This is a genomic window from Vagococcus vulneris (genome assembly GCF_003950515.1).
Classification (GTDB): Bacteria; Bacillota; Bacilli; order Lactobacillales; family Vagococcaceae; genus Vagococcus; species Vagococcus vulneris.
In genome coordinates this window covers 1-57,671 of record NZ_NGJS01000012.1, presented here as the reverse complement: position 1 = coordinate 57,671, position 57,671 = coordinate 1, and the positions used below count along the sequence as shown (strand labels likewise).

Annotated in this window: 55 protein-coding genes, 1 other RNA gene and 1 pseudogene (1 of these 57 running past the window's edge); 11 read left to right on the top strand and 46 right to left on the bottom strand. The window is 34.7% G+C overall.

Annotation, left to right across the window (positions count from 1 at the left end):
• The 3 genes in view from CBF37_RS08675 to CBF37_RS08665 are tightly spaced (at most 8 nt apart) and all read right to left on the bottom strand, a layout consistent with a single transcriptional unit that may run on beyond the window.
• Window positions 1-12 carry the start of a TIGR01457 family HAD-type hydrolase gene (locus tag CBF37_RS08675; protein ID WP_125984356.1) on the bottom strand. Its footprint begins 753 nt before the window's first position, so only the first 12 of its 765 coding nucleotides appear in the window; it begins with the start codon at window positions 10-12; the stop codon falls past the left edge of the window.
• A gap of 8 nt (window positions 13-20) precedes the next feature.
• On the bottom strand, window positions 21-641 hold the full coding sequence (locus tag CBF37_RS08670) for a YutD family protein (protein ID WP_125984355.1): 621 nt from the start codon (window positions 639-641) through the stop codon (window positions 21-23).
• Complete coding sequence (locus CBF37_RS08665) at window positions 638-2,032, bottom strand: bifunctional metallophosphatase/5'-nucleotidase (RefSeq protein WP_125984354.1); 1,395 nt, start codon at window positions 2,030-2,032, stop codon at window positions 638-640. The genes CBF37_RS08670 and CBF37_RS08665 overlap by 4 nt, the downstream gene beginning before the upstream one ends.
• 75 nt (window positions 2,033-2,107) lie before the next feature.
• Here CBF37_RS08665 and CBF37_RS08660 point away from each other — a divergent pair, with 75 nt between their 5' ends.
• Complete coding sequence (locus tag CBF37_RS08660; protein WP_125984353.1) at window positions 2,108-2,572, top strand: methylated-DNA--[protein]-cysteine S-methyltransferase; 465 nt, start codon at window positions 2,108-2,110, stop codon at window positions 2,570-2,572.
• A 24-nt stretch (window positions 2,573-2,596) separates the two neighbouring features.
• Here the strand turns inward: CBF37_RS08660 and CBF37_RS08655 are convergent, their stop codons facing one another.
• The 12 genes from CBF37_RS08655 to gpsB form a co-directional block, all read right to left on the bottom strand.
• Window positions 2,597-3,355, bottom strand: coding sequence for a hypothetical protein (locus CBF37_RS08655; RefSeq protein WP_125984352.1), 759 nt, complete (start codon window positions 3,353-3,355; stop codon window positions 2,597-2,599).
• Window positions 3,355-4,233, bottom strand: a complete 879-nt coding sequence (locus CBF37_RS08650; RefSeq protein ID WP_125984351.1) for an ATP-binding cassette domain-containing protein — start codon at window positions 4,231-4,233, stop codon at window positions 3,355-3,357. The genes CBF37_RS08655 and CBF37_RS08650 overlap by 1 nt, the downstream gene beginning before the upstream one ends.
• Window positions 4,234-4,411: 178 nt before the next feature.
• Window positions 4,412-4,993, bottom strand: coding sequence for a hypothetical protein (locus tag CBF37_RS08645; RefSeq protein ID WP_125984350.1), 582 nt, complete (start codon window positions 4,991-4,993; stop codon window positions 4,412-4,414).
• Between the two features lie 65 nt (window positions 4,994-5,058).
• The gene (locus CBF37_RS11655; protein ID WP_165866674.1) at window positions 5,059-5,235 is read right to left on the bottom strand and encodes a hypothetical protein; all 177 of its coding nucleotides are present in this window, start codon (window positions 5,233-5,235) and stop codon (window positions 5,059-5,061) included.
• Window positions 5,228-5,920 carry an NAD(P)H-dependent oxidoreductase gene (locus tag CBF37_RS08640; protein WP_125984349.1) on the bottom strand — a complete coding sequence of 231 codons (693 nt, stop codon included), beginning with the start codon at window positions 5,918-5,920 and terminating at the stop codon, window positions 5,228-5,230. Before CBF37_RS08640 ends, CBF37_RS11655 begins: the two co-directional genes overlap by 8 nt.
• 3 nt (window positions 5,921-5,923) lie before the next feature.
• Window positions 5,924-6,874: an aldo/keto reductase gene (locus tag CBF37_RS08635; protein ID WP_125984348.1), complete on the bottom strand. Its 951-nt coding sequence runs from the start codon at window positions 6,872-6,874 to the stop codon at window positions 5,924-5,926.
• A gap of 103 nt (window positions 6,875-6,977) precedes the next feature.
• Entirely contained in the window at window positions 6,978-7,874 is an 897-nt protein-coding gene (locus CBF37_RS08630) for a fructose bisphosphate aldolase (RefSeq protein ID WP_125984347.1), read from the bottom strand.
• Window positions 7,875-8,010: 136 nt separating this feature from the next.
• Window positions 8,011-8,889 (bottom strand): ROK family protein, encoded by an 879-nt coding sequence (locus CBF37_RS08625; RefSeq protein WP_125984346.1) that lies wholly within the window; start codon window positions 8,887-8,889, stop codon window positions 8,011-8,013.
• 116 nt (window positions 8,890-9,005) lie between these two features.
• A complete protein-coding gene (locus CBF37_RS08620; protein ID WP_125984358.1) occupies window positions 9,006-10,496 on the bottom strand; it encodes a carboxypeptidase M32 in 1,491 nt (496 codons plus the stop codon).
• Window positions 10,486-11,649: a THUMP domain-containing class I SAM-dependent RNA methyltransferase gene (locus CBF37_RS08615; protein ID WP_125984345.1), complete on the bottom strand. Its 1,164-nt coding sequence runs from the start codon at window positions 11,647-11,649 to the stop codon at window positions 10,486-10,488. Before CBF37_RS08615 ends, CBF37_RS08620 begins: the two co-directional genes overlap by 11 nt.
• 85 nt (window positions 11,650-11,734) lie before the next feature.
• An RNA gene (gene rnpB / locus CBF37_RS08610) (RNase P RNA component class B) lies at window positions 11,735-12,112 on the bottom strand.
• Window positions 12,113-12,133: 21 nt separating this feature from the next.
• Entirely contained in the window at window positions 12,134-12,547 is a 414-nt protein-coding gene (gene gpsB / locus CBF37_RS08605) for a cell division regulator GpsB (protein WP_125984344.1), read from the bottom strand.
• Window positions 12,548-12,809: 262 nt separating this feature from the next.
• Here gpsB and recU point away from each other — a divergent pair, with 262 nt between their 5' ends.
• Complete coding sequence (gene recU / locus CBF37_RS08600; protein ID WP_125984343.1) at window positions 12,810-13,433, top strand: Holliday junction resolvase RecU; 624 nt, start codon at window positions 12,810-12,812, stop codon at window positions 13,431-13,433.
• The gene (locus CBF37_RS08595; RefSeq protein ID WP_125984342.1) at window positions 13,426-15,627 is read left to right on the top strand and encodes a PBP1A family penicillin-binding protein; all 2,202 of its coding nucleotides are present in this window, start codon (window positions 13,426-13,428) and stop codon (window positions 15,625-15,627) included. The genes recU and CBF37_RS08595 overlap by 8 nt, the downstream gene beginning before the upstream one ends.
• 102 nt (window positions 15,628-15,729) lie before the next feature.
• On the opposite strand, the gene nth is transcribed toward CBF37_RS08595, so the two are convergent.
• The 8 genes from nth to CBF37_RS08555 all read right to left on the bottom strand — a co-directional run bounded on the left by nth (window position 15,730) and on the right by CBF37_RS08555 (window position 22,834).
• Window positions 15,730-16,398, bottom strand: coding sequence for an endonuclease III (gene nth, locus CBF37_RS08590; protein WP_125984341.1), 669 nt, complete (start codon window positions 16,396-16,398; stop codon window positions 15,730-15,732).
• Window positions 16,399-16,400: 2 nt separating this feature from the next.
• Window positions 16,401-17,117, bottom strand: coding sequence for a DnaD domain-containing protein (locus CBF37_RS08585; RefSeq protein WP_125984340.1), 717 nt, complete (start codon window positions 17,115-17,117; stop codon window positions 16,401-16,403).
• Between the two features lie 115 nt (window positions 17,118-17,232).
• Window positions 17,233-17,862, bottom strand: coding sequence for a uracil phosphoribosyltransferase (upp, locus tag CBF37_RS08580; RefSeq protein ID WP_125984339.1), 630 nt, complete (start codon window positions 17,860-17,862; stop codon window positions 17,233-17,235).
• Between the two features lie 78 nt (window positions 17,863-17,940).
• Entirely contained in the window at window positions 17,941-19,185 is a 1,245-nt protein-coding gene (gene glyA / locus CBF37_RS08575) for a serine hydroxymethyltransferase (RefSeq protein ID WP_125984338.1), read from the bottom strand.
• Between the two features lie 37 nt (window positions 19,186-19,222).
• Window positions 19,223-20,284 carry an L-threonylcarbamoyladenylate synthase gene (locus CBF37_RS08570; RefSeq protein ID WP_125984337.1) on the bottom strand — a complete coding sequence of 354 codons (1,062 nt, stop codon included), beginning with the start codon at window positions 20,282-20,284 and terminating at the stop codon, window positions 19,223-19,225.
• Window positions 20,285-20,301: 17 nt separating this feature from the next.
• Window positions 20,302-21,141: a peptide chain release factor N(5)-glutamine methyltransferase gene (gene prmC, locus CBF37_RS08565; protein ID WP_125984336.1), complete on the bottom strand. Its 840-nt coding sequence runs from the start codon at window positions 21,139-21,141 to the stop codon at window positions 20,302-20,304.
• Window positions 21,134-22,204 carry a peptide chain release factor 1 gene (gene prfA / locus CBF37_RS08560; RefSeq protein WP_125984335.1) on the bottom strand — a complete coding sequence of 357 codons (1,071 nt, stop codon included), beginning with the start codon at window positions 22,202-22,204 and terminating at the stop codon, window positions 21,134-21,136. Before prfA ends, prmC begins: the two co-directional genes overlap by 8 nt.
• A gap of 18 nt (window positions 22,205-22,222) precedes the next feature.
• The gene (locus CBF37_RS08555) at window positions 22,223-22,834 is read right to left on the bottom strand and encodes a thymidine kinase (protein WP_125984334.1); all 612 of its coding nucleotides are present in this window, start codon (window positions 22,832-22,834) and stop codon (window positions 22,223-22,225) included.
• A 181-nt stretch (window positions 22,835-23,015) separates the two neighbouring features.
• Here CBF37_RS08555 and CBF37_RS08550 point away from each other — a divergent pair, with 181 nt between their 5' ends.
• Complete coding sequence (locus CBF37_RS08550; protein ID WP_125984333.1) at window positions 23,016-23,627, top strand: FMN-dependent NADH-azoreductase; 612 nt, start codon at window positions 23,016-23,018, stop codon at window positions 23,625-23,627.
• 52 nt (window positions 23,628-23,679) lie between these two features.
• On the opposite strand, the gene CBF37_RS08545 is transcribed toward CBF37_RS08550, so the two are convergent.
• The 5 genes from CBF37_RS08545 to CBF37_RS08530 all read right to left on the bottom strand — a co-directional run bounded on the left by CBF37_RS08545 (window position 23,680) and on the right by CBF37_RS08530 (window position 27,276).
• Window positions 23,680-24,417 (bottom strand): glycerophosphodiester phosphodiesterase family protein, encoded by a 738-nt coding sequence (locus CBF37_RS08545; protein WP_125984332.1) that lies wholly within the window; start codon window positions 24,415-24,417, stop codon window positions 23,680-23,682.
• A gap of 275 nt (window positions 24,418-24,692) precedes the next feature.
• Window positions 24,693-24,971 (bottom strand): extracellular solute-binding protein, encoded by a 279-nt coding sequence (locus CBF37_RS08540; protein ID WP_125984331.1) that lies wholly within the window; start codon window positions 24,969-24,971, stop codon window positions 24,693-24,695.
• Between the two features lie 155 nt (window positions 24,972-25,126).
• Entirely contained in the window at window positions 25,127-25,255 is a 129-nt protein-coding gene (locus tag CBF37_RS11875) for a hypothetical protein (RefSeq protein WP_276309149.1), read from the bottom strand.
• 464 nt (window positions 25,256-25,719) lie between these two features.
• Window positions 25,720-26,907, bottom strand: coding sequence for an AI-2E family transporter (locus CBF37_RS08535; protein WP_125984330.1), 1,188 nt, complete (start codon window positions 26,905-26,907; stop codon window positions 25,720-25,722).
• 15 nt (window positions 26,908-26,922) lie between these two features.
• Complete coding sequence (locus CBF37_RS08530) at window positions 26,923-27,276, bottom strand: PTS glucitol/sorbitol transporter subunit IIA (protein WP_125984329.1); 354 nt, start codon at window positions 27,274-27,276, stop codon at window positions 26,923-26,925.
• 193 nt (window positions 27,277-27,469) lie between these two features.
• Here CBF37_RS08530 and CBF37_RS08525 point away from each other — a divergent pair, with 193 nt between their 5' ends.
• Window positions 27,470-28,489 (top strand): lactonase family protein, encoded by a 1,020-nt coding sequence (locus tag CBF37_RS08525; RefSeq protein ID WP_125984328.1) that lies wholly within the window; start codon window positions 27,470-27,472, stop codon window positions 28,487-28,489.
• A gap of 42 nt (window positions 28,490-28,531) precedes the next feature.
• Here CBF37_RS08525 and CBF37_RS08520 read toward each other — a convergent pair whose 3' ends face one another.
• Window positions 28,532-29,485, bottom strand: a complete 954-nt coding sequence (locus CBF37_RS08520; RefSeq protein ID WP_165866673.1) for an NAD(P)-dependent oxidoreductase — start codon at window positions 29,483-29,485, stop codon at window positions 28,532-28,534.
• Between the two features lie 404 nt (window positions 29,486-29,889).
• Between CBF37_RS08520 and CBF37_RS08515 the strand changes: the two genes are divergently transcribed.
• Window positions 29,890-30,435 carry a TIGR01440 family protein gene (locus CBF37_RS08515; protein ID WP_125984326.1) on the top strand — a complete coding sequence of 182 codons (546 nt, stop codon included), beginning with the start codon at window positions 29,890-29,892 and terminating at the stop codon, window positions 30,433-30,435.
• Between the two features lie 36 nt (window positions 30,436-30,471).
• On the opposite strand, the gene CBF37_RS08510 is transcribed toward CBF37_RS08515, so the two are convergent.
• Window positions 30,472-31,299, bottom strand: a complete 828-nt coding sequence (locus CBF37_RS08510; protein ID WP_125984325.1) for a LysR family transcriptional regulator — start codon at window positions 31,297-31,299, stop codon at window positions 30,472-30,474.
• Between the two features lie 98 nt (window positions 31,300-31,397).
• On the opposite strand from CBF37_RS08510, the gene CBF37_RS08505 reads away from it, so the two are divergent.
• The gene (locus tag CBF37_RS08505) at window positions 31,398-32,447 is read left to right on the top strand and encodes a YeiH family protein (RefSeq protein ID WP_125984324.1); all 1,050 of its coding nucleotides are present in this window, start codon (window positions 31,398-31,400) and stop codon (window positions 32,445-32,447) included.
• A gap of 45 nt (window positions 32,448-32,492) precedes the next feature.
• Here the strand turns inward: CBF37_RS08505 and CBF37_RS08500 are convergent, their stop codons facing one another.
• From CBF37_RS08500 to CBF37_RS08470, 7 genes are all read right to left on the bottom strand, one after another.
• Window positions 32,493-33,722, bottom strand: a complete 1,230-nt coding sequence (locus CBF37_RS08500) for an ABC transporter permease (RefSeq protein ID WP_125984323.1) — start codon at window positions 33,720-33,722, stop codon at window positions 32,493-32,495.
• Window positions 33,715-34,428, bottom strand: coding sequence for an ABC transporter ATP-binding protein (locus tag CBF37_RS08495; RefSeq protein ID WP_125984322.1), 714 nt, complete (start codon window positions 34,426-34,428; stop codon window positions 33,715-33,717). The genes CBF37_RS08500 and CBF37_RS08495 overlap by 8 nt, the downstream gene beginning before the upstream one ends.
• Window position 34,429: 1 nt before the next feature.
• On the bottom strand, window positions 34,430-35,638 hold the full coding sequence (locus tag CBF37_RS08490) for an efflux RND transporter periplasmic adaptor subunit (RefSeq protein ID WP_125984321.1): 1,209 nt from the start codon (window positions 35,636-35,638) through the stop codon (window positions 34,430-34,432).
• A gap of 248 nt (window positions 35,639-35,886) precedes the next feature.
• On the bottom strand, window positions 35,887-36,435 hold the full coding sequence (locus CBF37_RS08485; RefSeq protein ID WP_125984320.1) for a cysteine hydrolase family protein: 549 nt from the start codon (window positions 36,433-36,435) through the stop codon (window positions 35,887-35,889).
• A 25-nt stretch (window positions 36,436-36,460) separates the two neighbouring features.
• A complete protein-coding gene (locus CBF37_RS08480; RefSeq protein WP_125984319.1) occupies window positions 36,461-37,150 on the bottom strand; it encodes a 5'-methylthioadenosine/adenosylhomocysteine nucleosidase in 690 nt (229 codons plus the stop codon).
• Window positions 37,151-37,166: 16 nt separating this feature from the next.
• Complete coding sequence (locus CBF37_RS08475) at window positions 37,167-37,394, bottom strand: hypothetical protein (RefSeq protein WP_125984318.1); 228 nt, start codon at window positions 37,392-37,394, stop codon at window positions 37,167-37,169.
• Between the two features lie 11 nt (window positions 37,395-37,405).
• Window positions 37,406-37,963: an NUDIX hydrolase gene (locus CBF37_RS08470; protein WP_125984317.1), complete on the bottom strand. Its 558-nt coding sequence runs from the start codon at window positions 37,961-37,963 to the stop codon at window positions 37,406-37,408.
• A gap of 178 nt (window positions 37,964-38,141) precedes the next feature.
• On the opposite strand from CBF37_RS08470, the gene CBF37_RS08465 reads away from it, so the two are divergent.
• A complete protein-coding gene (locus CBF37_RS08465) occupies window positions 38,142-38,843 on the top strand; it encodes a 5-bromo-4-chloroindolyl phosphate hydrolysis family protein (protein WP_125984316.1) in 702 nt (233 codons plus the stop codon).
• Window positions 38,843-40,015 (top strand): toxic anion resistance protein, encoded by a 1,173-nt coding sequence (locus CBF37_RS08460; protein ID WP_125984315.1) that lies wholly within the window; start codon window positions 38,843-38,845, stop codon window positions 40,013-40,015. The genes CBF37_RS08465 and CBF37_RS08460 overlap by 1 nt, the downstream gene beginning before the upstream one ends.
• 21 nt (window positions 40,016-40,036) lie before the next feature.
• On the opposite strand, the gene dinB is transcribed toward CBF37_RS08460, so the two are convergent.
• From dinB to lepB, 7 genes are all read right to left on the bottom strand, one after another.
• Window positions 40,037-41,176, bottom strand: coding sequence for a DNA polymerase IV (gene dinB / locus CBF37_RS08455; RefSeq protein ID WP_125984314.1), 1,140 nt, complete (start codon window positions 41,174-41,176; stop codon window positions 40,037-40,039).
• A gap of 279 nt (window positions 41,177-41,455) precedes the next feature.
• A complete protein-coding gene (locus tag CBF37_RS08450) occupies window positions 41,456-43,150 on the bottom strand; it encodes an oleate hydratase (protein ID WP_125984313.1) in 1,695 nt (564 codons plus the stop codon).
• A 56-nt stretch (window positions 43,151-43,206) separates the two neighbouring features.
• Window positions 43,207-43,335, bottom strand: a complete 129-nt coding sequence (locus CBF37_RS08445) for a methanol dehydrogenase (protein ID WP_125984312.1) — start codon at window positions 43,333-43,335, stop codon at window positions 43,207-43,209.
• Window positions 43,336-43,644: 309 nt separating this feature from the next.
• Entirely contained in the window at window positions 43,645-44,391 is a 747-nt protein-coding gene (locus tag CBF37_RS08440) for a DUF975 family protein (RefSeq protein WP_165866672.1), read from the bottom strand.
• A 72-nt stretch (window positions 44,392-44,463) separates the two neighbouring features.
• Window positions 44,464-48,225: a helicase-exonuclease AddAB subunit AddA gene (addA, locus tag CBF37_RS08435; protein WP_125984310.1), complete on the bottom strand. Its 3,762-nt coding sequence runs from the start codon at window positions 48,223-48,225 to the stop codon at window positions 44,464-44,466.
• Window positions 48,197-51,784 (bottom strand): PD-(D/E)XK nuclease family protein, encoded by a 3,588-nt coding sequence (locus CBF37_RS08430; protein WP_125984309.1) that lies wholly within the window; start codon window positions 51,782-51,784, stop codon window positions 48,197-48,199. The genes addA and CBF37_RS08430 overlap by 29 nt, the downstream gene beginning before the upstream one ends.
• Before the next feature lie 125 nt (window positions 51,785-51,909).
• Window positions 51,910-52,461: a signal peptidase I gene (gene lepB / locus CBF37_RS08425; RefSeq protein ID WP_125984308.1), complete on the bottom strand. Its 552-nt coding sequence runs from the start codon at window positions 52,459-52,461 to the stop codon at window positions 51,910-51,912.
• 175 nt (window positions 52,462-52,636) lie between these two features.
• On the opposite strand from lepB, the gene CBF37_RS08420 reads away from it, so the two are divergent.
• Window positions 52,637-54,004, top strand: a complete 1,368-nt coding sequence (locus CBF37_RS08420; protein ID WP_125984307.1) for an APC family permease — start codon at window positions 52,637-52,639, stop codon at window positions 54,002-54,004.
• Between the two features lie 282 nt (window positions 54,005-54,286).
• Here the strand turns inward: CBF37_RS08420 and CBF37_RS08415 are convergent, their stop codons facing one another.
• A complete protein-coding gene (locus CBF37_RS08415) occupies window positions 54,287-55,048 on the bottom strand; it encodes an acyl-[acyl-carrier-protein] thioesterase (protein ID WP_240626693.1) in 762 nt (253 codons plus the stop codon).
• Window positions 55,049-55,214: 166 nt separating this feature from the next.
• On the opposite strand from CBF37_RS08415, the gene zwf reads away from it, so the two are divergent.
• The gene (gene zwf / locus CBF37_RS08410) at window positions 55,215-56,720 is read left to right on the top strand and encodes a glucose-6-phosphate dehydrogenase (protein ID WP_125984305.1); all 1,506 of its coding nucleotides are present in this window, start codon (window positions 55,215-55,217) and stop codon (window positions 56,718-56,720) included.
• A gap of 118 nt (window positions 56,721-56,838) precedes the next feature.
• On the opposite strand, the pseudogene CBF37_RS08405 reads toward zwf, so the two are convergent.
• Window positions 56,839-57,671 (bottom strand): annotated as a pseudogene (locus tag CBF37_RS08405) (IS3 family transposase); the annotation flags it as partial.

Here is a 57,671-nt window from a genome sequence, read left to right as displayed (position 1 = left end):
CTTATATTTCAAAATCAATCTCACCTTTCTTTTTGTCGTATCGTAAATGTTCTTGCTTTGTCTTTCCTTGGATTTTTTAGCTGTTTATTATTAGAATCCTGTTTAACCTTTACTTGTTTATCTGCCTTTTTAAATTTATCTTTTTTTCGATTATTGTTTTTCTCGATTTTCTTTTCTTTTACATGTGCTTGCTGTTTAGCATTGTTTTTTTTATTACGATTTTTTTTATTAGAAGCATGACCTGACGTATCTCTACCTTTTCTTTGAAATTCACCGGTCTGTTCAATAATAAAATAAGCACATCCAAAGTTACAATATTCATATAAATAGTCATCTAAATGACTTATTTTCGCATCAATTGCGGCATTCTTAAAGTCATCTTTAAAAAAACCTTTTAATCGGAGCTGGTCATATCCCCAATCTCCCACAATATAATCATACTTTGCTAAAATTTCCTGATAGCGGTCTAATACTTTTCCATAATCAAATCCTTCACGATAATCTAAAATCACTCGATAAGTACCATTTCCCAGTGCAAAATCATCTGCATTGAATGAGTCGATTAGCCGTTGTCGCTCAATATCTGCTTCAGTTAATTCGCTATCTTCTTGTTCTATTTCTAATTCTTGTTCTTTTTTCATTTTCTCACCTGCTCGTCACTATTTATCTTTTTTAAGTAATCGCCAAGAACATTTCGTAAAAATTTTGGTCCAAGTAGGGTTGTCTCTCCGGCCAACTCTAATGTTGGAAAAAACGGTAGAAATAATAAATGATCAACTGTAGTGACCGTATAGAATCTATCAGCTTTCACAAAACTTCCATCTGGAAAAATCACTTTTTTTGTTAATGTATCGTATTTCAATCCATGATACCACATTTCACCAAATACTTTACCGCGAAACTTCATGCCTACAATAGGAAAATTTCTTAAGAAATCTCTGTTTTTCTCTATTTCAAGAACCAATCTAATTAGTTCATTTCCCTTTAACTTAACATTTATTAAGTTCATCGGATGTGGTAAACACTGATGTAAATCTAAAGCAGTTAAATTTCCTACTAATAAATCAGTTAGAAACAGACCTGAATTGATAAAACTGATTGCAGTTTCACCTTCACTTCTCATCGCATCAGCAGTCAAGCTGATCAAAGAGCTATCTTCTCTAAGAAGTGGACGTTTCAAAACTGTAATCACTTGATTCTTTAAGCCATTTAATCCCAACATTTCTAACTCTCTTATTTCAAACGAATCACTCTTTTGCATGGGTAAATCCTCTGTTTTGGTAACTGATGCAATTTTATTAATCACTGTATTAGTATTATCATCCAACACAGTTTCTACAATTCCGATATACTCACCAAATCGACCTGCTGCAGCTAATAAAACACCATTTCGCATTAGACCATTTTCAAGTAAATGATGAGTATGTGACCCAAAAATGATATCTATAGAAGGAAATCCATCAGCAATATGCTTATCAACCGGTAAACCTAAATGCGATAATAAAACAATACAGTCTACCTGTTCTTCCTTCAACTCCGTCAACTCTTTTGCCAGCATTACATCGACATCTAATACTTGCCAACCAAAAGGCTCATAGGTTAAAGTCATCGGGGCAGTCAACCCCATAATACCGATTTTAATTCCATTTTTTGTAGTGATTATTTTATGTGTTACTGCCCATTTTGGCGTATCATTAATTTCTTTATCTTTTAGATTACTTAATACCACATCAAAATTACTTTTATTATATAAATCATTCAGTTGAGCATGACTATTAGTTATACCTTCATTATTTCCAATAGTCACTGCATCATAGTCTACTTGGTTCATCAATCGAACATTAGCTTGACCATTAGTATAATCAGTTAGTGGATGTTGCCTATCCATAAAGTCACCTATATCTAAAGTAATATGATCTACTCCTTTTTGGACAGCATCCTTTTGCTGCTGTTTAATGAAGCGGCGAATTCTCGGCCAATTTTCAAAATGGGAATGAATATCATTCGTATGGATAAAACGAATTTGTTGCATATAAAACACGACCTTTGCACCAATTTTATTTATATATTATGATAAATTTATCAAGAATATTTAAAGGAGGCTTATATGTTAACATTCAAGATTGAACCTACCACAATTTATATAAATGCTGAACATAATGCTATTACAACACTATCATTTACACCGCTTAAAAAGCATTCGACAAATGATAATTCTATTTTAACAGAATTCAGCAATGAATTAACGCTATATTTTAACGGTAACTTAAAATCCTTTAAAACACCCTTTCTTATCAAAAACGGCACACAATTTCAAAAAAAAGTTTGGCTTAGTCTTAAAGAAATTCCATATGGTGAAACTAGAACCTATCAAGATATTGCAAACATGGTTGGCTCACCAAAAGCTTATCAAGCAGTCGGACAAGCTCTAAGACTCAATCCACTGCCTATATTACTACCTTGCCATCGTGTCATTAAAAAAAGTGGAGAGGTATCGGGCTTTTTTGGCGCATCATCTGATGGACTAACTATAAAAAAATACTTGCTTGATTTAGAAAAGAAGAACCTATGACACAGTTGTCACAGGTTCTTTTAACTAAAACGTCGTTTCTTTGTTAATTTGAATTTTTTTAATTTTTTTTGAATTAAAAATTAAAACAAAAATTAAAACAATCAGTAGTACAATTAGTGGCAGGACAATCGATGGAACTAGGTTTTGTCCCGTACCTGTTAGAAATCCTAAAGCAGCGATACCATATGAGTACATTTGTGAGGTCCAATAACGAATACTGATAACTACCAAGAGTATAATGATCAAACTAGATATTAGTACAATTAAAATTTTTTTCATTTTCCAAGAATAAGCAATGATCGCAAATAAATTAGCTATTTGCATAACTGTAAAAAGGCAAATCATCAAAAATAATCCTGTAATAATCAGATTCAATATCTGATTAACTCCTAACGGTGCCACATACACCGATTTAATTGCTCGGGATGATGCCATAAATTTACTAAAATGTGCCAACGCCGCAACTTCATTCATAGCTATTAGTAAAAAACTTGCAATCAGTGAAAAAAAGAATTGACCAAACACTCCCTGCTTTAATATATCGATACGTGCTATCGAATGATAACTATAAAAAGTAATATTTTTAAGAAAAAACAACCATGTCGCTATAAAAATAAATACATAAAAGCTATAGCTCACACTAATCATTCTAATATCATTCGTAGTAAATCTCGTTAATGCATAAGCTAAAGATGATCCCGCCATATAGATTACCAAAAAAACTACAAAAGATTTTAAATAATATGACAACATTTGTTTCACAATAATATTTTTCTGTTTCATTATTTCTCATCCCCCTTGCTCTCTTTAAAGGGATTTCTGGTTAGACGAATAAACAACTCCTGCAAATCCATTGTTTGAATTTGCAAATGCCCTGCATTCGACACTTCTTCTTTTGTTAAACGTGCATAGGCACGGATATTGCCCTCCACATATTCTTGTCCTAAAACATTTCTCTGTTTTAGGAAGTCACGCATATCGCGCTCTGACCCTTCAAGCATATAAACCTGTTCGATTAAATCTTGGACTTTATCTTCAACAATAATCTGACCATCCTCAATAATAATAATATTATCAACTAAGTCTTGAATCTCATTAATTGAATGAGTTGATAAGACAAATGTTTTTGGATATCTTTTATAACTTGCTTTTAAATCATTAAATAATTCATGTTGATAGCTTGCATCCAGTGAAAATGTTGGGTCATCTAGTAATATATAATCAGTATCTATACTGAAAGCCAAACAGCTTCTAAAAAGCATTTGTTTTTTTATCGATAATTTATTAAAGATATCAGACTCATTTAAGTTGTATTTCTTTAACAACTGTTGGCAATAATCTATATGAAATCCTGAATAAAATCCGCTAATTAACTTAATAATCCGTTTAAGCTTGGCATGTTTCGGATAAATATTATCTTGCGATTGAAAATATATTTTGGAAATAATTCTTGGGAATTCTTCAACATCCTTTCCATCAATTTCAATATACCCTTCAGACGCAAATCGTAAATTAGCTAAAATACGTAATAAAGTCGTTTTCCCCGAGTCATTTTGCCCGATTAAACCGTAGATTGTTTTATTCTCCAGTGTTAGATTTATATCGTTTAAAATTAATAACCCTTCAACTGACTTTGAGACTTCTTTTAATTGAATACTCATGTCACTAATTCCTTTCTTTCGATAAACAAACTCCCCTTCACATATTAAGATAGGAACATTACGATATCATAACAAACATATAACAAAACATAACAGAAATCCAGTGTTTTGACATAAATAAAATAATCAGCTGCTAAACTGAATAATGTTCATTATCCAAAAACAGCTGATTATTTTATTATGTTTCACCGACAAACTCAACTTTAATACTCTTTGATATTTTTTTTAATGCTAATACTTCTCTATCTGTTAATTTTTCATCACCAAATAAAGATACAGAAAAAATAACGTCACCAGTCCGTCCTTTATATAGTAATGATTTTTTATCTTTAGAAAATTGCAGTGCCTCTTCCATAACGTTTACGTATTGAACTGCTGATGGTTTATCCCAATTAACCCCTTCAAGTTCGTAGCCATTAATTTCACCGTAAATCGGCTGTTCTTTATCTGCTGCATTAATTTGAAGATACACATCAGGGTATTTATCGCTTCGAAATGTTCCCCATAATAATGATTTAGTAAACTTTCCATCAGATAAATGAGAAAATTCTTGGTTGTTAAAACTAATTTTGGATTGTCCTACTAACATATTATTTACAACATACTGTCTCTTAAGAGCTGCATGATTATTTTTTTTATTTTCTCTCATAATCTTTGACTCACTATTACTTGTTTTTGCCAAATTTGAGGTTTCTTTGGCTGAACATCCTGCTAATAAAAACAAAAACACTATAATCGCTAATTTTTTTACTTTACGCATAACTTCACCCGCAACTTCTTTAATTAATATCTAGTATACTATATCTATTCTGAAATTTCAGCGAGTTACCATTCTTTTGGACTCCACAAGCTGCCATCTAATTCAGCTGTATGTTGTTCAATACGTTTAGATTGTTCCAGTATCAATTCTTTTGCAGACTCCAATGTTGCGATCTCTATATAGTTTTTACTTGATAAAATTAACGCATCAATTTGTTGAACTATCCATTCATCATTACTCATAACTACTTTCTTCCTTTATCCAAGTTAATGATTCTTCTAAAGAAGATAATTGATCACGATTTGATGCTATGTGATCAACGATATGTTTAAAAATTCGTAATCGTTTATCATCTTTTTCTTGTACTGCAAATAAATTTAATCGCTGCTGTATCCACACTTCTTTGGACAAAAAATCATTTGAATTTTTTTTAGTCAGATACTGTTGATAATCAACCGCCAATCTTTTCATCTCGGATGACGTTAAATAATAAAACTGCGAGATTGAAAATATCGGTAAAAATATCATACCTAATTTATTAGCAAAAGACTCAAAAGGCCTACATAATTCTGATAAGGTGTACCGTTCCTTTCGTCCGGCTTGAAAATCAGAGGATTTGACACCATAATTAATCACCAAACCAAACTCTTTTCCACTAAACAAATTATTTCTTTCACTGTTTTCAAAAACAGTATCAATCCACATTTTAAAATGACCAGGTACACTATACCAGTACATTGGAAATTGAAAAATAATTCTATCAAACTCAACAAGATGTTCTTGGACTCTTTTAACCTGCTGATAATCCATTTGATTGGTAGCAATGTAGTATTCAACTTGCTCCAATTGAGCAGATTCTCTTAAAAATTGCTGACACCCCGAATCAGCAGGGCTGGGATGTCCAACAATGACAATGGTTTTTATCACATGCTAACCTTCTTTATTAAATTTTCCAAGCGAAAACAGGGTATCAATCAACGTAATGTCAGTCACTTCTAAACTTACTTTCTCTGCTGACCTATTGGCTAAAACCTGATCCTTATTTTTCGCACCAGGGATTAAAGCTGTAATATCCTGACGACTTAGATACCAAGCTAAAACTAAGTTAGTAACTGTCGTTTCATATTTAACAGCAATCGGTTTTAATTTATCCACTGATTTAATGATTTTGCTAAATAAAGGCTCATTAAAGAAATCCTGACCTACTCGTAAATCATTACTTGGAAATGTAACATTTGAACTGTACTTACCTGTTAATAAACCAGATGCTAATGGAAAATACGGAATAAATGATATCTCATTTTCTTTCGCGTAATGCATCACTGTGTTTTCTTTATCACGAACAAGCAAATTATATTCATCTTGTACAATATCCACATAACCATCTTGATTAGCTTCAGTTAATTGTGCCATATTGAAATTTGAAACACCAATGCTGCGAATAATTCCTTTCTCCTTAAGTTTCTGTAATTTACCTACAGCTTCATATTTTTTTGTATTCTCATCAGGAAAATGGATATAAAAAATATCAATATAATCTGTTCTAAGTCGTTTAAGTGCATCGTAGACGCTCTTCTCTAAAAAATCAGGAAGATTGCTTAAACCATTACCATTAGGCAAGTGTGCTGCTTTTGTGGCGACGACAATATCCTCTCGTTTAAATTCAGAGACTACTTCACCAACTAACTCTTCCGAGCGGCCCTCACCGTAAATATATGCCGTGTCTAAAAAATTTATTCCTGCTTTAACAGCTTCACGAACTAAGTCTTTACCTACTCTTTCATCAAGGTTAGGGTATAAATTGTGCCCGCCAACGGCATTTGTTCCTAAGCCGATTTCTGTAATTAAAACATCAGTTTGTCCAACTGGTACTTTTTTCATACAATTTCCCTCCATAATTATTTATGACATTATTGTAACAAATTCTTAAATAAAAAGAAAAATAAAAGGCTAGAGGACAAAGCCCCTAACCGTTTCTTTATATTTAATCTTTATTTACTGATGCTCCGTAAATTTCTTGAATTTCATAACGCAAGCTTGACTCAAACTCAAAATCTGTTTCTTGATACGTCAAATCTTCCAGCAATGCGCGCGAAAAGCTAGCAATCATGCCATGATTTTCTGCAAGTTTTTTATCAGCTTCAGATCGTTTGTATCCACCTGATAAAGCCAATACTCGAAGTACTCGAGGATGTTCGATTAGTTCTTTGTAAAAATCCGGAACATTTGGCAAACTAACTTTAATCATAACTAATACGTTATCAGCTAGTTTATTCAATTCTTCTAAAAGATATTTTTTTAAAATGACTTCTGCTTCACCCTTTTGTGGACTATGAATATCGATTTCTGGCTCAATAGTTGGAATTAAGCCAGCTGCAAAAACTTTTTTTGCTAACTCAATTTGTTGGTCTACAACAGCTTTAATTCCATGCTCGCTGGCTTTTGAAATGAATGAACGCTGTTTTGTACCAAATATATGATGTTCATTTGCTTCAGTTAATGTTTTATTCAAATCTGGAATATCTTTCATAAGTTGAACACCATCATCTTCAGTTGCTAAGCCTTTATCAATCTTAAGCAGAGGTAAAATATGTTTTTTATCCCATAAATATTCACCTGTGTACAACTCACCAATTTTACGTTTCATTGTACCTTCAAAGATAATTGCTCCTAATATGTGTTCAGACGTAAATTGAGGACTTGTAATGATGCGTTTACGCATATCATGCACAATGTCAAACATTTCTTCTTCTGTTTGATATGTATTTTCTGGAATACCATACGCCAATAATGCTTTTGGAGTGCTACCACCACTTTGATCCAACGCTGCTATGAACCCTTTTCCGTTTCTCATACGATCAATTTTCTTTTCATCTATCATATTATCCACTCCTTTGTTATTACTATCACAGATATTATAATACAATTTAACAAAAGGTTAAAGTAAGGATAACCCTTACTTTAAATATTTTTCACAAAAAAAACTTATTGTACTAAGTAGCTTTTTATACTTATAATTATTTTTGTTTTAAATCCTCTTCCAGAGCATCCATCGCCAGAAGTAAACAGCCAGTTATACCAGCATTATCTCCTAAATCACATGGAACAATATAATTTTCTAATGGCGGTGTTACAATATAATTATTCATTAGTTTATCAAATTCTTTGTAAATCAATGGATACAGCTGTTTTTGCTTCATCACACCTCCGCCGAAGATAATTTTGTCTGGTGAGACAGTTAATGTATAATTTACTAAAGCTTGAGCCAAATAGAAGGCTTCGATTTCCCAAGCTTGATGTGTTTCTCCCAAATTCTGTGCCTTTTCTCCAAAACGGTTTTCAATTGCTGGACCAGCAGCCATTCCCTCCAAACAATCATGATGGAACGGACAATTTCCCTCATAACTGTCCTCTGAGTGACGTCGAACTAGTAAATGACCCGCTTCAGGGTGACCAAAACCATGAATCACCTTATTATCGATAACAATGCCTGCACCGATGCCTGTCCCCACAGTTATATAAATACAACTTGAGTTGCCAAAAGCAGCTCCCTTTCTAATTTCTCCATAAGCAGCAGCGTTGACATCAGTCGTCCAACCATATGGTACATCAAAGTGTTTCTTCATCTCTGCTAAAAACGGATAATCTTGCCATGCTAGTTTTGGTGTCTTAGTAATATAACCATAAGTTTCCGATTTAGGGTTAACATCAATTGGTCCAAATGAACCAATACCAATTGCATCTACTTCATATTTTTTAAAAAAAGCGAAGACATGTTCCATTGTTTCTTGCGGTGTCGTTGTCGGTATGCTGGACCGTTCCAAAATTTGAAGATTTTCATCGCTCACTGCACAAACAAATTTAGTCCCACCCGCTTCTATTGCACCAAAAATCATTTTATCCCTCGTCTCTAAAATTTTATACGCCTACATGTTATCATGATTAAAGTGATTATTCCAGAAAAAAACGCCTTTCTAATTTTCAAAAGACGTTTTATTATTTGGCTTATTGCTTAAATACCGTACACTTTAAAATATAATGACCGCATATAGTCTATCAAATACTGCGGATTTAATTCCTCCCCTGTAGCATCTCTAATCAATTGATTCGGTTTTTTTGAACTTCCGAATTGATGAATGTTTTTGGTTAACCAATTTGTAATTGGACGATAATCTGTCGATGCTAAAATTTCTTCGACATCAATATCCTGATTCATGGCGTGATATAACTGCGCCGCATACATATAGCCTAACGCGTAGGATGGAAAATAACCGAAACTACCACCAGACCAATGAACATCTTGTAAAATACCTTCTAAATCATTTTCCGGTCGGATACCTAGATACTCTTCATATTTATCATTCCAAATTCTAGGTAATTCATTTAAATCAAGATTATCATTAAAAATCATTTTTTCAATCTCATAACGAATAATGATATGTAAAGGATATGTTAAGGAATCAGCCTCAACACGAATCAAACTGGATTCTGTTTTTTTCAAACCATTATAAAAAGTCGTTAAATCAATATCTTCAAAAACATCACCAGTCAAACGTTGGAGTACAGGAAACTCACGCGACCAGAAATTTTCACTGCCGCCGATTATAATCTCATGAAACAAAGATTGCGACTCGTGAATTCCCATAGATACGCCACCTGCTAATGGTGTGTAGTCATATTTTTCTGAAATATTTTGTTCATATATTCCATGACCAGATTCATGAATGACACCCAAAGCAGCCATAGAAAAATCGTTAACATCCCATCGTGTTGTTATCCGAGCATCCTTTCGATTTAAATCTAACATAAAAGGATGGACAGTATCATCCAATCGTCCTCGTTTGAAATCATAATTTAAATCTGATGCAACTTGTGTCACAAATTTCCGTTGTTGTGGTATCGGTACATATCTTTTTAAAAAATCAGTTCTTGGGGGTGTGCCTTTTTCTGCCAATTCTTTTCTAATTTCTATAATCCCTAATTTAACTTGTTCAAAAACCAAGTCTAATTTTGCTGTTGTCATGCCTGGTTCGTATTGATTCAGTAACACATCATAAGGTGTTGCTTCGTCTTTACGCCATAGTGGAATAAACTCTTTCTCAAAAGCAATTATCTCTTCTAATACTTCTTTAAATAATTTATAATCTTTTTGTTTTCTTGCTTCAAGCCATTTGCTGTGGGCAACCGATGTTAATCGTGAAAATTTTTGGTATTTTTCAGCAGGAATTTTTGCATTTAAGTCATACTCTTCTTTTACTTTTTCAAAAACACTATGTCCGAATTCAGAAAGTTCTTCTGGATGATTCTTAAAGTAAGTTAAAAAATCTATCATTGTTTGATTGGTAGCTTTATCAAAGGCTTGACCCGCTAAATAACTACTTAACTCTGCACGATATTCTGCCGCTTCTTCAGGCATTCCCGTTTGAGCATCCCACTCCGCTAACCCTCCTGCTTCACTGAGCAAAGCAATTTCTTTTAAATAAGCTAAAAATTTATTTTCCATTGTCATTATTAGTCCGTTCCCTTCTTGGCGGACGCTTGCCCCAATATTGGAAAAGATCCGTTCGTAAAGCACCATTATACAATTTCCGCTTCTTCGTTGCTTTTTGACCATAGTGTGATTCAAATGTTAAATCACTAGTCAAAATATATTTACTCCATGTATCAAGTGGACGATAAACTTGTCCCATCTCCTTATACAAACGCTGAACAGTTTCTTCCTCGCCTAAACGCTCGCCGTACGGTGGATTAGCAACAATCACGCCATACTCTTTAGTCGTTGTGAAATCTTTTAATTGCATTTGTTTAAAAACGATAGAACTGCCTAATCCAATCTCTTCTGCATTCGATTTTGCAATCTCAATCATTCGTGCATCTATATCTGTTCCCATAATATCAAGGTCAATATCATAATCAGCCTGTGTTTCTGCTTCTGCACGAACGGTATCCGCTATATTCTTATCAAACCAAGGCCACGTTTCAATCAGAAATTCACGATTAAATCCAGGTGCAATATTATGACCGATTAATGCAGCTTCTATACAAAAAGTTCCTGAACCACATACAGGGTCATAGAACGGGCGTTCTTTACGCCAATTAGTCAGCTCTATAATTGCTGCTGCCATATTTTCTTTTAAAGGTGCACCGCCTTTTTCTGTACGATAACCCCGTTTGAATAAACTTGGTCCCGTAGTATCTAAAGTTATCGTAACTTTATCTTTAAGTAAAGCCACTTCAATCGGGAACTTAGCTCCTGTTTCTGGAAGTCTTCCGTAACGAGAATAATACTCACTTAACCGACTAACGATTGCTTTTTTTGTAATTGCCTGACAATCCGAAACACTAAATAATGTTGACTTGATAGATTTACCGGCTACCGGAAATTCTGCGTCCATCGGCAGAAAATCTTCCCAAGGTAAAGCCTTCGTTTGTTCAAATAAACCTTCAAATGTTTTTGCTTCAAATTCGCCAACAATGATTTTGATTCTATCCGCTGTTCTCAGCCATAGATTAGCCATCATAATTGTTCGCATATCACCTGTGAAAATAGCACGACCATTTTCTACATCGCAATCAATACCTAACTGCCTTAATTCTTTACCGACTAATGCTTCAATACCGCTTGCAGCAGTAGCAATTAATTTAAATTGTTTCATCTCTTTGTCCTTTATTAGTTATTTGTATTTATAAAAAAACCTTCCATATAAAATTATAAGGAAGGTAACCTGATTAATTGTAGTTTTCTGTAAGCCATGTTTTGTATCATTATCCCTCAGGAACGGATAATGATGATAATCATCTGTCTACAGAATACACTGTCCCTTCTCTAAGTTCATTTCCTTGAGATTGGTGCCCCTACCATATGTTTGGGTTGCTCGCTCGAGGGGTTTACCCGTTCCACTAATTTTATTTCTAAAATTACTTCGTCACTGTGGCACTTTCAAGACTACTCTGACATAGTGCACAAAGCACCTTAGCCATTTTATCTGCCGTTACTCATTAGTTAACAAGTACCTTAACTTATTTTTTCGTTAAGCACGATCACTACACGCATCTCAGCCTGTGCGAGCATGGACTTTCCTCAAAATAGATTACTCTATCCTGCGATTATCCGAAAACTACAAATATTCAATTATTTAATTAAAAACGCTTAGTTGCACCTAAATCATCATTTAACACTTTTTGCGCAGCTGAATTTAAACTGTTTACAGCTTGTTCATTAACAGTAACATCAATTTCATTCAGCTTATTACCAAAGACTGCTTTTTCAAGATTTGATAAACGTTTTAGAATATCAAAGTTCGTAGCAGAATTTGATTTTGGTATTTCTTGTTTCATTCTCGATAATGTTGCTTGGTTTTGTGATAGCTGATCTACCTTATTAACCAAGCGAGCATTTTCCTCTTTTAAAGAAATGACTTCTTGATTGTAGGCTTCATAGTCTTTAATGATATTATCAAGAAATTCGTCAACTTCAACTGGGTCATAACCCTTCATTTTTGTTTTAAATTCTTTTTGTAAAATATCACGTGCTGAATATATTAATTTTGACACAACTTACACCTCATCCTCTAAAAAATTGTTCTGTCATTTTTTCGACAAATTTATGCGATTCGATTGTTGAACAGCCAAATCATCGACCAAGTATCTGTATTAGAGATACTAACCTAGTATCTACTATAATCATTTTTAATTGATTTTACAATCTTTTTAATCAATTTATTTAAATTTAACCGTCATAAATTATTAAGATTTTTTTTATTCCTTTTCATTATAAAGAAGTTTTTGATATAATACATGCTAGGAGTGTGATCTTTTGGCAGTAAACTACCCGAATGGACAATCTCAACAACAAGCAAAACAGAACCATCAACTTTATAAATCTAAAACTATTAATTACGGTAAACGTGGTATGAGTTTTGAAGAACAAATCAATCAAAGTAATCGTTATTATTTAGATCGTGGTATCGCAGTAATTCATAAAAAACCGACGCCTCTTCAAATAGTTAAAGTAGACTATCCTAAGCGAAGTGCTGCAGTAGTTACTGAAGCCTATTTTAAAGAAGCCTCAACAACTGACTATAACGGAGTTTATAAGGGATTTTATCTTGATTTTGAGGCAAAAGCAACCAAAAACAAAACATCTTTTCCATTGAATAATTTTCATCAACATCAGATCAATCATATGAAACAATGCCTAAAACAACGTGGCATTGTCTTTGTTTTAATTTGGTTTTCTTCACTAAATAGGTGCTTCTTAATAAAAGCTGATATAATTATTGATTATTGGGATAATCAAAAAAATGCTGGACGCAAGTCGATTCCTCTAGAAGCAATCGAAACATTTGGTTTTGAAATTTTTGTAGGAATTTCCCCTGCTATTCCTTATTTAGAAATTTTGGAACAACACATAATAAAAGGAGATTCTTATAATGGCTGATACAAAAATGCGACGAAAGAAATCTAAGAGAAATATAATTACAACAATTCTAATTATTATCCTTCTCTTTATTTTGGTACCGATCATTGTCGGTGCCAGTATCTTCGGATATTATATCAAAGACACACCAAAATTAGACTACGCAAAACTTGAAGATACAGTATCATCCAAAATTTACGATAAAAACAATAATTTGCTGTTTGAAATTGGTGAAGAGAAACGTGAAGCAATTACACCAACAGAAATACCAGCTCAACTAAAAGATGCAGTCTTGTCAGTTGAGGATCAACGTTTTGAAAAACATATTGGTGTCGATCCTGTCCGTATTGCTGGTGCGGCTTTGTCCAATTTAAAAGGAAACCATACGCAAGGTGGAAGTACTCTAACACAACAACTCATAAAATTATCCTATTTTACAACGAAAAAAGAAGATCAAACATACAAAAGAAAGGCCCAAGAAGCTTGGTTGGCCTTAAAATTGGAAAAAACTAAATCAAAAGATGAAATTCTAACGTACTATATAAACCGTGTATATATGGCAAACGGCTTGTATGGAATGAAGACAGCTGCGGATGTTTATTATAATAAACCATTTGATAAACTCACTTTACCAGAATATGCTCTACTAGCAGGTATTCCACAAGCACCAAATAATTATGATCCTTATACAAATAAAGAAGCGGCAAAACAGCGACGTGATTTAGTACTGAAACAGATGTTAGAAAATCAGAAAATCAATGATCAACAATACAAAGAGGCTGTGGATACACCAATTGATGCTGGCTTGCAACCAATGAAAGAGGACTCATCATCACGTGTCATTGCAGATCCATATATCAATCAAGTTGTTGAAGAAGTTGAAAAGAAAACGAAGAAAAACGTTAACACTGACGGGTTGGATATTTATACAAATATCGATATGGAAGCTCAGACCTACCTGTACAACTTAGTCAATAGTGACGAAACATCGATTAATTTTCCAGACGATCAGTTTCAAACATCAGCAACACTGATTGATGTTAAGACCGGTTATGTTCGTGCCGAAATTGGTGGTCGTAAAAATGGACAGGATATGTACAAGCTAAATCGGGCAGCTAACCCTAAATCAAATCGAGACATTGGTTCAACATCAAAACCTCTAGTTGCTTATGGACCATTAATCGAAAATGAAAGCAAAGGGACAGGAACAATTTTTGTAGATGAACCCTATCGTTATAAAACTAATCATCAGTCTGTATACAATTATGATAAATCTTATCGTGGTGCCATATCGATGCGGGAAGCACTGGTAGATTCTAGAAACATACCTGCGTTAAAAGCATTGAATGAAGTAGGAACTGATAAAGCAAAAGAATTTACTGATAAATTAGGTTTGAACACTGATATTTATGAAGGATCAGCGATATCCATCCAATCACAATCTGAAAAGTTAGCTGCAGCTTATGCACCATTTGCTAATGGTGGAATTTACTACCAACCCTCATACATAAATAAAATTGTTTACCAAGATGGAACAGAGGAAAACTTCGATCCTAAAGGCGAACGGGCCATGAAAGAGTCCACTGCGTTTTTAATTACTGATATTTTAAAGGATGTTATCAAACGTGGAACTGGTACTCCAGCGCAAATTCCTAACATAATCCAAGCTGGTAAAACAGGAACCTCAAATTATGCTGACGATGCATTATCTAAAGTAAAAGACGGCGGTATTGGCAGTCCGGATATCTCTTTTGTTGGATACACACCAAAATATTCACTAGCTGTATGGACCGGATATGATGATTACTTCAAACCGATTCCATACCAAGATCAGAAATTAGCTATGGATATATATCGTAATTTCATGACCTATCTTTATCAGGGAATAGCACCGACTGATTGGAAACAACCAAACGATGTCGTAAAAGTAGGTAATGAATATTATATTAAGGGACACTTAAATAGTGCAGCACCTGTTCAATCAACATATAATCGCTATTCTCAAGATAATAATTACTATTACGATGAGACACCTGAAGAAAATGTTGTCCCTGATCATCAGCAAGGTGCAAGAACTCCAGCATCAAGACAACCAAATAATTCTCAACAACCGCTGGTATCCTCTTCCCCAAGAGAAGAACCTAAAGAATCTACACCTGCACCGGCCGATTCAAAAGAACCTGTCGAACAGCCAGATAATCAGGAAAGAGAATAAAATTAACTGAATAACTGTAAAAACCTGCAATATCAATCTTAGTAGATGATATTGCAGGTTTTCCTTTAGTTATTCTTTTAAATTTAGCAGTTTAAGTAAACTTTATGATTCTTTTACCTTCTCCATACGTTTAGTTAATATCTTTGGGCCTGCATAACAAAGATGTAGTAACGGACAAGCCTCACATTTGGATTTTTTGGCCGTACAATGGTATCTGCCAAAAAAAATCATAGTATGATGTGCTGTAACCCATAATTCGCGTGGAATTTTACATTCAAGTGTTTCTTCAACTTCCTTCACTGATGCCGACTGTTTGCAGATGTACAGTCTTTTACTCACTCTTTCGACATGTGTATCCACAGCGACCGCTGGAACACCAAAACGATCGCCCGCCACAACATTTGCTGTTTTTTGGCCAACCCCTGGCAGCTTTATTAATTCAGTAATTGTTTGAGGAACTTTTCCATCATACTCTTTGGAGATGACTTTAGCCGTTTTTATGATATTTTTTGCTTTATTTTTATAAAGTCCAATTGTTTTAATTAAATCCATCACATCTTCTAATGAAGCATCGGCTAAAGACCTTGCATCCGGATATGACTCAAACAATGCGGGTGTAGCTTTATTGACGGATACGTCTGTCGCTTGGGCACTTAAGATAACAGCAATCAAATAATGAAAATCCGTATCTGCTCGCAACTCACCCTTGGCTTCAGGATACATATCGCGCATCAAACCTAATGCTTCCATCGTCTTTTTTTTTGATAACATATTTATTCACCTCTTTCGTTCGGATTAAGCCAATTAAATAGAGGAACATCTGGTAAAATCTCTTCTTGTGTAGTCTGACCTCTTTTTTCATCAACTGCTTTTAAACGTTTTTTCTGATCCTCTTGAATCTGCTGCTTCGATGTTAAATTTTTTCGTTCCCAAGATAGTAGAATACGATCAATATATTTTAGACTATATGCTTGATTTAAAACAGCTTCCCGTAAAGCTAATAAAATAATGTCAACTTGATAATGATCATCTGTCAACCACAGATTTATCGTTTCTAGCTCCATTGGAGATAAAGGACGGCCAAATTCTTTTTCAAATTGTTGAAATAGTTTGGATACTTCATTATCATGATTATTCTTTACCTGTTTATTCTCATTTTGATTTTTTGCAAGAATTATTTTATCAAAAATTAAAGTAAGATCATAATAGTCTTCTTTTTTTTCTTGTTCATTAATTTTTGTTTCAATTGATAAATATTTCTTATTAACCATTGTCTGAATTAATTGAAAAATCTTATCCGTACTATAACCTGTATAATACGATACATCGCTTAACTCAGGAAAATAGATTCCTTGTTGGTTATACTTCATTAATTGCATAAATAAAATAAATTCTTCATCTGTCATACCGATTATTCGGTAATAATCTAAAATAAAATTAGAAATTACTGTTTGTTTAACAGTTAATAAATATTTTAATGTTTGATCCATAAAACACACTCCGTTCAATAATTATTATACGTGAAAAAAGAAAAAACATATAGAATTCAGTTGTCCGAATTCCATATGTTTATTTTTATAAATTTCATGATTAGCTGTTATCTATTTATTTTGTTCCAAATAAACGATCGCCTGCATCTCCTAAACCTGGAACGATATAGCTGTCTTCATTTAATTTTTCATCTAAACCAGCGACATAAATATCTACATCAGGATGTGCTTCTTGCAAAGCTTTAATTCCTTCAGGTGCGGCTACTAAGCAGACAAATTTAATATTTGTTGCACCTCGTTTTTTTAGTAAATCAATAGCCATAATAGCTGATCCGCCAGTTGCCAGCATCGGATCAACAACTAATAATTGACGCTCAGCAATATCTGCCGGTAATTTAACAAAGTATTCAACAGGTTCTAAAGTATCATGATCGCGATACAAGCCAACATGTCCAACTTTTGCTGCCGGAATTAATTCGAGCATGCCGTCTACCATACCAATACCGGCACGAAGAATTGGTATAATCGCCACTTTTTTTCCTGTTAATGTTTTTTGGATACTTTTACAAATCGGTGTTTCAATTTCAACATCTTCCAAAGGCATGTCGCGTGATACTTCATAAGCCATTAACATAGCAATTTCATCAACGACTTCTCTAAAAACTTTAGTTCCGCAATTTTTATCTCTGATAATAGTTAACTTGTGTTGGATCAACGGATGATCAATTACTTGAAATTTTCCCATGTTAGTTCGCTCCCTTAAATTTTTATCTAATCTATTGTAACGGAAAAAAAGGCAATTGACTAGTCAATTGCCCGCTTTTTACTTATAAAGTGGATTTTTTTTGACTAATCCATCAACATGTTCTCTTACAGACGCTAGTATTGACTCATTTTCATGGTGGCGTAGCGACTCAACAATCAGCATTGCGACTTTTTCAGCATCTTCTTCACTAAAACCTCTCGTAGTAATTGCTGGTGTACCAACTCGGATTCCGCTTGTTTGAAAAGGACTCAAACTCTCGAAAGGAATTGTATTTTTATTGACTGTAATATTAACACTATCTAAAATAGCTTCAGCTTGCTTCCCTGTAATGCCGAAACCACTGACGTCAACCAATAATAAATGATTATCCGTATCCCCGCTAATTAAACGAGATTCTTTTGCCTGGTTAAAGACCCTTGCCATTACTTTTGCATTTGCAATAACTTTTTTTGAATACTCTTTAAATTCTGGCTGCAAAGCTTCTTTAAAAGCAATAGCTTTTGCAGCAATAACATGTTCTAACGGACCACCTTGAATACCTGGGAAAATAGCACTATTTATTTTTTTTGCTAAGGCTTCGTCATTTGTCAAGATTAAGCCGCCACGTGGTCCTCTTAAAGTTTTATGTGTCGTTGATGTAACTACATCTGCATATGGTACTGGATTTTGATGTAAACCGCTCGCTACTAACCCAGCAATATGAGCCATATCCACCATAAGTTTAGCATCAATACTATCAGCAATTTCTTTAAATTTTTTGAAATTAATTTCACGTGAATAAGCACTCGCTCCGGCAACAATTAATTTTGGACGATGTTTTCTTGCTAAAATCGTTAAGACATCATAATCAATAACCTCAGTTATCGGATCAACTCCGTATGATACAAAATTATAGGTTTTACCGCTAAAATTAACAGGTGAGCCATGGGTCAAATGACCTCCTGATGTTAAATCCATACCTAATATTGTATCTCCCGGTTCTAATAACGCCATATACGCTGCTGTATTGGCTTGTGAACCAGAATGCGGTTGAACATTGGCATAACTTGCTCCAAACAATTCGCACGCTCGATCAATAGCTAATTGCTCAACAACGTCAACAAACTCACAACCACCATAATATCTGCGTTCAGGATAACCTTCTGCATATTTATTAGTTAATACACTACCTTGTGCATGCATTACGCCTTCAGAAACAAAATTTTCTGATGCAATCAATTCAATATTATTTTCTTGACGATTTTTTTCCTGATCAATTGCTTCCCAAATTGCTATATCCTCTTCACGATAGTCTTGTGTCATACTAGCACCCCTCATCGATAATATTTTCTCTATTGTATCATAAATTCTCAATTTCTTTGGTTGAATACACTTTTCCTCCGGCTGCTTTATTCAAACGATTCATGTAAGCCGTACCTTCATCGACTTCCGGATAAACTTCCGCTAAAATAACATCTAAATTTGGCTTTAAACGGTCTAAATAACGTAATCCTGCAAACAAATTTTTTGCAGCTTCACTAACACTTTTTTCATCTACCGATAACTTAAAAGTCGCAACATCGGCAGAAGAGTATAACTTGTTAACTAAGTCTCCATGTGCCAAGATACCAATTGCTTTATTATGTTGACTTAATTTTTCCACACAGTCTAACCATACTTTTTCAGATAGAGTATCAATCATAATCACCGGTGTATCAGGTGAATAATGTTTATATTTCATACCAGGTGATTTAGGTACCTCTTGCTGATCAATTAAATGTTTATCAATTAAAACTGGGCCGATTTCGGTCTCAATCTGTTCTTTTGTAATCACACCAGGGCGCAAAATTGTCGGTAGAGCTGTCACAGCAGACACGTCGATAACGGTTGATTCAACACCAACACGGCAAGGCCCATCATCAATCACCCCATAAATTTTTCCAAACAAATCATCTAACACATGACTTGCCTGAGTCGGACTTGGTTTTCCTGACGAGTTAGCACTTGGTCCGACCAGAACTCGACCAGATTGTTTTATCAAATCACGTGTCACCTCTTTATCAGGCATCCGAAAAGCCGCTGTTTCTAATCCACCTGTTACTGCTTTTGGCAGACTATTTTCATCTTTTAGTTTAAAAATCAACGTGAGTGGCCCTGGCCAAAATGTATCCATTAATTTTTGGGCATCAGCCGATATCTCTTTAACAAACGGTATAAGTTCTGATTCACTTGATACATGAACAATCAGCGGATTATCGCTTGGTCGACCTTTTGCTGCATAAACAGCTTTAACAGCATCTTCATTTAGTGCATCGGCCCCCAAGCCATAAACCGTCTCTGTCGGAAAAGCAATTAACTGACCTGCTTGAATTGCCTTTACCGCATCATTCATATCATTTAGTTTTAAAATTTTTGTCTGCATATGTATAACTTCCTTACTTAACCAACACGAACCAATCGATCATGTTTGTTTAAATCTTTTATCACATCAACTTGTTTTTCTGGAAACGCCTGTTGAAAAATCTTTTTTACCGCATTTCCTTGTAAATAACCGATTTCTAAATATATTTTACCTTTTGGTTTTAAGTGATACTGCGCCTCTTTTGCGATATCCTTATAAACAGCTAATCCGTTATCTTCAGCAAATAAAGCTGTATTTGGTTCATATTCTTTCACACTTTCATCCATCACCGCCTCTTCAAAGTATGAAATATAGGGCGGGTTTGAGATGATAATATCCAATTTTGAACCTTTGTATTGTGTCAAAACATTACTTTCAATTAAATCAACATCAAGTGCTAACTTTTTAGCGTTGTCAGCAGCAACAGATAACGCAGCCTTTGAAATATCAATTAGTGTCACATGCCAATCCGGTCGGTTTAACTTCAATGATAAACCGATAACTCCAGTTCCAGTTCCAATATCAACAACGTTTAAAACAGGGGCTTTATTTTCTTGCAAACACAATTCCACAAGTTCTTCCGTTTCTGGTCTGGGAATAAGGGTGTCAGTGGTCACTTTAAATCGATTTCCATAGAATTCTGTCGATCCGATAACATATTGCGCCGGTATTCCAGAAACAACTTGAGCAATATCTTCTCGAAATTGTTTTAACTCAACTGGTTTCATAATTTTTTTAAATGACACTAAGAGCTGTGTTTTATTCCAGCCTAATCGCTCAAGTAGGAGATACTCAGCTAAAAATGCATCCTTCCCATTTTCTTTTAAAAAAGAAGAAGCCCACTTTAGGACTTCAACGTAAGTTTGTACACTATCCATTCAACTTCTCCAATGCTGCTGTTTGATCATAAATAACTAAAGCATCAATAATTTCATCCAGTTTCCCAGCTAAAATCTGGTCTAGTTTTTGGATTGTCAAACCGATTCGGTGGTCTGTCACCCTATTTTGCGGAAAGTTATATGTACGGATACGTTCTGAACGGTCCCCAGTACCCACCGCAGATTTACGATTGGCATCATATTCACTTTGATTTTCGTGTTGCAACTGATCATATACGCGTGCGCGCAAAATTTTCATGGCTTTTTCACGATTTTTTAATTGAGATCGTTCATCTTGCATTGCCACAACAATACCGGTCGGCAAATGTGTCAAACGAACAGCAGAAGCGGTCTTATTAACATGTTGTCCGCCGGCACCACTAGCATGGTAGATATCCACACGAATGTCTTTATCTTCTAAGTTTAATTCGACTTCCTCAGCCTCGGGCAATACAACAACTGTTGCTGTTGATGTGTGAACACGACCTTGAGATTCTGTCGAAGGAACACGTTGCACACGATGTGCACCACTTTCATATTTTAATTTCGAGAAAACACTGTCGCCCGTAATCATAATTGTCACTTCTTTATAACCACCAATATCAGTAATATTCGCATCCATTACTTCAAATTTCCAACCTTGAGCGATAGCATAACTTTGATACATTTCAAATAAATCTCCGGCAAATAAAGCTGCTTCATCTCCGCCGGCAGCCCCACGGATTTCCATAATAATATTTTTACCATCATTTGGATCTTTAGGTAACAATAATATTTTCATCTTTTCCTCAAGAACATCTTTTTCTTCTTTCAAATCAGATAATTCTTCTTTAGCCATTTCTTGTAAATCGGCATCTAACTTTTCTCCCAACAACTCTTCTGTTTCAGTAATACCGCTGATAACTTGTTTATAACGGCGATAAACTTCAACTGTTTCTCGTGTTCCTGCTTCTTCTTTCGATAATTCCATAAAACGCTTTGTATCAGATATTACCTCGGGATCGCTTAATAGCTCGCCTAATTCTTCGTAACGATCTTCCACTGCCTGTAATTGATCAAACATATTTTTTCTCCGTCTCCTTTAATTTTCCTCATCACCTAGTGTAACAGTTTTTTTGGTATCGCCACAAGGGGGATTCACATAATGTTTACGACATACTGGAAAATATGATTCATTGCCACCAATTTGAATTTGGGCACCATCATAAACTGGCTGATTATTATTCATACGCAGATTCATTGTCGCCTTTTTATGACAAAACCAGCAGATCGTTTTAAGTTCTTCCAATTTATCAGCATATAATAATAAATATTTAGAGCCTTCAAATAATTCATTTCTAAAATCATTCTTCAAACCGAATGCCATAACAGGAATACCTAATTCATCAACCACGCGTGCCAACTCAATGACATGATGTTTTTCTAAAAATTGCGATTCATCAACCAAGACACAATATGGTTTGAATGGTAATCTTTGAACAGTCTTATACACATCTGTTTCGCTAAAAATCGGTATTGCCTCTCTCCTTAGACCAATACGGCTTGAAATGATACCTATTTCATCTCTAGTATCAATCCCACTAGTCATTAAGACAACATGTTTATTCTGCTCTTCATAATTATGAGCGACCTTTAAGATTTCAATTGTTTTACCGCTGTTCATTGCTCCATACTTAAAAAATAATTGCGCCATCCTGCTACCTCCGTATCTTCTATGATAGTATACTTGATAATAAAAAAAAAATCATCTAGAAGACGTGTAAAATGAAGGATAAAAAGATGAAACGCTTTACTCTTTTAATTTTGTAAGTTATAGTTTAATTACTTATTAATTATAAGTATAAAAATTATTAATTAACAGTGAGGAATGAATTATGTCAAATGTATTAGTTATTAAGTCACACCCTTTATCATCAAAAGATTCTAAATCAATACAAGCTTTAGAAGCTTTCTTAGATGGATACCGAAGTAGCCATGCTGATGATACTGTTACTATTTTAGATGTCTATAATGATTATGTACCGGAAATTGACGGTGATATGTTAAGCGGTTGGTCAAATGCAGTACAAGGTATTGAGTTAACTGAAGAACAATCAGCCAAAGTGGCTCGTTTTGCTGAATTAACTGATCAATTTCTAGCAGCTGATAAAATTGTTATTGCTAACCCATTATGGAACTTAAACATTCCAACACGTTTAAAAGCTTGGATAGACACCATTAATGTCGCAGGTAAAACTTTTAAATACACTGAAACCGGTCCTGTTCCATTAACTGAAAATAAAAAATTATTCCATATTCAATCAAGCGGCGGTATGTACGATGGTCAAGATCCATCATCTCAATATATCGAAAACATCTTTGCTTTTATCGGTGTAACAGACAAAGGACAATTATATATCGAAGGCATTGATCATCATCCAGAACAACGTGACGAAATATTAGGAAAAGCATTGGCTGAGGCACACAAAGCCGGCATCAATTTTTAATAAAAAAAATCCATCTGACTAATGTTTGCTCAAAACTAGTCAGTGGGTTTTTTTAGTTTATCGATAATACACTATTACGTAGGTGAATAGCTTCTTTAGGAAAGTCAGTATGGAATCCTTCAATTTTTTCCATCAACAGCCTTTTCATAGTTCGCTGTTTATTAACAGTCCATGGTCTCACCAGCTGCCCACATGCTTCAATATGCGTTTTGTTATGCGTTACAGCGAAATAATGCGGATGAATCGCATTAATAAATTCAGTCGCACGAGCCTGCTGTAACTCACTTTGTCGTCCTTCCATAATCCAAGCTTTATCTGTTTTTTTATCTATCTGGTGTAATCTTTCTAAAGTTGCCAAATTAAAACTTGAATAAATAAACGTAAATTGTTGTGACTGCCCATTCATTAATTCATTAACTATCGTCTCAATTCCATCGTAAGAATAAATATCTGTTTTTAATTCAATATTCAAAACACCTCGATAGTTCAGTCTATTTAATAAATCGCATACCTCATTTAATGTTGGTATAGGTTCAGAGAAAAACTCTGTTGAAAACCAACTACCCGCATCAGCTTGCTTAATCTCAGTTAAATTTAATTGATGAATAGCCCCCTTTTTATCAGTTGTCCGATTAAGCGTCTCATCATGAATGACAATTAGTTCTCGATCTTTTGACAAATGAATATCAATTTCAATTCCATCGCTTCCTATTTTGACAGCTTCTTCAATTGCTGCCAAAGTATTTTCCGGATGAGTTCCTTTACTGCCACGATGTGCGAAAATCTTCAAAATTTTCCCTCCATTTTACCATTTGAACGGTTTGATTACTTCAACACTTGATTAATATCTTTAGATACTTGATTGATCGTTTCTTTTTCATCGTCTCCATTATAAATGCTGTCCATATCTACCTCAATAATTTGGCGTGCGTCTATAATCACATTAGTCAATACACCTTATGTTGCAAGAATATTTTCAGTAGAATGCAACTGAACAGCAGTCAGTTTCATTGCCGGATTTTTTTATAAGCTGTTTTTAGACGTCTTCTTCATAAGCTAATGTATTTACTGGAAATAGCTCATGTCTAAATGCCATTTCTCCTGAATTTTTGGCGTTATTGTGTATTTCATGAAATCCCACGCACCATCAACTTCAGCTTGCGTTTTATTTTTTGTAATCCATACACTTGCACCACCGATTGCTACACCGATGCTATCTTTTGCTTCAGTATGAAGTAAATACCCGATGCCAACCTCAAAATATGCAGTACCAAAAATCTGCTTAGCAACTACAGATGAATTAATAAACATAGCGAGCTCTTCGCGTAAGAAACCAGCTGACATATTAGTACCGTTTGTTCCGTAATTGACAAATGTCTCTTCTTAAATCATGTCTGTCACCCATTACGTCATCTGAATAATGTTTTCATTATTAAATGTGACTTCTGTCGGTGTTCCTATTTTGTCATATTCCCGCCACAGTCCATAACAGCGTACTCTTACCACAACCTGAAAGACCAACTAGCACGAAAAAATCCCTTTGGATTTACATATAAACTGATATCATTTAGTACTTTTTTCTGTCCATTAAATGATTTAGAAATATTTGTCAATTCAATTACTGTCATAAATTTTATCCTCCCTTTAATTACCTTCAATTTACCACCTGCTCGTAAAAATTAAGTAAATATTTCGTTGTTTATTGAAAAAAGTTGTAAATTATCTTATTGTTACTTTACATTATTTTAAAAAGATAAAAAGACTTCGAACAATTAACAAAATTATTTAAAGGCTTTTAGCATTTTTTATTTTGAAATAATATCTTCTTTCAGATGGTCACTATAAATTTAATATTTCACAAAGATTAATTTCTTGTAGAGACAAATAACAAATTCATTAGCTGAACGAATCTCTAGTTCAATATTATTCAGATGGACTAGTCTCGAAAAAATTTTCTCATATCTCTAATATCTACCTTTCAACACAAAGATTATTATGGACTGCGTTACTTACCATATCCAACAGATACTTTGTCTGATTTGATAGTATCAAAAAAGACAGATAACCGCATGGATTATCTGCCTAGATAATATTAACTATCGTATTCTTTTAATTTTATATAGTCTTTAGGTTCATACAATCCAGATACTTCTTGGTACCATCTAAAAGTATGCATCACGATGACTTTAATTGCGGCATATCCTGGTATTCCTAAGATGACACCAACAACACCAAATAATTTTCCGGCCGTTAATAAAACAAATATAATAGTTAGGGGATGAACATTTAATTGATTGCCTAAAACTAATGGTGAAATAACTTTCCCCTCAAGAGTCTGTTCGATAACAAACACTACAATAACAGCCAACAGCATCTTAGGTCCGCTGACCATCGCAAGAACAATAATTGGTATCATCGCCAGTGCTGAACCTAAAAACGGTATCAGATTGAGCACTCCAGCTAAGATTCCTAACGTCACACTATAATCCATTCCAATAATCGAAAGTCCAATCATAAAAATAAGTGCCACACCGATTGCCACAGTAACTTGCCCACGAACATAAGAAGATAGAACATTATTGATATCTTTTAGTATTCGGCTTGTTGGTTCTCTAAATCGTGTTGGAAGAAACTGAGTTGTATAAGGCATTAATTTCTTCCCGTCTTTTAGTAGATAAAACAGAATAAACGGAACCGTCACAATAGTTACGACAACGCTAGCAACCGCACCAACAATACTCCCGATACCTTTAAATGCATTACCTGATATTGATTTAGCTGCTGTACTTGCTAATTTACTGATTGAATCGGTAAAATCAGTAATAGATTTTTCAATCGATGCCCCGTATTTATCAAATATCGGCATATTCAATATCTCTGATACTTTAGTTTCAATCGTATGCCAATAGACTGGCCAATTTTTAATAAAACTTTGTGTTTGATTTTCTATTTTGGGAATTAAAATTAAAATGCCCCATGTAATCAAACCAATAATTAAAACAAAAAGAATAGTGATTGTAATTATTCGACGTATGCCACGACGCTCCATAATATCCACAATCGGATTAAGTAAATAATAGAGTAATCCAGATATCACTATTGGCAAACCGACAATTCCGATAAACTGTGCAATCGGTCTAAACAAACCAGATACTTGCTGGAAAAGCATAATGGTGATTAGTGATAAAATGATAATTAGCAGTCCTGTGACTAATTTATTGTTTAGAAACCACTTATCAAACCATGTTTTTAATCCCGATTGATTATCATGTTCTGACATAAAACTCCCTCCATACTATGAAAATGTGATAACTGTACCTTCTGAAATGATTGGCATTTTATGCGGTTCAACATAAAGTGCATTAGCAATTTGATTATCAGTAGGTACCTCTTGAAAGAAGATCGATGTATGTGATAAATCATTTAGGTCTCGATTTGCTAAAGGACCAACAAATTTAATGGTATATGTTTGATCATCAAAAGAAATAGCATCACCTATTGATAAATCAAAAGATGCATTTTCTTCTACTTCTTGCAGTACACAAAATTCAGATAGATTTGGTGTAGCGTTAGTATTAAATAAAACAACTAAATTATCTTCTGGACTTAAAGCCTGATTGCCCACATTTTTTACAACTGATTTAATCATGGTGTATCTCCTCGTAATTATATTTTTTAACCGTACTACACATCATTATAGCATAAAACATTATTGGAACTAGTATTTTACTTTAAAGTGGCAGCTTAGTTAAAAACAGAAAAATTTTATTAAGATAGGTTTCTTTTCATAAAAAAAATGAGTATGTTATAATCGACTTAATCAAATCTGAAAGGGTGTTCACATGACTAAAAAAATACTATTAGGTAGTTATACACGCAGAGAAAGTCAAGGAATATATACGATTGACCTTAACAACCAGATATTAGAAAATTTATCATTATTGATCAAAGAAGATAATCCAACATATTTGGATACAACAGACAATTATTTATACAGCGTGACTAAGGATGGTGAAAAAGGCGGTATTTCAGCTTATACACGAAATCCAGACGGCAATTTGACCTTTATTAATAAAGTGACAGCCGTTGGTGCACCGCCATGTTACGTTGCAGTTGATAATAAGAGGCAATTGGTTTACGGTGCCAACTATCATCAAGGAATTTTAAAAAGTTACCGTATTTTAAAAGATGGCGGTATTGAATTAGCTGATACAATTCAACACGAAGGAACTGGCCCCCATGAAAACCAAGATGGACCGCATGCACATTATATTGATTTAACTCCTGATCATCGGCTGGCAGCCTGTGATTTGGGCAATGATACTGTCTATACTTATGACGTGTCTGATGATGGTCATTTAACTGAAGCTGCTTCTTTTAACGCTCAACCAGGTTGTGGTCCAAGACATCTTATTTTTCATCCGAATAAAGAAATTGCTTATCTTTTTGGCGAGTTATCCAGCGATGTTTTTGTTCTAAGATATGATAAATCAACTGGTGCTTTTACTCAGTTGCAAGCTATCTCAACACTACCCGAAGATTACAATGATTTTAACGGCGGAGCTGCCATTCGTATCTCTAAAGACGGAAAGTTCGTCTATGTCTCAAATCGTGGACATAATTCTATTGCCGTCTTCAAAACAGATAATCAAGGGGAACAATTATCATTAATTCAGCATATTTCAGTTGAAGGTGATTTCCCTCGTGATTTCAATTTAAGTCCTGATGAGACGCATATTGTTGTCGCTAACCAGAACAGTGATAATCTGACATTATTCAGTCGCGATACTGAATCGGGAAAATTAACGTTACTGCAAAAAGATGTTTACGCACCCGAAGTGGTCTGTGTTAAATTCGTCTAAAAAAACGGCTGACCCAAAAATGGTCAGCCGTTTTTAATTTAATTAATAGCCTTTTGTTAAATCTATTTTATTACGAATAATGTCACCAGTTTGTTCAAATAATTGTAGATTTTCTTTAAAAATTGGAAATAAACGGTTAAAATATTGATCTGTCGATCCTGCTAAGTGAGGAATAATTAAAATATTTGGTTGTTCCCATAAATCACTTGTTTTAGGAAGAGGTTCGTGCTTAACAACATCTAACCCAGCAAAACTGACAATTCCTGTTTGACATGCCTCAATTAAAACCGATTCATCAACAGCACTACCCCTGCCGGCGTTTATAAAGATGACACCTTTTTTTACCATCTTAAAAAATTCCCTGTTAAAAAAGTTTAAAGTTTCATTCGTTTCTGGTAAAAGTGATATGAGGATATCAAATTGACTCAGCTTGTTTGGTAATTCTTCATGTTTAATAATGCTATCAAAATAATCATAGTTCTGACCGCTTCGATTAACACCAGTCACTGTAACATCAAACACACTTAATGTTTTAGCTAATACTTGACCAATATGTCCGGTTCCCAAAATAACAATTTGCTTACCAGCTAAATCTGTGGTTGGCAATGCATGCTGCCATTCTGCCACTTCTTGATTTAAAATACTCTGTCTAATCTGACGAGTATATGCGAAAATCATTCCTAAAATTGATTCACTCATTTGCTGCCCATGAATACCGCTAGCATTTGAAAGGAGGATGTTTTTTTTAGCCAATAGTGCTTGGTCAAATTGATTTACACCAGCTGACTCTGCTTGAATCCATTTTAGATGACTATCAGTTAATTTCAACAATTTTTTTCCCAAAGATGCAGACCAGCCGTACATAATTTCGATAGACGGATAATCTGCCGTCTCTAAATCCTGTGCGTATGACACTTGATAATTTAAAAATTCCTTTTGCAATTCAGTCACTTGATTTAATGGGATATGTTTTGCTACAGCCAATATCTTTTTCACGATTTTATTACCTCCATAATTTGTTATAATTCACCACTTTTAGCCAGGCTTCAGAAATATTTTACTATTAATCTACCACTCAGATTTCACTAAAACTCTTAGATTCTCAACATTCTAGATTCGGGTGTATGTATCTTTAATTGCTTACATAATCCTTTTTAATCCTTACTTTTAATTGACTTTCTAATTCTTTTCTCTTATGTTTATTGATTTCATTAGAGTTGCCTCAATCTTATAAATTACTTTGTTTATTTAATAAAGTATATCATATTTTTTCTTTTTATTATTACCTGCATAATTATCAATGAGCATTTTATTATTATAATATTACTCTGCTTTGCTTATCTTGACACTGTGATATACTAAAATAAATAATTAAATTTTCAGAAAGAATGGGATAATTTATGATTTCAGACAAACAACTAATTGACGATTTAACAGCCATTACATTGGATATTTTAAAGAAAGCCGATGTTAAAGAAGGTGATATATTTGTACTCGGCTGCAGTTCCAGCGAAATAATCGGCAAATATATCGGTAAGGCTACAAGCGCTGATATTGGCGAAACAATTGTCACTACGCTATATAACTTACTAACAGAACGTGGAATTCGTTTAGCTGTACAAGGGTGTGAACACATTAATAGGTCACTGACGGTTGAATCGATAACTGCTAAAGAACAGCCTTATGATATTGTTTCTGTTGTACCTATTTTAAAAGCCGGAGGTGCTTGTGCTACAGCTGCCCATAAGATTATGAATCAGCCCGTTCAATTAGAACATATCACTGCAAAAGCTGGTATTGATATCGGTGACACAGCTATAGGTATGCATATTAAACACGTACAAATTCCAATTCGGCCAATTTTAGACACGCTAGGTGAAGCTCATGTTACTGCTCTCGGCTCACGACCAAAACTAATCGGTGGTGCTAGAGCCAACTACATTTAAATTAATCAAAGAAAGGTATTGAATGACACTTTGAATTCAATACCTTTCAATTCTTTTATAATAGTTTTCAATATAGTTTTTTATTTCTTCATACGTTTCATCCATCAAATGACTGCCCTTTATTAAATAAAATAACCGCTGATAATCAGAATTGATATGACGATACGACAACTCCGGTGGAATAGCCTTTTTCGAGACGATACTTTTACCGATACCTTGTTTTAGCAATCCGATAATCATATCATTGTTTTTGACCAGTATATAATTAGGATTTATGTTATTTTCAGTTAAATATCGCAAAGTATAATGATAAACACCTGACTCTTTCTCTCTGATCAGCCAACGAGAACTTTCTAAATTACCAGCCAGTACTAATTCATCCGATAACAGGGGAACTCTTTCAATTCCTTGTGTTTGTAATGGTTTCTCAATAAATCCCAGATGGATTTCGTGACGTTTAATACTATCTAACACTTCTTCCGAGTTTCCCATACTCAATTCAAATTGAACCGTTGGAAAAGCTGCTAACAAATCTGGCATTAAAGCCGGTAAATAGTAACTGGCAAATGTATTAGAAGCACTCATACGACAAGTCACTTGTTTTGTTTCTTGTTCTTGCATTAATTTTAATGTATCTTGCCAATCATCTGATAAATCTAATAAACGTTCATATAAGATCTCAGCTGCTTTTGTCGGTCGCATCTCTGATTTACCCATACGTTTGAACAAGACACAATTTAACTGTAATTCCAGTTGCTTAATTTGATTAGATACTGCTGGTTGCGACATAAATAATTCCTCAGCTGTATGTGAAAAATTCCTAGTTTCATAAGCTGTCTGAAATGTCTGAAGTAATTTAAACATCTAATTAGTACCACCTATACTATTTAATTTATTTATAGTATATATAGTAATAATTAATTTTTCAAATAACTAAAATATTTGTATACTTGAACTATTAAATGACAAATGAAAGTGTGGCATATATGAAACAATTAAAAAAATCTTTTTTACCTGGACTTATTTTATCTTTTATTGTAGCTTGGGTCAGCAAAGGAATTGCTATTTTCTTACCCACCCTTGGCGGTGCAACAATCGCTATTCTGCTTGGTATTCTTTTAGGCAATACAATTTTTAAACAATCTTTTTTAGGCAGAGGAACAAAGTTAGCCGAAAGCAAGCTTTTAGAATGGTCAGTCGTATTATTAGGAATGACGGTAACATTTCAAACAATTTCTACTTTAGGATTGAACGGCATCGGCTACATCATTGTTCAAATGACAACAACCATTGTCGGAGTTTACGTCATTGGACACCAATTGAATTTTTCTAAACGCATGACACTTTTAATGGCGGGTGGCAATGCTGTTTGTGGTTCTTCAGCCATTGGTGCGATTGCTCCCGAAATTCACGCTGGAGAAGAAGAAAAAGGTCAAATCATTACCTTAGTTAATTTACTGGGGACAATCCTAATGCTACTTTTACCTATTCTTGCGACTCAACTCTATCCACAAGAAGTTATTACTCAAAGTGCTATGATCGGTGGCATACTACAGTCTGTCGGACAAGTTGTGGCAAGTGCTAATATGGTTAGCCAAGATGTAGTTACCTACGCAACACTTTTTAAAATTATGCGAATAATTATGCTTGTAGCTGTCGTCTATATTTTTGGTAAAATCGCTGATAAAGACACCTCAGCTATGACTGAAACGTTTAATAATCACGCAGAACAACCAACTAAAAAATTTAAGTTGCCTTTACCTTGGTATGTTTTAGGCTTTTTACTCTGCTGTTTATTAAATAGTTTTGTTTCTATTCCAACAATTGTTAGTCAAATATCACATAGTATCAGCGGTTGGTTTGAAATTACCGCATTAGCTGCAATTGGTTTGAGATTAGACTTCAGTCGTTTCTTTAAAGAAGGAAAACGATTTTTAATATTTGGTCTGTCAGTAGGCGTTCTTCAAGTTATTTCAGCAATTATCTGGATTTTTATTTTTCACGTCAAATAAACAAACGCATCTTAGTCAAGATTTTTGGCTAAGATGCGTTTTATTTTATTGATAAATAGCTTTTATAGGATCCATTTTCGCCGCATTGATCGCCGGGATAACCCCAAAGAACAAGCCAATTCCAGCTGAAATACCCGCAGAAATTAATGCCATTTTTAGACTGACAATTGCTTCCATCGGCGTCAGCCAAGTAATTAGCGAGGCAATTCCCCATCCAAGTAAAATACCAATAATTCCACCTATCAACGTAATAAATGCCGCTTCCAATAAGAATTGTGCTAAGATACTAGAAGGTTTTGCTCCAATTGCACGACGAATACCAATTTCACGTTTTCGTTCTGATACCGACACATACATGATGTTCATAACACCAATTCCGCCGACCAGCAACGAGATAGCTGTGATAAATATTAGGCCCATTACAATTGTTTGAAGCATGCTTTCCATTTCTTGACGCATTTCTTCATTTGATTTATCTTCTTCAAACACTCCCACCAAATCAGGATGACTTTCTTTCAATAGTTTATTAGCCTGATCAACAACCGCTTGTCGATCAGCACCATCTTTAACTCGCAGTTTAACAGCATTAATTGGCTTACTTTTAGCCAACTCATTAAATGCTCCCTTAGGAACAGCATTCAAAAAGTCTGTTTCACTTGAAACCATCATGCCACTATCTTCATTTTTTTCTTTAATACCAACCACTTGAAATTTTAAGCCGTCTACATCAATGGCTTTTCCCAAAATTTGTTTTGGTTCTTGTATCTGTAAAGCATTAAGCATCGTGTCATAAGTTAATATAATCAAATACTTATTTGTATCTTGCGCAGAAAAATCACGACCATAAGCCACCTTGTTTTCGCTGGCACTCTTGCTAGCCATAATCATGGCTGATCCTTGTTTTTCAAAAAAAGCAATATTACTATCGATACTCTGAACGGATGAGCCAAAACCCATACTGTAATCAGCTGATACATTATCAACATTGTCCAAACGACGAAGTGTTTTCATGTCAATTAAGCTAAAACCAAATTCATCAAATTCTTTACTGGCTGCTATTTCATCATCAGTCACATCTACTTTATATTTCAGGCGTAATGAATTTGCATCAGCTGATTCCAATAGTTTCAGACTGCTTTGTTTCATTCCTTCACCGATTGAAGAAACTGTTACAACCGCTGTAATCCCGATAATAATTCCGACCATCGTCAAAAACACACGTAATTTATGCGCCCTGAGGCTTAGAAATGTACTAAGCAATAGATTTTTAAGCATTTTCAAACTCCTCCTCTGTTAAGAAGAGACCGTCTTTCATATAAACAACACGCGAAGCATATTTACGCATATCTCTGTCGTGAGTAACCATGACGATGGTTTTACCTTCTTTATTTAATTCTGATAATATTTCCATAATATCACGGCTTGTTTCACTGTCGAGCGCACCTGTTGGTTCATCAGCCATAATTAAAAGTGGATTATTGACTAAGGCTCTGGCAATTGCTACACGCTGCTGTTGTCCACCAGATAATTCAGTGGTTTTTGATTTTTCTTTTCCAGTTAAGCCGACCATCTCTAAATATCTTTTTGCTACTTTTTTTCTTTCTTTTTCACCGCGTTTCCCTTCATAAACCATCGGTAATTCAACATTTTGAGAAACATTGAGTGATTGAATTAAGAAAAATTGTTGAAAGATAAAGCCAATGGATTCATTTCGCAAATGTGATTTTTGATTTTCATTTAATTCAGATGCGTCTTCGCTATCAAAAAGATAGTCTCCGTCTGACAACTTATCGAGAAATCCGATAATATTCATTAGTGTTGTCTTTCCACTTCCTGATTTGCCCATAATCATCAAAAATTCACCACGTTCGATTGTTAAATTTAAATCTTTTAAAACATGCAATTTTGTTTTACCCATAGGAAAATATTTATTAATACCAATTAATTCAATCAACGGTGTCTTTTCGTCAGTGTAAGTCATATTACTTCGCCTCCCCTGACATTGATGAATCCATTACATCACCTGGTGAGTCAATCATATCTCCTTCTTTTACAGGTTTATCAGATGACATGATCACTTTATCTAATGATTCTAAGCCACTAGTGACGACAATTTTACCTCTCGTAGCTCCTTCGTCTGTTGTTGTTATTTCTTTACGTAAGACGGTGCCAAAATCATCCACAAGAACATATGATTTCCCATTCTCTGTTTTAACAACTTCTTTCGGAACTTCAATTTTTTCATCATTCAATTTAATTGACGCTTGCACGTGGTAGCCTTCTTTAATATCTTTACCATCTTTAATAGTTAACTTAACGATGTAGTTTGACATTGAGCCGCCTTGACTAGCTGCACCGCCTGCTCCTCCTCCGGCATCTCCTGCTCCCTGAGCATTAGAAGCTGGCGTGTTAGCAATATAAACAATTTCACCTTTATACAACTTATCTCCGGCAATAGTTTTAACATCTGCAGGTTGTTTTTCTTTAATTTTTACCAAGTCTCGTTCATTAACCTGACCTTGGACATAAAAGTCCGTTGAAGTTAGAGTTAAAATAGCGCTGTCTCTGTTTTGCTCTTGAGGAATTGATACTTCACCTGCAAAAGGAGCGGTTACTTGATTGACTTGTTTATTAGTTAATTCATTAATTTGTGCTTGCAATTGATTCATTTTCATATCAAAGCTGTTTAGATCATACTCTAATTCTATACTTTCGCGAGTAGCAGCTGGCGAAGCTTCTGTTTCTACACCCGCTTCACTTTCTTTGAGTCCTGTTGGAGCTGCTGCTTGACCGCTAGTCAATTCTTTTATCTTTAAATTCATTTGCCTTGCAGCCTTCTCTTTTTCAGCTTGAGTGGATTCAATCTGATATTTTAAATCAGTTATTTGTGTGCTAGTCGCGTCATCTACATATTGATAAAGCAAAGTGCCCTCTTCCACATAGTCTCCATTTTTGACTTTCAACTCTCCAAGCTTGCCTAACGTTGTATCTTTTGTAAACTCTTTAGATTGGACTGGCGTTACAACACCATTGATAAAGACCTGATCAATATCTTTAACAGTATAAAACTCAATCTTATTTTCTGGAACTGCTGGTTCTGGCGCCGATCGCATACTGAAAATAGTTATTCCAGAAGCAATTACTGCTAAAAAAATTCCACTGCCGATTAACACCTTACTTTTCTTTTTCATACTGACAACTCCCTTATATTTATATAATTTATTTTATACAAATCTCAAACAATCCGCATGCGACCTTAGACTTATGTTTCGTGTTATTAAATAATTTATTTGAACGTCACAACACAAACGTAGCGCTTTCAAATTTAGAAAGTAATACGCTGCAAACAATAGAAATAATTGACTTTAGTGGCAGATGAATCCATTTTTTATGACATAAAAAACGTTTCCTGCAACATAACAGCAAACGTTTAACTTATTTATTCAACAACTTGAGCACTCAAAGTATTTTTAAAATGTGTCAGCGCCCAAGTATGCCCAATCTCATCAAAACTCTGTACACAGGATTCATGTATTACAATTGAATACCCTAGGTTATAAGCGTCTATAGCTGTATGAAGCACACAAATATCCGTACAGACACCCGTTAAATGAATCGTAGTAATCTTTCGTTCCCGTAAGCGAATATCTAAATCCGTTCCGCTAAATGCAGAATAATGACGTTTGTCCAACCAGTATACCGTTTCTAAATCAGAATTATCTTCATAAAGCTGATGTAGCGTTCCGTACAAACGACGCCCCTCTGTCCCGATAATATTGTGAGGCGGAAATAGCCGACTCTCAGGATGATAGCTGTCTTGTGCGTCATGTCCATCAATCGCAAACACAACATAATCATTGTTTTTAATGAACTGTTCTGTCAACTTACTTAAAGCCTTCTCGATTGATTGACCTGCTTCTCCCGTTGTTAACTTTCCGTCTGTTGCAACAAAATCATTCGTGTAATCAATTGAAATAAGAGCTTCCATATTATTTAACCGACCTCCTGAATTTTTACAATTTTTTTAGTAGCGCCAATACAAGTTCTGCAGATTTTTTTCCAGCCTCGATGATAAATTCATCAAAATTAACACTAGCATTTTCATCACCTGTATCACTCATTGCACGAATAATAATAAATGGACAATGAAATTGATAAGCAGTTTGTGCGATTGCAGCACCTTCCATTTCATTTGCTAATACCTTTGGAAAATGCTCCTTAATCTCAGTGATTTTTTGCTGACTGCTGACAAATGTATCACCAGAAACAATTAAACCAGTATAATGAGTGATACTAAGCGAATCTGCTACAATTTTTGTTTTTTCGATTAAGGTTTGGTCTGCCTCATAGTACAAAGGCATTTGCGGCATTTGTCCATAATCATAACCGAAAGCTGTTACATCAGCATCAAAATATGCTAACTTGCTGGAGATAACTAAATCACCGATAGCTAAACCTTCACCGATACCTCCTGCTGACCCAGTATTAATGACAGCATCTACATGATAATGGCTCAATAATAAAGTTGCTGTCACAGCAGCCAGTGTTTTACCAATTCCTGAACGCGTTAAAACAACTTCATGACTGCCGATTTTCCCAGAATAAAAATTTGCACCGGCTTCTTGCCATTCTTTTTTTTCTGATAATTGAGCTGCCAACAAAACTATTTCTTCTTCCATTGCACCTATAATACCAATTTTCATCTTTCACTTACTCCTTTTATAATCTAAATACTGCATAAATAGTAATGGCTAATAAAATACCGACAATGATGATTGCCATATTTAGCCAAGTATTCCTTTTTTTATTCTTTTTAAACGCACGAACACTTTCTCGTGTCAAAATTTGCGGTTCTGAATCTTTTTTTGACGGCTTTTCGGCTGATTGACTGTCAATCGGATTTGATCTATCATTCTTTATCTTACTCTTTTTTTCTTTTCTATACATATGGACTCCTCTTATTTGCTTTGCATTTCCAAATATAATATAGCGTATTGCGTTTTGGCATCACATATTTCACCTGAATCAACTCTTGCTTTCGCTTCTTCTAAGCTTAATTCGATTAATTCAAGAAACTCATCATCATCTTGCGGTAAAGCCTCAGCAGTAGAAATTTTATATAAACCAACGGCTTCATACAGATATAACCACTCATTAGAAAAACCTGGCGATGATACAAATTTTGTAATAAAATTCATACTCTCACAACGATAATGCGTTTCTTCCTCTAATTCTCTCATGGCTGTAACCAGTGCATTTGGTTCATCTTTTTCAATTTTCCCAGCAGGAATTTCTAAAATGGATTGTTCAATCGCTTTACGATACTGCTTAACTAAAACCAGTTTATTTTCGGGTGTAACGGCGATAATTCCGACTGCTCCTTGGTGAAAAACCAGTTCTCTTTTTGCCCTTTGACCATTAGGCAAGGATACATCATCTACCACTACTTGAATAACCTTTCCATTATATATTTCTTGGCGAGTAATTGTTTTTTCTTCAAATTTATCCATGGTCATTTTCTCCTACTATATAAAGTATGTTAAAATAATAATACCTTTATTTACTAGCCTTTTCAATCATATTGTCGGCTTAGAAAGAAATCATTCTTTCGACTGATATACAAAAATAAAGAATGTGCTACTATATTTTTATACAGCGCTGCTGCCAAATAAATACATTTAGGAGTGGAATAACATGTCTTATAAACAGCATAAATTTAAATCTTTAATCCCTACAATAATCATTATCGGTTCATTCATTTTAGCAGAGCTTTTTGAAGACTCTTTTATGGGCCCAGTTTTCTTTTTAATTGCGCTAAGTTCACTAGTCTGGTCCACTGTATCATGGGTGAGAAACCGACAAAAAAGAGAGACATCTGTCGGCTTAGATATACCTAACTTATCTAAAACTAAAGAAGATCACTATCGCGAATTAGGAATGAGCAGCAGTGAAATCGACTATTTCAGACACACCATGGCTGAAACAAAACAACAAATTCAAGTACTTGAAAAAAACATGACAGATGTCACTAAATTACGGACGATAGACTTAAAGTGCCAAACTTTAAAAGCTACTAAAGCTATCTTTAAAGAATTAGTTAAAGAGCCGAAAAAATTGCATCAGGCGAATGATTTTTTATACACTCACTTGCCAAATATCGCTGAATTAACTGAGCGTTATGTTGAAATCAATGATCACGACATAAAGAATAAACAAACGTATGATGCCTTAACCGAATGCGCAAAGGCCATTGAGGATTTATCACAACTGATTGTACTTGATTATAATCAATTAGTTAAAGATGATTTAGATGATCTTGATGTTGAATTAAAAGTAGCGAAACAAACTGCCGAACGAACGGTCAGTGATACTGAATATAAAGGAGATAACAATTAATGACAGACGAAATTAAAAAAACAGAAGATCTTTCATCAACTACACTTGATGATTTGCTCAGCAACCCATTTGATATGCCAATCAGTCCAGATACCAACCAACACATGTCGACGGCGGCCGACAATCGAATGATAAATAAATTATCTGTTGAGAGGCAGGAACAAGCTAAAAATCTGGCACAGCAGATTGATACAAATGACAGTCAATCTGTTTTAACATACGGTGCAGCAGCACAACAAAAATTAAGCGAATTTTCGCATACGATGTTAAATCATGTTCAGACTCAAGATATTGGTCCAATGGGTGATACTTTAACAGATTTAATGTATCGCTTAAACGAAGCCAGTCCTAGCGAATTAGAGGCTAGAGACTCAAACGTATTTAAACGCTTATTTGGTAAAGTAAAACAATCAATTTATGAAACGACTGCAAAATACCAGAAAATCGGTGCTCAGATTGATAAAATCGCTGTAAAATTAGACCGTGAAAAAGATGGTTTGTTACAGGATAATATAATGTTAGAACAGCTATATACCAAAAACAAAGACTACTTTGATGCTTTGAACATTTATATCGCTGCCGGTGAAATAAAAATTGAAGAACTACAAACAGAAACCATTCCTGCTGCTATAAAAAAAGCGCAAGAGACCGGCGACCAAATGGATGCACAGATTGTCAGCGACCTAAGTCAATTTGCTGATCGCTTAGAAAAACGAACCCACGACTTAAAATTAGCACGACAAATAACCATTCAACAAGCACCACAAATCCGTTTGATACAAAATACAAATCAGGCATTGGCTGAAAAAATTCAGGCATCGATTAATACAGCCATTCCACTTTGGAAAAACCAAGTAGCAATTGCCTTAACACTGTTACGTCAAAAAGACGCGGTCACTGCTCAAAGACAAGTATCCGATACAACAAACGAACTGTTAACACGCAATTCAGAAATGTTAAAAATTTCAGCAATTGAAGTAGCTGAAGAAAACGAACGAGGTATTGTAGATATTGATACATTACAAAAAACACAAAATGATTTAATTGAAACCATCCAAGAAACATTGCGCATTCAAAAAGAAGGTAAAGAAAAACGCCGCAATGCAGAAATCGAATTAGCTGGTATGGAAGAAGATTTAAAAGATCGCTTATTAGAAATGACAAAACAATAAAAAATACCGGACGTCAGGCCATCACAACCAGTCGTCCGGTATTTTTTTTGCCCATAGCGGCAATTTTATTAATTCAAATTCTTTTGGTGCCAAATTTGTTACTGTGATACCTAATAAACGGATTCCTTGGCCAACAATATCATCAAATTCTTCCCACAATTGTTTAGCATAAAAATATAGATCCTCTTTTTTACTCACATAATCTGGCAAAGTTACGCGGCGAGTAAATGTATCAAACGTCTTATCACGCACTTTTAAAACAACTGTCGTGCCGTGTAGCCCATTACGTTCTAATGATTTTTCGACATCCGCTGCCAAATAGCGCAGTTTACTAATGACTTCTTCTTCTGTAATTAATACTTGCCTAAAAGTATCCTCCCGCCCAACTGATTTACGGTCGCGCTCAGCTTGAACGGGAGCATCGTGAATACCGCGAACTTTACGATAAAGCGAATAGCCCATCTTACCAAATTCACGAATTAAATCCATTTCACTTTGTTCATATAAATCTGCACCTGTATAAATTCCCATCTCTTGCATTTTTGGTACTGTTTTCTTTCCAATCCCATAAAATTTTTCAATCGGGAGCTTCTTCAAAAATTCTTCAGCCTGATCAGGCATAATAACTGTTAACCCATGAGGCTTTTCATAATCTGATGCTAATTTAGCTAAAAATTTATTATAACTGACACCAGCTGAACATGTTAAGTCTAACTCACGCCAAATGTCTAACTGAATCATTCGTGCCAAACGAATCGCACTTTTAGCATTCTTTTTATTGCTTGTCACATCAAGATACGCTTCATCTAATGACAATGGTTCGATGATATCAGTGTATTGATGAAAGATTTGATGTATTTGCTTAGATACTTGAGAATAAAGTTGACGATTGCCCGACACAAAGTTTGCAGTCGGACAACGTTCAAATGCCTCTTGAGCACTCATCGCAGAATGAATACCAAATTTTCGTGCTTCATAATTTGCAGTTGTCACAACACCACGACCACCTGTTTCGCGCGGATGTCGAGCTATTACCAGCGGCTTACCTTTTAATTCTGGATGTTCACGCTCCTCAACTGATGCGTAAAAAGCATCCATATCTATATGAATGATTTTTCGAGACGTATCATTATTTAATGGAAATACTAAGTCGGCGGCCATACCTTCACCTCCAATTATTTACCCGTTTTGTCTATTAAGTAAGTATATCACAGATAAAGTGTCACACTGCTTTTAACTCCCGCTTGATCAATTTAAAAACATAATACAATTTGCCAATAATTATCATTAATTTTTTATAACATTTCATTTAGAATATTTTTAGGAGAGAGAACCTATTAAAAAAAAAGAAAAACAGTCGAGACATACGTGATAAAATCATTTTCTACGCAAAATGCATCGACTGCTTTCTTATTTAATTTCTAATTTTTTCTACCTGATTTACTCGAACATTTTCTTAGCTGCACGAGCTAGTGTTTTTAAATCTTTATCGTAGCGTGGTGTATCAACTAGACGAGACATTGGTATACCAGCAAAATGGAAAGCTGCTATTTCACCAGAACGTACGGCACTCTGTTCAGTAAAAATCATTTGATAAGGTTGTTCAACAAACTCACCTGTGAAAGCCAAATTAGTTGAATGTTTTGGAATTACTTTTGGACGGTCGCTCTTCGCACGATTATTAAACAAAGCTGAAGCATAAGGCATATAAACAGGGATACTATTAATCACACTATTCATTATTTCAGCTTCTTTATCACGAATATTGCCCGGTCCTGGATCTACTTTAGAAAGTTGACCAATCAATTCTTCCACCATTTCTTTACCCGTCATTTTAATATATTGTTTGTCAACAAATTCACCTTTTCTTCTTGGATATAAGAAGTAACCCCAGATAACTGCTTCATTTGGTTTTTGAGTTGTAAAATGCGGTTGATGGTGAACGACAATCGACATATTAACATCTTTATGAATAAGCGGTGTAATCGGATGAGTTGAAATAAATGAGTTTAGTGCATTGCCTGGTTCTTGGGTTGTAATACGTGAAATTTCGTTTAATAAAACATGATTATCTGTCGTCAACGTGAAACTTACCCACTCGCTGTTATCTCGATCAGCAAAGAATTTATCCGGCGTACCAAGGTTATAGAAGTGTTCGCAAGCTTTCTTCCATAAACTAGAAGCTGCACCGTAGTCCATATTTTCTGGAGCAGGTGTATCGTAATCACCCAACGTAGCAGAATCTGTAATTGAACCATTAGTAAATATTACAGCCGTATCACTATCGACAACAACATGCTCTTTTTCACCAGTCTTAGTATTTAACATATCTAAACCAGTTACTGTAATTTCATCCTGCATCGGTGTTTCCTTAAATTCCCAGTCTGTAACTAAGCGATCCAAAACAATCTCGCAACCTTCTGCTTTTAAGTAGTTAATCAAAGGCAGCATAATACTTTCATATTGATTATATCTTGTCCGATTAACACCAACTAAATGTTCAATTTGTGTAAATTCATAAATCATTTGATGCATGTAACGACGCAACTCTTGCGCAGAACTTTTTACACGAAAAGCAAAAGTTGTTTCCCACATAAACCAAAAATTTGTTTCAAAGAAATCTGGATCATCTTTAAAATATTCTGCGATAGAAACATTGTCCAGCTTTTCTTCCTTTGAATCAGGCATCGCAATTAATTGCGTCAACAACATTCGGCCTTTATTGCTTAAGCCTAAATGACCGCCGTCTATAATCCCCTTGCCACCTTCTAATAAACGAGCTTTATCAAAGGTACGATGCTGTGCATCAAATTCTCTTGTGTCTTCAGCTGCGGTCATACCTGGTTCTGTGGCTGATGGGATACGGTCCAACAAATCCATCAAATCCACATATGTTCGATAATTCAACATCCGGCCGCCTCTTGCAACAAATCCTTTTTGATTTTTCATTGGATAGTCTTTATTCCAGTACTCATCAATTGTTGTGTTTGTCGGAGCTCCGTCATTAGCTCCGTGATCATCAAGTGAATAAAATTTTATTTGACTACCGTCCCATTTTCCTTCTTGAATCAAATAAACCGCAGCCGCCATATTAGCTAAACCGGCACCTATCATTATCGCTTTTTTCTTTATCATGTTATAAGCCTCCATTATTACTACTTGATTACCATTTATATGATGATGTTTTTACTTTAAAACGATTCAAATTCGTCGTATAGATGACTATCATCTTCAAAAAATCCAGTCTTTCTTGTTACATAAGCAGCACCAAGTGCCATGATTCCTAGCCCTATTCCTAATTTAACTAAATTAGATTTCATCAGAAAACGCCTCCCATTTCATTATCTAAAAACAATTAACTGTTATACAAACAAATTATATAACTATATAAAATACAAAACAAACAATAAGGTCCATTATAAAATTTTGGTAAAAAAACCACTAAGACCGTCGTCTTAGTGGAAATGAAGGTTGTTATTTACTCTCTATCTCGGTAGGAGTTAAGTATGAAAAACCAATTCGGGATAATTGGTATATGTATATATTACTCACTATTTCTTAAATTGATTTGATTGCCCTCTATAAAATTAATGAAAAAAGTATGAGAATTGTCTCATACTTTTTTTCTTCTATTTACGATTATATTTATCTTTCGCTAAATCATTATAAAACGCAGCTTTTGTAGCAGTTACGTACGGTGTAACAAAAAATTCAGCTAATCCAAATGTAACAAGTGATAAAATATACCATCCTAAAAAAGTAATATCTAACCAAAATAATCTTTTTTTGTGTCCATTCATTAAGTGACGACTTTCAGTAATATAATACGTTGGTCCAACACTCGTTGTATCAGAGTTTTCCGATAAATCCTTATAAATAAAATTAGCTTGTGAATAAGAATAACTCTTTATAAAGCCGGGAATTATAAACAACCAATACCATAAGTTATTAAAAATATACATCAAAATATTCAACAATAATACTGGACCAAGGTCCTTCCCGTTAAACAAGCGAAATGCTTGCTTAAACTGCATACTTTCTGATTTTCCACGTCGGATAACATCCAAAAATGTAAATGAAATACCGACTGTTAAAAACAATTGAATAAAGTTCAAGAAAAGCGTTATGATTGGCGAATTACTATTTCCATCATTTTGCGATACACCACTTAAATCAAATTGTTCAACTCCTGATATACCTGTTTTACCAAAAACATAATATAAGACTGAACCAAACAAGAATGAGGCTGCTATTAATGCCCAAATAGTTAAAATTTTTACTATAATCGGTACAATACTCAATGTAATAGCTTCACCCCACCGGCCTTTTAAAGATTCTTTAACTTCCGATTTTAATTCTGCCGTCGTTTTATACAACTTTCCCACTCCTCTCTTTTTATAAATTGTAGCATAAACTATTTTTTATATCTATTGATTAACAAAGTTAAATTATATATCTAAAATAATTTGCGGACGTAACAATACTAATTTAACAACCGTTACCTCTCTTTTTAATATGTTGGATAGTGCCAATTTATATAAATTCATTTGTCCTTGGTATCGTTTTTTAATACTTGACAACTCATTTTCAGATGGGATATCAGAAATATAATCTGTCTTATAATCATACAACACAACATCATTACCATTGATATAATAACCATCAATTATCCCATGAACTAGGATAGTATCTTCTAACTTATCAGAACCATCTGAAAATAATTGACTCGGTTTAATTAATATAGAAAAAGGCTGTTCCCTTTTTAGTGATGCATGATTCGCCAAAAGTTCCATACCGAACGGTGTATCAAAAAAGGTCGCTAAATGTATACAATCAACTTTTTCGGCTGTCTCAGCGGAGATAAGTTTATTTTGAACAGTATCTGCTAACAAGGACTTGATAATTGTTTCTGTTGGTTTTTGCTCTAAGGGTAAAAGCTGCATCAATAAATGTGTGGCAGTACCGATATCCGCTCCCGTCGGACCTTGTACTTCTTGCATAAAAGTCGGGCTAGCTAGAGTCTCATTAACATAACGATGTCCTGCGGGTGAACGCTTATCTGTTTCACTTATTACATCCAATTGAGGTAAGTCTTGATTATCAGGGTCTTCAAAAACACGTTTAATTTCTGATACAGATTGATAGCTAGTTGTCTTAGTCGCTGCACTATTGGGATAAGCATAATCCAAGCAGTCAATAACTTCCTTCAACAATTGTGGATTAGGTTTTTGTGCGATGATTAATTTTTCTTTTTCATGATTTTTGGAAAGACTTTCTAGTCCTGCCAGTAAAGTTGGCTTATCAATAAATTTTAAAGAACAGGTCATAGGGTGACTGCCCAGTACTTTATTAGGAAGAACTTCTATATCTGGATACTCTTTTTGTATCTCAGGATGCCGAACAAGCGTCATTCCTACCCAATCCATTAGACTGCGCTGCGCCAATTTGGTTGGCGCGTCAATCGCGATATCTTCCGTAACCAACTGTTTTTGCCACTGTTCTAATGCTTTGTCCTGACTTTTGTATGAGCCGACTAGATATAACTTCTGTTCAGCTCGAGTCAATGCAACATACAATTTCCGCATTTCTTCTGCCAGTAATCTTTTGCGCTTTTCTTCTCTTAACACTGAAAAAGGTAGCGTATTAAAAAGAATTCGCTGTTGACGGTCTAAGTATTTAATGCCTGCCCCTAAGTGTTCATCAAAAATAAATCTTGTTTGATTAATATCCTGCAAGTTAAATTGTTTTGCAGTATCAATGACAAAAACAACGGGAAACTCTAAACCTTTACTTGCATGAATCGTCATAACTCTCACTGCATCTTCATCATCACTGATTTGATTCGGTTCAGCCAAATCCCTATTTTTTTCCTGCATTTTCTCAATCAGTCGAACAAACTGGAATAATCCTTTAAAATTCATCTCTTCATAAGCAGTAGCCCGTTCATACAGTGCATGCAAATTCGCTTGCCGTTGTCTTCCAGAAGGCATTCCTCCGACAAAATCCAGCAACCCAGTTTCTTCATATATCCGCCAAATTAATGTTGCCAACGATTCTCTTCTGGCAATATCTCGCCACGTATTAAATTGCTCAATAAACGCATAAACTTTTTCATAGAGAGCTGACACATTTTCTTTTTGCAAATATTCAAACAGCGCATCATAAAAATAACCGTTAGTCTGGTACTGCCTAATTTCTGCTAATTCATTTTCTTTTAAGCCAACGATTGGCGATCGCAGCACCGAGACGGTTGATATATCTTGATACGGATTATCTATCATCTGTAATAGCGACACCATAATTTTAATCTCTGTCGCTTGAAAGTAGTTTTGTGTGTCATTTACCAATAGCGGAATACCTAGTTGTTTAAAAACATCTAAAATAACCAGATTATTCTTCTTGGTGGGGGTCAGTAACACAATATCTTTATAACTGATGGGTGTGGCTTTCTGTTCTTTTTTTCGATAGATTAGATATTGACTGTTGATAAGTTTTTTTATTTTTTGACCAACAAGTAATAATTCACCTTCAGTTTTATCATCTAGAACAAAATCGAATGGCTCGCTATCGGTTGATACTTCTTCATCATCTTTCTGACTTTCGTATATTAAAATCTCAGTTTCATAGTTTTCATCCTCAGGATAAGCAGAATAGCCAGTGATTAACGCTGCACTGTCATCGTAATCAATTTGACCTAAATCATGCGTCATCAACTGCATAAAAACAAAGTTTGTAAAATCTAAAACTTGTGCACGAGATCTAAAATTCTCTGCTAGGATAATTCGCCTGCCGCCTTCTTCTGTTGCATACTTTGTATACTTATCAATAAACAACGTGGGATCTGCTAAACGAAAAGCATAAATAGACTGTTTCACATCACCAACCATAAACAAATTCCCTTGAGCATTATTGGGCTGTCTTAACCAAAATAGAATATTTTCTTGAAGTTGGTTAATATCTTGATATTCATCAACGAGAACTTCTTTAAATTTTTGACGATAATAAGTCGATGCTTCTGTTGCTCTCCTTGTACCGTCTATTATTTCCGCTAAAATATCTAAAGTAAAATGTTCCAAATCGTTAAAATCCACCACATTTTTATGTGCTTTCTCATTTCTAAAAGCTGTTAAAAATTTTTTAGCCACTTCACTCATCACTGCAACAAGCGGTTCTGATTCTCTCATCAGCGCCAACATTTCTTGAGGAGACTGTGCGAAATAACGTTCTTTTATCTTTTCAACAGCTTCTTTACACTGTTTACGTGCTGTTTTAACATGCTCATAAATTTCTAGAATCTCCGGTGTTCCGTTTTTCTTAGTCGGTCCGGACATACGAGCAAATGACAGTCCTGCTAACTCATCGTATAACTCGTCGCATTTATTTTGATCGACATACTGCTGAAGAAGACAGACACGATCATAATCTTGTTTAATAATCGGTAATGTTTTAGCAAAATCCGGCTCTCCTTCTATAGATCGAAGAATTTGACTTAACTGTGCTTCAATGCGCACTAAATCAGCCATAATACTTGGTCGTATTGCAGTTTGATACAGCGGAATATCTGCCATATTATCAGATGTAAGATCATATTGTTGTACTAATGAGTCTAACCAACCGATCGGATCTGGATTAGCAGTTGCAAATTGATGCAACGAAAAAATAAGACGTGTCAAACCATCATCGCTACGGTCGTTCGAAAAGTTTTCTGTTAACTGATAAAATATTTCTTGATCTTCTCCATATAATTTTTCACGCAAATCAAACCAGACATCTTCACGCAATAAAATGCTCTCTGTTTCATCCGTTAGTAAGCGAAATACTGGATCAATATCAATCAAATAATAATATTTGCGAATAACCTGCAGACAGAAAGCATGCAATGTACTGATATTCGCAGTCGGCAGCAAGCTCAGCTGTTTAATCAAATGTTGTTTTTGCTTTTCATTAGATTCTTGGTTAACTGCCTCCTGGACGGCTGTTTGAATACGTGCCTTCATCTCTTTCGCTGCAGCCTCTGTATATGTCACAATTAACAACTCGTCAACACTGATACCTGATTTAATTTTTTGGATGACACGCTCAACCAGAACTGTAGTCTTTCCAGATCCTGCAGAAGCGGAAATCAATAAATTTGTACCGCCATCATACACCGACTGCCACTGCTCATCGGTAAATTGACTATTACTCGGTCTCACTGGTATTTGAACCATCTGTCGTTTCTCCTTTACCTAATTTTAATCGTCCTAAAACAATATCGTCCTGTAATTCCTCGATACGATGATAGTTATTATCTGGAAGCATCGCGTCAAATTGACAAACACTGCGAAAAGGACAAAAGCGGCAAGCAATTCGCTCTTTTCCTTTATACATCGGATTTAATGTTGTTTTTCCCTCATAAATTTTTTCACCGGCCGTTATAAATTGTTGATGATTATGCTGGATTAATAATTGTAAGTCATCTGGTGTAACAAATTGTTTTGACTTAGCTTCACCTGATTTTAACTGATTAAACGGATACACTAACGAGGCTTTTGTCGGCTCAACGGTAACATCTAATTCTGTTAATAAATCATCATTCTGAACAAGTATGCCTTGATACTTAAATTCTTTTAATAATTCCAGTTCAATTTTTTCATTAGTTAATTGTGACGCTTCTTTGAGTGTCGGGTTCTGAACATGCAGGTAAAAAGCACCCGCTGCTTCTGCTCGCTGTCCGACTAAATTAACCGCATTTTGCAGTGCAACATCTAAATATGTAATCATCTGCAATGCCAAACCATAATAGGCATCACTCATACTGAAACTATGTTGGCTTGATTTATAATCCACCACAGCTAAATAAGGCTGATTATCCACGGTAACCATATCAAGCCGATCAATTTTTCCACGAACACTTAATTTTTTTTGATGAGGCAAATCAAAATCTAAACTAGCCAGACCTTTTTCTCCCAACGCTTCTCCAAATAAAATTTCTGTCTGTAATGTCGTCATTTTTGTACGTTCACTTTGTTTGCGAAGCGACCAGATTACTCGTTTGATTGTTTGACTTAATTGATAGCGAATATAATTTAAACGTTGACTAGATGTTAGAATTGAAAACTTTGCTTCTGCAAAAACACCAGCTAAAACAGATTCAGCTAAATAGTTGATTTCTTCATCTGATAACTCTGACAATTGTTTTTTTTGCTTAATAAGTTCCTTAAAAAACTGGTCTAATGAGTCATGAAAAAAATCACCGGTAGCAGCTGATGACAATTCAAATTTTTCACGTTCTTTCAATTTTAAACCATATTGCAGAAAATATTTATAATGGCACTGATTAAAGTTTTCAATTTTAGATACCGAAGCATAGATTGTATCGCCATACAAACTCGCCACACTTTCTTGTGTTAAATCATCAGGAATATTTTTATAATCACTGCTTGCCAACACACGATTCGCAATAAAGGGCAATTTATCAATCAAACGTTTTTCTAACTGCTGCCATAACCACGATAAAGGTTGTTTACTATCTATCGCTTCACGTTTTAAAGGCATAATATCGCTTAACAATAATTTATATGTTGCAAAATAATTGATATTATCCATATTTTTAATTGTAATTGGTGTATTTTTCGTTTCAATGTTTAATTGCAGATTTCTGATAATCGGACGCAAATAACTTGAGGCTTTGATTTCTTTTACAGTATCACTAGCTTGTGGGTAAGTAATTATCAATTGTTCTGTCGCAGAAAGTAAAGCTAAATAAAATACGTAAGGTTCCCGTGCGAATTCGCTGGTCGTATCTTTTTTTAGATATTTTTCAATTGACAGATACTCAGCTAGCATTTGCCGTTCGTCATCTGTCATAAGTGTTTTATTTTCAATCTTTTTTGGATAGTCCTGATCAGATACCCCCAACATAAACGTGACACGACTTCTCTCTGCTTGTACCATGTCGACCGAAGTAACTATCAATTGATCTAAAGCAGCCGGTACCTTACTAAATGTTTGACCTTCAAGTCCACTATGAATGATTTGGATAAAGTCTTCTAAAATAAATAAATTATCACCCATTAAGTCAACGAGTTCATCTAACAAATCAACCAATGCCTGCCATGCTTGTTCATGATTTTTTGCCGAAACTAAATCGCCTTGATTGATAGCTTGTTCACGCAGCATAACCAATTGATGCTGAACACCAACATTAATTAAAAATTGATAAAAAATCACACTCGCCTGCCGGTAAGTTTCAGCTGTTGCTAAACTCTCAAAAAATGGGCATAGGTGATCTCTGATTGATTGACGCACCTTATTAGACTCGTCTTGTATCAACATATCACAATTAGTTGATACTTCTTGCCCGTTATACTCGTAAGTAACATATGACCAATCTGACTCTTGCGTCCAGTAGAAACCGTTATAACCATATGCCAAAACAACATTTTCAGTATAATCAATTCGTTGACGTAAAATGGATACCCCACTTTCCCATGAATCTAATTCCTTAACATCTGTTAATTCTGGCATAAACAATTCCGTCCGCAATAGTCGCATCAAATCAGAGTAGCGGTAGTAATACATATTAATTTGAAATAGAGAATCTATAAATTCAATTAACGGATGGTGTTTCATCTCGACATCTTCATTTATATAAAAAGGAATTTCCGCTTGAGTAAAAACAGGCTCGAGAACACGGCGGTAAGAAGTCAGATCACGAGTCATAATCTTAATATCTTTATAATGATAACCTGCTATGATTAATTGTCTGATTTTTTTAGCAACCATAACAGCTTCACCGTAAGCATCATCACACGCCCAAATTTGTAGACTTTCCGAATGATTCAGTTTGGATAATTTTTTGTCAGCAGTCATTTGATGTGCATCATACCAAACATTACCGATTAATGTCATATCTTCATGGATTTTAGGCATGTCAGCTAATGCATCAACTAAAATTGGAATTTTTTTATGTCTGGCATATTGATATAAATCAAAATATACCTTACCGGGATTATAAAATAATGACTGTTGTATCGGAGATTCAATTCCATAGCTTTTATCTACTATTAAGTTCATACGCCATTCCCCAGCAGCAGACATCAAACGTTGCATCAATTGCTGCTCTACAGCTGTTAAACTTGAATAACCGCCGATAATAACCATTACATTAGTTAAATCAATCTGACTCAAATATTCAGTTAAATCTAATAAAATGTCACTTGTTTCACCGTTAATTGCAATTAACTTTTTCTGATAACACTCGTAAATCTTTTGAATTTCCAGTAATTTTTCCTTAGAGTCATTCACATGTGAAGCTCCATCAAATTGCTCAACTGCATCTAACAGATCTTCACTTGTAATATTCCCTAGTTGATATTCATCAAACATTGCTACCAATTGTTCGATAAAACCAGTTTTATTAATTTCATAACGAAAAATCTGTAATTCCATCTCTATCTCTAAGAGAACTTGTCGAATCAACATAAATTTTCCAGCATCTGACAGCCTTTTTTGCTGATATCTTGGTGTATATTGCATCTTATACCACGCTAGACGAGATAATGAAAAAACCTGCAATCTAGTACTAGCCATATTATCCAGTGCTGCGTATTCAGGTAATTTTGATAAACGCCTTAATACGGATACTTCAGTTTCAAACTTAACATGGTTCGGGACAAGATAGTATACTTCGTGGTTTTCAGACTCCTCAAGCCATTTAACTGCTTGTCTTAGAGCAGTTCCCGTATGATCTCTTTCGCCCGTACCAATAATAAATTGAATACTCATTCTATTCGGCACCTACTTTCAAAAAGTCTAATCATAGTTTAACATAATTTACATAGAAAAAATCAAACACTTGTTCGTTTTTTAAACAAAAAAATAGATGATTTTCATCACCTATCAATGTTACTTTATTTAATTACACCAATTTTAGATAGTGGCCAGAACGACAATTTAACATCTCCCAATATATCATTCTCTTTAATAAAACCTATCATACGTCCATCCTTAGAATTTTGTCGATTATCACCAAGAACAAAATAACTGCCTGCTGGTACTTTATTGTCGCCAGTCACTTCTTTCAACGTAAAATCTTTTGTTAACGGAGCTCCTTCAGGCATCTCATCAATCATACCCTTATATTCATCTAAATAAGGCTCAGCATATTTTTTACCATTAATAAACAATTGATCGTCTTTATATTCGACAGTATCTCCTGGCAACCCGATGACACGTTTGATATAGTTTTTATCTGGTTCATCAGGAGCTGGAAAAGTTACAACATCAAAGCGCTTTATCTTGCTATGTTTTAAACTGATGATTCTTTCTCCATCAACAAGTGTCGGATTCATTGAATTTCCAGACACAACTACTGAAGAAAAAACAAATGCTCTAAGCAAAATCATAATAAGAATTATACCACCGTACCATGCAACGTTAGACCATAATTCTTTATTTTTCATTCCATCACCTCATCATAATCATAGTAATATAGTACCATAAACTAACAAGAGATAATAGCACCGATTCTTAAAGCTTTTATAACTATTTTAAATTATACTAAATAATATCTTCATAGTTACTATTTTATCACAAACGTTATGTGGTATAGTACTGAGTAAAGAAATTTGCGAAAGGATGATTATTATTATAGAAAAAAAAGAATACGGTCTTTGGACGGCGGTTTCAATGATTGTCGGTATTTGTGTCGGTTCAGGTATTTTCTTTAAAATAGATGACATTTTATTATATACAGGAGGACATATCTATTTAGGCGTTTTAGTTTTTATAATCGGTGCACTAAGTATTATCTTTGGTAGCATTTCATTAACTAACCTAGCAGCTTTGACAGATAAATCAGGTGGGATGGTTGCCTACTTTGAAGCCTTTTTTTCGAGCCGACTAGCTAGTGCTTTTGGTTGGTTTCAAACCTTTTTATATTATCCAACAGTTGCAGTTGTGGTTGCTTGGGCATCTGGTATATACACAACTCTACTTTTTAACCTCCCGCATTCATTAGATGTACAAATGGCAATCGGCTTATTTTATCTACTGTTTTTTTATACACTAAATATTTTGTCTAGGCAATTCGGCGGTTACTTTCAAGTCATTTCCTCATTTGCAAAATTGATTCCACTACTTGCTATTGGAGTGGTTGCACTATTCTGGCATCAACCACATCCGGAAATACCCACAGAGACAGTCACAAAACCCATACAAAATGTAGGTTTTGGATGGCTTGCAGCTTTAGCACCAATGGCTTTTTCCTATGATGGTTGGCCAATTGCCTTAAGTATCTCACATGAAGTAAGACGATCAAAAAAAACAATGCCGATTGCCTTAACCATAGGACCGATTATTGTACTTGCCGTCTATTTATCTTATTATTTGGGCATGTCGCATATTCTCGGCGCTGAATACATCATGTCTGTTGGTGATGGTGCCGTGACAACTATCGGTGAACTTTTAGTTGGAACAGGTGGTAAAACAGTTTTGCTGGTATTTGTACTCATATCAATTTTAGGTGTAGTTAACGGAGTGGTTTTGGGACATTTACGCATGCCCTATGCCTTGATGACAAAAAAAATGTTTCCATCATTTACATCAAATCATCAGAAAGAGACGACTACCAAACTAAAAAGCCGATCTGCTCTAATCAGCTTGATTGTTGGATTGATTTGGTACGCCATTCACTATGCTACTCAAAAATTCGGACTACTGACAACCGGTGACGTTAGTGAGATTGCTATCGTTTTTGGCTATTTCTACTACATTTTGCTTTATACTAAAGTACTCCATCTTTATTGGACCAAGCAAATTACAAACACATTAACTGGTTTGATAGCACCAATTTTAGCAATTATTGGCGGTCTAGTTATCATCATCGGTGGGGTCTTATCTAATCCAATATCGATGATTACTTTCTTTATTATCTGTTCACTTTTTTGCTATGGAGGATACCATTACTTTAAGCAGACAAATTATGCAAAGAATACTCAGAAATAATCCTATCAATCCTACAATTATTTCTATTACTGATATGTCTAATTATCCTATATTAGATAATTAGATAATAATTCCTTAGTAAACAAGTCAGAATAATACGTGCAGCGTTACAATCATTGACAATACAGCATTACAGACATGTAAATTAAAGAAACATAATATTTCGTTAAATTAATTTGACGACTGTAGCAAATTAACTAGCTTTACTTTATATAATTAAAAACCACCCCTTCATCTTTAAGTAAGCTGGGGTGGTTTTTTATTATTTAAATCTTACTATTTTTACTTCCAATAAACATTTGCTTCTGCACAAACTATATCATCATTCATAATGACATGTCGACTAATATCAGGTGTCTCAGTATTGAGTTCATAACGACTTTGAACAACGTCGCCATATCTGACTTCCTTATTGAAATTTATCAAAATACGTTGAATAGAGTGCGACGTTAAGCGTTCATAGCCGACAGTATCCAATAACCATTCTAAATAAACAGAATTATTAACATGACGATTGGTATCAATGTCTAGATATCTTACACGATACTCTCTTTCATCTGTTGGCGCATTTATCGGCAGAATCGCATCATTTCGCTTAATTTTTTTTATATGCTCAGAATGAAAAGGCGCCATAATCTCTTCTTGCACACTGGCTATTTTACGCTGTTCCAAATCCATCAAACAAAAAGTAGTCAGAACGGATACTAATTCATTTCCTTCTTCATCATGCAGCCAAAAACGACGATAACAAAAGTACTTATTGTAACTCTCAGCGAGTGTTGTAACTTTTATTTTATCGCCTTCTTTGGGTAAACGATTAATGTATATATCATGCTGTGTGATAATCCAGCCTAACCCAAAGCTATGTATAAAGTCATCGGTGACTCCAACTGAGTCGCTTTGATGTTCTGACACACTGATTGCAATCTTCATAATACTAGGAACTGCTAGTTGCTTAGTGACATCACACTCGTAATAAGGAATATTGTGCATCTCTGAAAACTTTTTTGCCATCATCTTTGCCTCACTTTTATCTATTTTCATTATTATAACATAGCTTATTAAAAAAAACGGACTATTTTAAATGCATATATCTTCATTAGCTTCTAATTTTATCCCATTAGACTTTAAATGATTGCTTTCATTGAAGTGAACAAGTAAAATGATAAGTAATGAATTTTAATTATCAAGAAAGAAAGTTGGCAAATATATGACATTAGAAAATAGAGCCCTTTTTATCATTTTCGGAGGAACTGGGGATCTGGCAAGACGTAAATTATACCCTTCACTCTTTCGATTATTCCGCAAAGGACAAATTAATAAACACTTTGCAGTCATCGGTACTGCCCGCAGAGAGTGGTCAGATACTTTCTTTCGTGAAGTAGTTTCCGAGTCTATTCAAAGTTTATCACCAACTCAGCGGGAATTGGAAGAATTCACAAGCCATTTTTACTACCAATCTCATAATGTGAATAATACTGAAGAATACGTTGTTTTGGAGAAAATCGCTGCAGAACTAGATAGAGCCTATGAATTAAAAGGCAACCGACTTTTTTATTTAGCGATGGCACCACAATTCTTCGGAGTTATTTCAAGTCATATTAAATCTGAAAATATTATGACAGAGCATGGTTTCAGTCGTTTAGTCATCGAAAAACCGTTCGGTACTGATTATAAAAGTGCGAAAAAGCTTAACAATGAGATATCAGCTGTTTTTTCTGAAGAACAAATTTTTAGAATTGATCATTATCTAGGTAAAGAAATGATTCAAAATATTTCAGCCATTCGATTTGGCAACACCATATTTGAGTCTCTTTGGAACCATAAATACATCGATAACATTCAAATTACTTTAGCAGAAAGTATCGGTGTTGAAGAACGTGGCGGTTATTATGATCAGAGCGGTGCGTTAAAAGATATGGTCCAAAATCATATTCTGCAAGTGGTTGCTTTACTCGCAATGGAGCCCCCAACAATTTTTTCTGATGAAGCCATTCGTAGTGAAAAGATTACTGCTCTTCAAGCAGTACGTGTCTATTCACCAGATGAAGTTAAAGATGCTTTTGTCAGAGGGCAATATGGCACTGGCGATAAACTGCAGCAGCACTTTAAGGGTTACCGTGAAGAAGAAGGTGTCGATACACTTTCTAATACTGAGACTTTTGTAGCAGGTAAATTTTTAATTGATAATTTTAGATGGACAGGTGTTCCATTCTATGTGCGCACTGGTAAAAGAATGACAGAAAAAGGAACTCGGATTAATATCGTCTTTAAAGAATCTCCCATCAATATTTTCAGGGGTTCTGAAACACCTATTCAAGAAGCTAATAGTATTCCGCAAAATGTCTTAACCATATTTATTCAACCAACAGAAGGATTTTCATTAACTTTGAATGGAAAAGAAATTGGTGATGGTTTTAATATTGATCCAGTGAGACTTGATTACCGCCATTCAGCTGAAGCCAGCGAAAATTCACCTGAAGCATATGAAAAATTAATCTTGGATGCACTGAAAGGTGATGCCACTAATTTTACTCATTGGGATGAAGTCGCAAGTTCTTGGAAAGTTGTTGATGCCATACGCCAAACATGGGATAAAGAAATACCTAACTTCCCAAATTATACCGCTGGAACAATGGGACCGGAATGTTCTTTTGATCTTTTAGAAAAAGATGGAAAACAGTGGGTTTGGCAACCAGATGAATGGTACCGTTAAATAAAAAGATTAAATTAGTCTTTAAAAAAAGAGCTGCCGAAATGTAGTGACCCCTAAAAGTTAGACTTTTAAGGAGTGGAGAAATCCACTCCTTTTTTTGATGTTTCAAAATTAATATCTAAGCTACAAATTGTGTTGCTTTTCGAAATTGAACAGGGCTTTGCCAGTTTAATTTCTTTTTCATTCGTTTATGTTGTAGTAGTAGATATAATCATCAATAGCTATTTTAAGCTCATCAAAACTACGATAAACTTCACCGTGAAAAATCTCTTGTTTTAAAAGACTAAAGAAATTTTCCATAGGAGAATTATCTAAACAATTCCCCTTACGGGACATACTTTGAAAGATTTTGTGTTCCTTTAATTTACAACTATATGCTTTCATTTGATATGCCCAACCTTGATCTGAATGAAATGTTCTACGAAAAGGACAATCATTAGTTGTTTGAATGGCTTCTTCCAATCCTTCCATAATCGCAAGAGCGTTAGGTTTTTCAGAAACTTTATAAGATAAAATCTCACTGTTATATAAATCCATGAACGGATCTAAATAAAGCTTTTTCTGACGGATTACACCATTGGTGTCTGCTTCGAAATACTTAAATTCTGTTGTATCAGTAGTAATTTTTTGATGGCAGACACTTGTGTAAAATCGTCGATGAATACGATTTTTGGCAACTGTACCAACCTTACCACAATAAGAACTATAGCGTCGTGATTTTCTAGTGTATGATTTCACTTCGATTCCTAGTTTTTTTGATCAAACGTTGAACCTTCTTTTTATTAACGTGAAAACCTCTATCCTTCAGTTCGCTTGTCATTCGCAGACAACCATAATCCTTATGTTCTTTTCGAATCTCTAATATTTTGTCTTCTATTTCTTGATCTGGATTTGAACGATTAAAGCGTTTCTGCCAGTACATGTAGGTTGATTTAGGGAATTTCAATGTTT

Bases quoted from the DNA above. Each gene is read 5' to 3' on its own strand.
- CBF37_RS08625 (WP_125984346.1), bottom strand. From the start codon at position 8,889: ATGATTTTTGGTGCAATAGAAGCGGGTGGGACTAAATTTGTTTGTGCA.
- prfA (WP_125984335.1), bottom strand. From the start codon at position 22,204: ATGTTTGATCAATTACAGGCAGTGGAAGATCGTTACGAAGAATTAGGC.
- CBF37_RS08525 (WP_125984328.1), top strand. From the start codon at position 27,470: ATGACTAAAAAAATACTATTAGGTAGTTATACACGCAGAGAAAGTCAA.
- dinB (WP_125984314.1), bottom strand. From the start codon at position 41,176: ATGGCCGCCGACTTAGTATTTCCATTAAATAATGATACGTCTCGAAAA.
- CBF37_RS08645 (WP_125984350.1), bottom strand. From the start codon at position 4,993: ATGCGTAAAGTAAAAAAATTAGCGATTATAGTGTTTTTGTTTTTATTA.
- CBF37_RS08510 (WP_125984325.1), bottom strand. From the start codon at position 31,299: ATGTTTAAATTACTTCAGACATTTCAGACAGCTTATGAAACTAGGAAT.
- CBF37_RS08450 (WP_125984313.1), bottom strand. From the start codon at position 43,150: ATGATAAAGAAAAAAGCGATAATGATAGGTGCCGGTTTAGCTAATATG.
- CBF37_RS08650 (WP_125984351.1), bottom strand. From the start codon at position 4,233: ATGAGTATTCAATTAAAAGAAGTCTCAAAGTCAGTTGAAGGGTTATTA.
- CBF37_RS08665 (WP_125984354.1), bottom strand. From the start codon at position 2,032: ATGCAACAAATTCGTTTTATCCATACGAATGATATTCATTCCCATTTT.
- CBF37_RS08635 (WP_125984348.1), bottom strand. From the start codon at position 6,874: ATGAAAAAAGTACCAGTTGGACAAACTGATGTTTTAATTACAGAAATC.
- CBF37_RS08615 (WP_125984345.1), bottom strand. From the start codon at position 11,649: ATGAAACAATTTAAATTAATTGCTACTGCTGCAAGCGGTATTGAAGCA.
- CBF37_RS08530 (WP_125984329.1), bottom strand. From the start codon at position 27,276: ATGATTAAATCAGTTGTAAAAAATGTGGGCAATCAGGCTTTAAGTCCA.
- CBF37_RS08465 (WP_125984316.1), top strand. From the start codon at position 38,142: ATGTCTTATAAACAGCATAAATTTAAATCTTTAATCCCTACAATAATC.
- CBF37_RS08485 (WP_125984320.1), bottom strand. From the start codon at position 36,435: ATGGAAGCTCTTATTTCAATTGATTACACGAATGATTTTGTTGCAACA.
- CBF37_RS08670 (WP_125984355.1), bottom strand. From the start codon at position 641: ATGAAAAAAGAACAAGAATTAGAAATAGAACAAGAAGATAGCGAATTA.
- CBF37_RS08420 (WP_125984307.1), top strand. From the start codon at position 52,637: ATGATTATTATTATAGAAAAAAAAGAATACGGTCTTTGGACGGCGGTT.
- CBF37_RS08415 (WP_240626693.1), bottom strand. From the start codon at position 55,048: ATGAAAATAGATAAAAGTGAGGCAAAGATGATGGCAAAAAAGTTTTCA.
- CBF37_RS08620 (WP_125984358.1), bottom strand. From the start codon at position 10,496: ATGGAAAATAAATTTTTAGCTTATTTAAAAGAAATTGCTTTGCTCAGT.
- upp (WP_125984339.1), bottom strand. From the start codon at position 17,862: ATGGGAAAATTTCAAGTAATTGATCATCCGTTGATCCAACACAAGTTA.
- zwf (WP_125984305.1), top strand. From the start codon at position 55,215: ATGACATTAGAAAATAGAGCCCTTTTTATCATTTTCGGAGGAACTGGG.
- lepB (WP_125984308.1), bottom strand. From the start codon at position 52,461: ATGAAAAATAAAGAATTATGGTCTAACGTTGCATGGTACGGTGGTATA.
- CBF37_RS08495 (WP_125984322.1), bottom strand. From the start codon at position 34,428: ATGACTTACACTGACGAAAAGACACCGTTGATTGAATTAATTGGTATT.
- CBF37_RS08550 (WP_125984333.1), top strand. From the start codon at position 23,016: ATGTCAAATGTATTAGTTATTAAGTCACACCCTTTATCATCAAAAGAT.
- CBF37_RS08555 (WP_125984334.1), bottom strand. From the start codon at position 22,834: ATGGCGCAATTATTTTTTAAGTATGGAGCAATGAACAGCGGTAAAACA.
- prmC (WP_125984336.1), bottom strand. From the start codon at position 21,141: ATGGATAGTGTACAAACTTACGTTGAAGTCCTAAAGTGGGCTTCTTCT.
- CBF37_RS08595 (WP_125984342.1), top strand. From the start codon at position 13,426: ATGGCTGATACAAAAATGCGACGAAAGAAATCTAAGAGAAATATAATT.
- CBF37_RS08460 (WP_125984315.1), top strand. From the start codon at position 38,843: ATGACAGACGAAATTAAAAAAACAGAAGATCTTTCATCAACTACACTT.
- CBF37_RS11655 (WP_165866674.1), bottom strand. From the start codon at position 5,235: ATGAGTAATGATGAATGGATAGTTCAACAAATTGATGCGTTAATTTTA.
- CBF37_RS08470 (WP_125984317.1), bottom strand. From the start codon at position 37,963: ATGACCATGGATAAATTTGAAGAAAAAACAATTACTCGCCAAGAAATA.
- CBF37_RS08660 (WP_125984353.1), top strand. From the start codon at position 2,108: ATGTTAACATTCAAGATTGAACCTACCACAATTTATATAAATGCTGAA.
- CBF37_RS08630 (WP_125984347.1), bottom strand. From the start codon at position 7,874: ATGATAGATGAAAAGAAAATTGATCGTATGAGAAACGGAAAAGGGTTC.
- glyA (WP_125984338.1), bottom strand. From the start codon at position 19,185: ATGACACAAGACTATCGTGAAGAGGATATAGCAATTTGGGAAGCAATT.
- CBF37_RS08570 (WP_125984337.1), bottom strand. From the start codon at position 20,284: ATGCAGACAAAAATTTTAAAACTAAATGATATGAATGATGCGGTAAAG.
- CBF37_RS08515 (WP_125984326.1), top strand. From the start codon at position 29,890: ATGATTTCAGACAAACAACTAATTGACGATTTAACAGCCATTACATTG.
- CBF37_RS08445 (WP_125984312.1), bottom strand. From the start codon at position 43,335: ATGAAATCTAATTTAGTTAAATTAGGAATAGGGCTAGGAATCATGGCA.
- CBF37_RS08535 (WP_125984330.1), bottom strand. From the start codon at position 26,907: ATGTCAGAACATGATAATCAATCGGGATTAAAAACATGGTTTGATAAG.
- CBF37_RS08540 (WP_125984331.1), bottom strand. From the start codon at position 24,971: ATGTCAGCTGGTTTCTTACGCGAAGAGCTCGCTATGTTTATTAATTCA.
- nth (WP_125984341.1), bottom strand. From the start codon at position 16,398: ATGTTATCAAAAAAAAAGACGATGGAAGCATTAGGTTTGATGCGCGAT.
- addA (WP_125984310.1), bottom strand. From the start codon at position 48,225: ATGGTTCAAATACCAGTGAGACCGAGTAATAGTCAATTTACCGATGAG.
- CBF37_RS08500 (WP_125984323.1), bottom strand. From the start codon at position 33,722: ATGCTTAAAAATCTATTGCTTAGTACATTTCTAAGCCTCAGGGCGCAT.
- CBF37_RS08480 (WP_125984319.1), bottom strand. From the start codon at position 37,150: ATGAAAATTGGTATTATAGGTGCAATGGAAGAAGAAATAGTTTTGTTG.
- CBF37_RS08655 (WP_125984352.1), bottom strand. From the start codon at position 3,355: ATGAAACAGAAAAATATTATTGTGAAACAAATGTTGTCATATTATTTA.
- CBF37_RS08475 (WP_125984318.1), bottom strand. From the start codon at position 37,394: ATGTATAGAAAAGAAAAAAAGAGTAAGATAAAGAATGATAGATCAAAT.
- CBF37_RS08505 (WP_125984324.1), top strand. From the start codon at position 31,398: ATGACAAATGAAAGTGTGGCATATATGAAACAATTAAAAAAATCTTTT.
- CBF37_RS11875 (WP_276309149.1), bottom strand. From the start codon at position 25,255: ATGACAGTAATTGAATTGACAAATATTTCTAAATCATTTAATGGACAG.
- CBF37_RS08490 (WP_125984321.1), bottom strand. From the start codon at position 35,638: ATGAAAAAGAAAAGTAAGGTGTTAATCGGCAGTGGAATTTTTTTAGCA.
- CBF37_RS08430 (WP_125984309.1), bottom strand. From the start codon at position 51,784: ATGAGTATTCAATTTATTATTGGTACGGGCGAAAGAGATCATACGGGA.
- CBF37_RS08585 (WP_125984340.1), bottom strand. From the start codon at position 17,117: ATGGATCAAACATTAAAATATTTATTAACTGTTAAACAAACAGTAATT.